48 protein-coding genes and 1 tRNA gene (1 of these 49 only partly in view) are annotated in these 56997 nt (G+C 72.7%); 12 read left to right on the top strand and 37 right to left on the bottom strand.

What is annotated here, in order from left to right; all coding sequences use genetic code 11:
- From AB0K34_RS23305 to AB0K34_RS23295, 3 genes are all read right to left on the bottom strand, one after another.
- Positions 1–1424 carry the start of a beta-ketoacyl synthase N-terminal-like domain-containing protein gene (locus tag AB0K34_RS23305; RefSeq protein ID WP_364550813.1) on the bottom strand. It extends 2809 nt beyond the left edge of the window, so the window shows 1424 of its 4233 coding nt (coding positions 1–1424); it begins with the start codon at positions 1422–1424; its stop codon lies beyond the left edge, outside the window.
- Positions 1421–7285: a beta-ketoacyl synthase N-terminal-like domain-containing protein gene (locus AB0K34_RS23300; RefSeq protein ID WP_364550811.1), complete on the bottom strand. Its 5865-nt coding sequence runs from the start codon at positions 7283–7285 to the stop codon at positions 1421–1423. The genes AB0K34_RS23305 and AB0K34_RS23300 overlap by 4 nt, the downstream gene beginning before the upstream one ends.
- Before the next feature lie 219 nt (positions 7286–7504).
- The gene (locus AB0K34_RS23295; RefSeq protein ID WP_364550809.1) at positions 7505–8557 is read right to left on the bottom strand and encodes an alpha/beta fold hydrolase; all 1053 of its coding nucleotides are present in this window, start codon (positions 8555–8557) and stop codon (positions 7505–7507) included.
- A 342-nt stretch (positions 8558–8899) separates the two neighbouring features.
- Here AB0K34_RS23295 and AB0K34_RS23290 point away from each other — a divergent pair, with 342 nt between their 5' ends.
- On the top strand, positions 8900–9715 hold the full coding sequence (locus AB0K34_RS23290; protein WP_364550807.1) for a hypothetical protein: 816 nt from the start codon (positions 8900–8902) through the stop codon (positions 9713–9715).
- A 26-nt stretch (positions 9716–9741) separates the two neighbouring features.
- Here AB0K34_RS23290 and AB0K34_RS23285 read toward each other — a convergent pair whose 3' ends face one another.
- Both AB0K34_RS23285 and glnII read right to left on the bottom strand, forming a co-directional pair.
- Entirely contained in the window at positions 9742–10365 is a 624-nt protein-coding gene (locus tag AB0K34_RS23285) for a hypothetical protein (protein ID WP_364550805.1), read from the bottom strand.
- A gap of 218 nt (positions 10366–10583) precedes the next feature.
- Complete coding sequence (glnII, locus tag AB0K34_RS23280; RefSeq protein ID WP_138636514.1) at positions 10584–11597, bottom strand: glutamine synthetase; 1014 nt, start codon at positions 11595–11597, stop codon at positions 10584–10586.
- Between the two features lie 336 nt (positions 11598–11933).
- On the opposite strand from glnII, the gene AB0K34_RS23275 reads away from it, so the two are divergent.
- Positions 11934–12998, top strand: coding sequence for a right-handed parallel beta-helix repeat-containing protein (locus AB0K34_RS23275; RefSeq protein WP_171068997.1), 1065 nt, complete (start codon positions 11934–11936; stop codon positions 12996–12998).
- Positions 12999–13058: 60 nt separating this feature from the next.
- Here AB0K34_RS23275 and AB0K34_RS23270 read toward each other — a convergent pair whose 3' ends face one another.
- Entirely contained in the window at positions 13059–14000 is a 942-nt protein-coding gene (locus AB0K34_RS23270) for a DUF5937 family protein (RefSeq protein WP_301177701.1), read from the bottom strand.
- Between the two features lie 63 nt (positions 14001–14063).
- Here AB0K34_RS23270 and AB0K34_RS23265 point away from each other — a divergent pair, with 63 nt between their 5' ends.
- Positions 14064–15437 (top strand): DUF6351 family protein, encoded by a 1374-nt coding sequence (locus tag AB0K34_RS23265; protein ID WP_364550802.1) that lies wholly within the window; start codon positions 14064–14066, stop codon positions 15435–15437.
- Positions 15438–15483: 46 nt separating this feature from the next.
- On the opposite strand, the gene AB0K34_RS23260 is transcribed toward AB0K34_RS23265, so the two are convergent.
- Positions 15484–15876 carry a VOC family protein gene (locus AB0K34_RS23260; RefSeq protein ID WP_364550800.1) on the bottom strand — a complete coding sequence of 131 codons (393 nt, stop codon included), beginning with the start codon at positions 15874–15876 and terminating at the stop codon, positions 15484–15486.
- 95 nt (positions 15877–15971) lie between these two features.
- Between AB0K34_RS23260 and AB0K34_RS23255 the strand changes: the two genes are divergently transcribed.
- The gene (locus AB0K34_RS23255; protein WP_364550798.1) at positions 15972–16655 is read left to right on the top strand and encodes a DUF899 family protein; all 684 of its coding nucleotides are present in this window, start codon (positions 15972–15974) and stop codon (positions 16653–16655) included.
- Positions 16656–17347: 692 nt separating this feature from the next.
- Here AB0K34_RS23255 and AB0K34_RS23250 read toward each other — a convergent pair.
- The 9 genes from AB0K34_RS23250 to AB0K34_RS23210 all read right to left on the bottom strand — a co-directional run bounded on the left by AB0K34_RS23250 (position 17348) and on the right by AB0K34_RS23210 (position 24179).
- Positions 17348–17692: a hypothetical protein gene (locus AB0K34_RS23250; protein WP_364550796.1), complete on the bottom strand. Its 345-nt coding sequence runs from the start codon at positions 17690–17692 to the stop codon at positions 17348–17350.
- Positions 17693–17949: 257 nt separating this feature from the next.
- A tRNA-Val gene (locus tag AB0K34_RS23245) sits at positions 17950–18021 on the bottom strand.
- A gap of 57 nt (positions 18022–18078) precedes the next feature.
- Positions 18079–19242, bottom strand: coding sequence for a geranylgeranyl reductase family protein (locus tag AB0K34_RS23240; protein WP_364550794.1), 1164 nt, complete (start codon positions 19240–19242; stop codon positions 18079–18081).
- Positions 19242–19877: a dienelactone hydrolase family protein gene (locus AB0K34_RS23235; RefSeq protein ID WP_364550792.1), complete on the bottom strand. Its 636-nt coding sequence runs from the start codon at positions 19875–19877 to the stop codon at positions 19242–19244. Before AB0K34_RS23235 ends, AB0K34_RS23240 begins: the two co-directional genes overlap by 1 nt.
- The gene (locus tag AB0K34_RS23230) at positions 19874–20293 is read right to left on the bottom strand and encodes a CBS domain-containing protein (protein WP_301177121.1); all 420 of its coding nucleotides are present in this window, start codon (positions 20291–20293) and stop codon (positions 19874–19876) included. Before AB0K34_RS23230 ends, AB0K34_RS23235 begins: the two co-directional genes overlap by 4 nt.
- A 53-nt stretch (positions 20294–20346) precedes the next feature.
- The gene (locus AB0K34_RS23225; protein WP_364550790.1) at positions 20347–21255 is read right to left on the bottom strand and encodes a PAC2 family protein; all 909 of its coding nucleotides are present in this window, start codon (positions 21253–21255) and stop codon (positions 20347–20349) included.
- Positions 21256–21334: 79 nt separating this feature from the next.
- Positions 21335–22300 (bottom strand): CbbX protein, encoded by a 966-nt coding sequence (gene cbbX / locus AB0K34_RS23220; protein ID WP_364550789.1) that lies wholly within the window; start codon positions 22298–22300, stop codon positions 21335–21337.
- On the bottom strand, positions 22297–22746 hold the full coding sequence (locus AB0K34_RS23215; protein WP_301177124.1) for a ribulose bisphosphate carboxylase small subunit: 450 nt from the start codon (positions 22744–22746) through the stop codon (positions 22297–22299). The genes cbbX and AB0K34_RS23215 overlap by 4 nt, the downstream gene beginning before the upstream one ends.
- Positions 22746–24179 carry a form I ribulose bisphosphate carboxylase large subunit gene (locus AB0K34_RS23210; RefSeq protein ID WP_301177125.1) on the bottom strand — a complete coding sequence of 478 codons (1434 nt, stop codon included), beginning with the start codon at positions 24177–24179 and terminating at the stop codon, positions 22746–22748. The genes AB0K34_RS23215 and AB0K34_RS23210 overlap by 1 nt, the downstream gene beginning before the upstream one ends.
- Positions 24180–24441: 262 nt before the next feature.
- On the opposite strand from AB0K34_RS23210, the gene AB0K34_RS23205 reads away from it, so the two are divergent.
- Positions 24442–25356, top strand: coding sequence for a LysR substrate-binding domain-containing protein (locus tag AB0K34_RS23205; protein ID WP_364550788.1), 915 nt, complete (start codon positions 24442–24444; stop codon positions 25354–25356).
- Here AB0K34_RS23205 and AB0K34_RS23200 read toward each other — a convergent pair.
- Positions 25313–25489 carry a hypothetical protein gene (locus tag AB0K34_RS23200; RefSeq protein WP_364550787.1) on the bottom strand — a complete coding sequence of 59 codons (177 nt, stop codon included), beginning with the start codon at positions 25487–25489 and terminating at the stop codon, positions 25313–25315. The two genes, AB0K34_RS23205 and AB0K34_RS23200, sit on opposite strands and share 44 nt — an antisense overlap.
- A gap of 122 nt (positions 25490–25611) precedes the next feature.
- Between AB0K34_RS23200 and AB0K34_RS23195 the strand changes: the two genes are divergently transcribed.
- Positions 25612–26844 carry a saccharopine dehydrogenase NADP-binding domain-containing protein gene (locus tag AB0K34_RS23195; RefSeq protein WP_364550785.1) on the top strand — a complete coding sequence of 411 codons (1233 nt, stop codon included), beginning with the start codon at positions 25612–25614 and terminating at the stop codon, positions 26842–26844.
- On the opposite strand, the gene AB0K34_RS23190 is transcribed toward AB0K34_RS23195, so the two are convergent.
- The gene (locus AB0K34_RS23190) at positions 26816–28000 is read right to left on the bottom strand and encodes a sensor histidine kinase (RefSeq protein WP_364550783.1); all 1185 of its coding nucleotides are present in this window, start codon (positions 27998–28000) and stop codon (positions 26816–26818) included. The two genes, AB0K34_RS23195 and AB0K34_RS23190, sit on opposite strands and share 29 nt — an antisense overlap.
- A complete protein-coding gene (locus AB0K34_RS23185) occupies positions 27997–28653 on the bottom strand; it encodes a response regulator transcription factor (RefSeq protein WP_364550781.1) in 657 nt (218 codons plus the stop codon). The genes AB0K34_RS23190 and AB0K34_RS23185 overlap by 4 nt, the downstream gene beginning before the upstream one ends.
- A 192-nt stretch (positions 28654–28845) precedes the next feature.
- Here AB0K34_RS23185 and AB0K34_RS23180 point away from each other — a divergent pair, with 192 nt between their 5' ends.
- Positions 28846–29796 carry a phosphoribulokinase gene (locus AB0K34_RS23180; protein WP_138639762.1) on the top strand — a complete coding sequence of 317 codons (951 nt, stop codon included), beginning with the start codon at positions 28846–28848 and terminating at the stop codon, positions 29794–29796.
- Between the two features lie 144 nt (positions 29797–29940).
- On the opposite strand, the gene AB0K34_RS23175 is transcribed toward AB0K34_RS23180, so the two are convergent.
- The 6 genes from AB0K34_RS23175 to AB0K34_RS23150 all read right to left on the bottom strand — a co-directional run bounded on the left by AB0K34_RS23175 (position 29941) and on the right by AB0K34_RS23150 (position 33401).
- Positions 29941–30999 carry an ion channel gene (locus tag AB0K34_RS23175; RefSeq protein ID WP_171069291.1) on the bottom strand — a complete coding sequence of 353 codons (1059 nt, stop codon included), beginning with the start codon at positions 30997–30999 and terminating at the stop codon, positions 29941–29943.
- 103 nt (positions 31000–31102) lie between these two features.
- Positions 31103–31495 carry a hypothetical protein gene (locus tag AB0K34_RS23170; RefSeq protein ID WP_138639758.1) on the bottom strand — a complete coding sequence of 131 codons (393 nt, stop codon included), beginning with the start codon at positions 31493–31495 and terminating at the stop codon, positions 31103–31105.
- Positions 31496–31565: 70 nt separating this feature from the next.
- Entirely contained in the window at positions 31566–32087 is a 522-nt protein-coding gene (locus tag AB0K34_RS23165; RefSeq protein ID WP_240808317.1) for a peroxiredoxin, read from the bottom strand.
- 15 nt (positions 32088–32102) lie between these two features.
- Positions 32103–32531 carry a DUF3052 domain-containing protein gene (locus tag AB0K34_RS23160; RefSeq protein ID WP_138639757.1) on the bottom strand — a complete coding sequence of 143 codons (429 nt, stop codon included), beginning with the start codon at positions 32529–32531 and terminating at the stop codon, positions 32103–32105.
- Between the two features lie 191 nt (positions 32532–32722).
- Positions 32723–33130: a YjbQ family protein gene (locus tag AB0K34_RS23155; RefSeq protein WP_138639756.1), complete on the bottom strand. Its 408-nt coding sequence runs from the start codon at positions 33128–33130 to the stop codon at positions 32723–32725.
- A 73-nt stretch (positions 33131–33203) separates the two neighbouring features.
- Positions 33204–33401, bottom strand: a complete 198-nt coding sequence (locus tag AB0K34_RS23150; RefSeq protein WP_138639755.1) for a DUF1918 domain-containing protein — start codon at positions 33399–33401, stop codon at positions 33204–33206.
- 320 nt (positions 33402–33721) lie between these two features.
- On the opposite strand from AB0K34_RS23150, the gene aceE reads away from it, so the two are divergent.
- Positions 33722–36502 carry a pyruvate dehydrogenase (acetyl-transferring), homodimeric type gene (gene aceE, locus AB0K34_RS23145; protein ID WP_138639754.1) on the top strand — a complete coding sequence of 927 codons (2781 nt, stop codon included), beginning with the start codon at positions 33722–33724 and terminating at the stop codon, positions 36500–36502.
- Between the two features lie 90 nt (positions 36503–36592).
- On the opposite strand, the gene AB0K34_RS23140 is transcribed toward aceE, so the two are convergent.
- Positions 36593–36967, bottom strand: a complete 375-nt coding sequence (locus AB0K34_RS23140; RefSeq protein ID WP_364550777.1) for a VOC family protein — start codon at positions 36965–36967, stop codon at positions 36593–36595.
- A gap of 154 nt (positions 36968–37121) precedes the next feature.
- A complete protein-coding gene (locus AB0K34_RS23135) occupies positions 37122–37919 on the bottom strand; it encodes an NAD(P)H-binding protein (RefSeq protein ID WP_364550775.1) in 798 nt (265 codons plus the stop codon).
- A 76-nt stretch (positions 37920–37995) separates the two neighbouring features.
- On the opposite strand from AB0K34_RS23135, the gene AB0K34_RS23130 reads away from it, so the two are divergent.
- A complete protein-coding gene (locus tag AB0K34_RS23130; RefSeq protein ID WP_364550773.1) occupies positions 37996–38526 on the top strand; it encodes a helix-turn-helix domain-containing protein in 531 nt (176 codons plus the stop codon).
- Positions 38527–38661: 135 nt separating this feature from the next.
- On the opposite strand, the gene AB0K34_RS23125 is transcribed toward AB0K34_RS23130, so the two are convergent.
- The 6 genes from AB0K34_RS23125 to AB0K34_RS23100 form a co-directional block, all read right to left on the bottom strand.
- Complete coding sequence (locus tag AB0K34_RS23125) at positions 38662–39501, bottom strand: hypothetical protein (protein WP_364550771.1); 840 nt, start codon at positions 39499–39501, stop codon at positions 38662–38664.
- Positions 39495–40226: a MerR family transcriptional regulator gene (locus AB0K34_RS23120; RefSeq protein WP_138639750.1), complete on the bottom strand. Its 732-nt coding sequence runs from the start codon at positions 40224–40226 to the stop codon at positions 39495–39497. The genes AB0K34_RS23125 and AB0K34_RS23120 overlap by 7 nt, the downstream gene beginning before the upstream one ends.
- 2926 nt (positions 40227–43152) lie before the next feature.
- Positions 43153–44397: a DUF222 domain-containing protein gene (locus AB0K34_RS23115; RefSeq protein WP_364550769.1), complete on the bottom strand. Its 1245-nt coding sequence runs from the start codon at positions 44395–44397 to the stop codon at positions 43153–43155.
- 954 nt (positions 44398–45351) lie between these two features.
- On the bottom strand, positions 45352–46668 hold the full coding sequence (locus AB0K34_RS23110; protein WP_364550767.1) for an aspartyl protease family protein: 1317 nt from the start codon (positions 46666–46668) through the stop codon (positions 45352–45354).
- Positions 46669–46844: 176 nt separating this feature from the next.
- Positions 46845–47216 carry a VOC family protein gene (locus tag AB0K34_RS23105; protein WP_364550765.1) on the bottom strand — a complete coding sequence of 124 codons (372 nt, stop codon included), beginning with the start codon at positions 47214–47216 and terminating at the stop codon, positions 46845–46847.
- 92 nt (positions 47217–47308) lie between these two features.
- Complete coding sequence (locus tag AB0K34_RS23100; RefSeq protein WP_364550763.1) at positions 47309–48289, bottom strand: aldo/keto reductase; 981 nt, start codon at positions 48287–48289, stop codon at positions 47309–47311.
- A gap of 121 nt (positions 48290–48410) precedes the next feature.
- On the opposite strand from AB0K34_RS23100, the gene AB0K34_RS23095 reads away from it, so the two are divergent.
- Complete coding sequence (locus tag AB0K34_RS23095; RefSeq protein ID WP_364550761.1) at positions 48411–49013, top strand: TetR family transcriptional regulator; 603 nt, start codon at positions 48411–48413, stop codon at positions 49011–49013.
- A gap of 17 nt (positions 49014–49030) precedes the next feature.
- Here AB0K34_RS23095 and AB0K34_RS23090 read toward each other — a convergent pair whose 3' ends face one another.
- Genes AB0K34_RS23090 through AB0K34_RS23075 form a run of 4 tightly spaced genes read right to left on the bottom strand, consistent with a single transcriptional unit; the run spans position 49031 to position 54486 of the window.
- On the bottom strand, positions 49031–49738 hold the full coding sequence (locus AB0K34_RS23090) for a YafY family protein (protein WP_364550759.1): 708 nt from the start codon (positions 49736–49738) through the stop codon (positions 49031–49033).
- Positions 49739–49791: 53 nt separating this feature from the next.
- Positions 49792–51585, bottom strand: a complete 1794-nt coding sequence (locus AB0K34_RS23085; RefSeq protein ID WP_364550757.1) for a serine/threonine-protein kinase — start codon at positions 51583–51585, stop codon at positions 49792–49794.
- Positions 51585–53507 carry a serine/threonine-protein kinase gene (locus AB0K34_RS23080; RefSeq protein ID WP_364550755.1) on the bottom strand — a complete coding sequence of 641 codons (1923 nt, stop codon included), beginning with the start codon at positions 53505–53507 and terminating at the stop codon, positions 51585–51587. Before AB0K34_RS23080 ends, AB0K34_RS23085 begins: the two co-directional genes overlap by 1 nt.
- A gap of 28 nt (positions 53508–53535) precedes the next feature.
- Positions 53536–54486 carry an alpha/beta hydrolase gene (locus AB0K34_RS23075; protein WP_364550753.1) on the bottom strand — a complete coding sequence of 317 codons (951 nt, stop codon included), beginning with the start codon at positions 54484–54486 and terminating at the stop codon, positions 53536–53538.
- Between the two features lie 178 nt (positions 54487–54664).
- Between AB0K34_RS23075 and AB0K34_RS23070 the strand changes: the two genes are divergently transcribed.
- Together AB0K34_RS23070 and AB0K34_RS23065 are read left to right on the top strand one after the other, a co-directional pair.
- Positions 54665–55453 carry a 3-hydroxybutyrate dehydrogenase gene (locus AB0K34_RS23070; RefSeq protein WP_138639701.1) on the top strand — a complete coding sequence of 263 codons (789 nt, stop codon included), beginning with the start codon at positions 54665–54667 and terminating at the stop codon, positions 55451–55453.
- An 11-nt stretch (positions 55454–55464) separates the two neighbouring features.
- Positions 55465–56931 (top strand): GAF domain-containing protein, encoded by a 1467-nt coding sequence (locus AB0K34_RS23065; protein WP_364550751.1) that lies wholly within the window; start codon positions 55465–55467, stop codon positions 56929–56931.
- The last annotated feature ends 66 nt before the right edge of the window (positions 56932–56997 follow it).

Below are 56997 nucleotides of genomic sequence, written 5' to 3'. Positions count from 1 at the left end.
GCCCGCCGCGGGGCGGCCGGCGGCGGCTCCTGCAGCACCAGGTGCGCGTTGACGCCGCCGAACCCGAACGCGTTCACCACGGCCCGGCGCGGCCCGCCGCGCCGCTCCCACTCGGCGGCCTCCCGGACGAGCCGGAGCCGGCCGTCCGCCAGCGCCGGATGCGGGTCGTCCGCGTGCAGCGTCGGCGGCAGCACCCCGTCGCGCAGCGCGAACGCCGCCTTGATCAGCCCGGCGATCCCGGCGGCGGGCATCGCGTGCCCGATCATCGACTTGACGGTGCCGAGCCCGACCGGCGGGCCGTCCGCGCCGAGCACGCGGCGCAGCGTCGCGAGCTCCGCCTCGTCGCCCGCCGGGGACCCGGTGCCGTGCGCCTCGACGAGCCCGACCGCGCCGGGCTCCGCCGGGTCCAGGCCCGCGTCCCGCCAGGCGCGCTCGACCGCGAGGACCTGCCCGTCCACCAGCGGGCTCATGCCCCCGGCGGCGCGGCCGTCGCTGGACGACCCGGCGCCGAGGATGACGGCGTGGATCCGGTCGCCGTCCCGCTCGGCGTCGGGGAGCCTCTTGAGCAGCACCATCCCGGTGCCCTCGGCGAGGAGCGTCCCGTCGGCGGACCGGTCGAACGGGCGGATCGTCTCGCTCGGGCTCAGCGCGCGCAGCCGGCTGAAGACGCTCCACACGGCGGCGTGATGCGCGTGATGGACAGCTCCGGCCAGCATCGCATCGGCCTGCCCGCTCCGCAGCGCCCGCACGGCGTGCTCGACCGCCAGCAGCGCCGACGCGCACGCCGCGTCCAATGTGTACGCCGGGCCGCGCAGGTCGAAGGAGGCGGCGATGCGGGACGCGGCGAGGCTCGGCACCAGCCCGGCGGACGCGTCCGGCCCGTCCGGGCCGAGCCGGTCGCAGAACGCGCGGCGGATCTCCTCCAGCCGCGGCCGCCCGAGCTCGGGCACCAGCTCGGCGAGGATCCCGGCGACCTGGTGGGACGTCCTGACCCGCTGGTCGTGCCGGACCGCGCCCGGCGCGAGGTAGCCGCCGCGCCCGACGACCACGCCGATCCGGGACCGGTCGGGCAGCCGGTCGCCGCCGCCCGCGTCCGCGATCGCGTCCCCGGCGGTGCGCAGCGCGAGCAGCTGGTCGGGCTCCATGCCCGGCACCGCCGCCGGCGCGATCCCGAACCGGGCCGGGTCGAAGGTGGCCACGTCGTCGACGAACCCGCCGCGCCGGCAGTAGAACCGGTCGCTCTCCGGGGCGCGGCCGTAGGCGTCCGGGTCGTAGTAGAGCGCGGGGTCCCAGCGGCCGGGCGGCACCTCGGTGATCGCGTCGAACCCGGCCAGCACGTTGCGCCACAGCTCCGCGGCCGACCCGGCGCCGGGGAACACCGCCCCCGCGCCGACGATCGCGATCGGCACCCGGTCCTCGCTCACCGGTCGTCCCCGGTCAGCACCACGTGCGTCTCGCCCCCGTGCGCGATCTCGCGCAGCAGCGCCGCCGCGCCGGCGTCCGGATCCAGCGGGACGCCGCACGGCTCCGCGCCGTCCACCGCCCACGGCCCGAGGGAGGCGGCGAGCACCCGCCCCCGCAGCCGCGCGCGCCACACGTGCGCGAGCGTGCCGCACGCGTCGTCCGCCGCCGCGTCCCCGGCCCGGCCGCGCTCGCCGGTCACCCCGGCGAGGCCGCACAGGACGGCGAGGAACCCGAGGTCCGGCCGCACCGCCTGGACGAGCGCCACCGCACCGTCCACCTTCACCTGGTAGGCCCGCTCCGGGGAATCGGCCGTTCCAGGCAGCGCGGCGCCGTGCACCACGCCGTCCAGGCGCCGATGGGTGAGGTAGACGTCCTCGACGACCCTCCGGAGGGCCTGCGGGTCGTCCACCGCGTGGTACCGGACGGACGCCGCAAGCTCGCGCAGGTCGCCCAGCCGCAGGTTCTCCTCCGCCGCGCCGCCCGCCAGCTCGATGTGGCAGCCGCTCGTCCGGGCCAGCTCCCGGGCCACGCACACGGTGACCTCGTGCTCGGCCCCCGTCAGCAGGACGACCCCGTCCCGCCCGAGGCTCAACGCCGGACCCTCTCCGAGCGGCTCCGCCGGCAGCAGTTCCAGCCCGTGCCGCAGACCGTTCTCGTGCCCCACCACGACCGGCGCCTCGGCGGCCAGCAGCTCCGCCATGACGCGCTGGGCGATCGCCCGCGGCGTCTCCTTGGTGTCCATGTCGACGGCCCGCACGAGCACCTCGGGATGCTCCTCGGCGACCGTCCGGGCAAGACCGCGCAGCCCCGCACCGGGTGCCGGGTCACCGACGCCGCCGCCCCGGAACCGGTGCCCGAACGTCCCCCCGGCCCCGCTCGCGAGGACGAGCCACCGCAGCCCGCCGTCCAGGGCCCGCTGGATCCCCGCGAACCCCCCGGGCAGCACGCTCGCCGCCCCCGGCCGGAGCGCCGCCAGATGGACGAGCCCGTCGCAGGGCCCGTCGACGTCCGTCGGCGTCCGCACCTCCGCCCCGTGGCGTTCGAGCAGGTCGCCCAGTTCGAGGGCGATGCCGCAGCCGTCGTCCACCAGAAGGAACCGCCGCCCGGCGAAGACCGTCCCCGAGTCGGGCGGCGCCGGCAGCGGATCGAGATCCACGACCCGCGGCACGCTCCGCACCACCTGCCGAGCGACCCGCCCGCCGGGCCGCGGCCACACCTGCGTATCCACCCGCCGCATCCGCGGCACCCCCGCATCCGCCGCCCCAGCCGCAGCCGAGGACGCAGCCGCATCCAACGGCGCTGCCTCAGGCCAAGCCGACACCCCAGGCCCAGGCGCCACGTCCGCCCGAGGCGACGGCGCGGACGGCGACACAGACGCAGGCGAGGACACAACCTCATCTGGCGGCGCTGCCTCAGGCCAAGCCGACACCCCAGTCACAGGCGGCGACGCGTCCGCCCGAGGTGTCGGCGCGGACCACGTCCCAGACGCAGGAGAGGACGCGGCGGCATCCGGCAGCGCTGCCTCAGGCCGATCCAACACTCCAGGCACAGGCGGCGACGCGTCCAGCTGAACTGAAGGCGCGGACGGCGGACCAGACGCGGGCGAGTCTCCCGGCACAGGCGGCGACACGTCCGGCCGGATTGGAGGCGCGGACGACGTCACAGGTGCGGGTGAGGGCGCGGGCGCATCCGGGAGCGCTGTGTTGGGGCGGGGTGGTGGTGGGGTGGTGGGGCTGCCGGATAGGGCGGCTGTGCGGACGTGTGCGCTGGTCCTGGGGCGGGCCGGTGTGTCGTCGGCCGGGGCCGGGCGGGATGCTGGGACGGGGGCCGTCAGGTGGCGCAGGACGACGTCCCTTTGGGCGGCGAGGATCTCCCGGCTCGTGCGCAGGTACTCCAGCACCGCGGAGTCGTCCCGGGCGAGGCCCGAGACGCGCCGGGGCGGGCGGAGGGCGCCCGCCGGGTGGTCGCCGTCGGCGGTGCGGACGGAGTGACCGCCGACGATCCAGCCGGGCGCGGCGGGCACGCCGGTGAGGAGGCGGGCGCCGCGGCCGGCGAACAGCGGCAGCGGGTCGACCGGGACGCCGGCGGCGGCCAGTTCGGCGAGCGCGCGCAGCAGCGTCACCAGGCCGTTCTCGCCGGGGACGGCGCAGCTCACCGCGGTGTGCGGGCGGTCGCCGAGGGTGGTGCCGACGAGGTCGGCGAGGGCGCGTCCGGTCGCCACGAAGGTCCGGGCGCCCGCGTCGTACATCGCCTCGATCCGCGCGGCGGCGGGGACGGGCGGGGACGGCACCGCCGCCAGTTCGGACGGCTCCGTCTCGTAGGGGCGGCCGGTCGCGGCGGCCCAGACGGGGAACGCCGGGGAGCGCAGGTCGCGGCCGAGGAGTCCGCCGCGGGACGGGTCCGCGCCGATCTCGACCATGTCGGTGTCGTCGATGGCGCCGGCGGCGCAGAGCGCGGCGAGTTCGCCGCGGCCCTGCCCGGCGGCGAGGTCGGGGTGGACGCCGACGGCGGTCAGCAGCCGGTGGACGGCGAGTCCGGCGACGGCCGCCCCCGTGTCCCCGCCGGCGAGGCGCAGCAGGCGCTGGAGCCGGGGGAAGGCGACGAAGAGGTCGGCGGCCGCCGCCGGCGCGTCCGTGTCGTCCGCGTCGGGGAACAGGAACGCGACCTGGCCCGGGTCTCCGGCCGCGACGCGGATGCCCGGCGCCGGGCGCAGTTCCGCGGCGAGCGCGAGCTTGGCGCGCAGGTCGTCCGGTCCGGTGGCGACGAAGGCCGCCCGGACCGGGCCGTCGAGGGAGGCGGCGGTGCGGGCGAGGTCGCGCATCCGGGGCGCTCCCTCGGCCAGGCGCGCCAGCCGGTCGGCGGCGGCGCGCGCGGCGGCGTCGTCGTCACCCCGGATCAGGAACAGCTCGGCGGGCCATTCGGCGAGGCCCGACACCGGTTCGGGGGCGCCCTCGTAGCCCGCGAGGACGGCGTGGAAGTGCGCGCCGCCGAACCCGGAGCCGCTCACCCCGGCGAACCGCTCGCCGGGGCGGACCGCCCACGGCCGGGCCCCGCCGTCTCCGGGCAGCACGCCGGTGTGCAGCGCGTACGCGGTCTTGATGAGCCCGGCGAGGCCGGCGGCGCACCTGGTGTGTCCGATCTGCGCGGAGACCGACCCGAGCGCGACCTGCCCGACGGACGACCGGGCGACGCCCGCGCGCTCGTAGGCGCGGTCCATGGCCCGGCGCCGGCCGCCGGCCCCGGCGACGGACTTCACCACCGCGTAGATCCGGTCGCCGTCGCGTTCGGCGTCGGCGAGGCGCTTGAGGACGACGCACGCGACGCCCTCGCCGAGCACGACGCCGTCCCCGTCGTCCCCGGACGCGGGCAGCAGCCGGTCGAGGACGCCGTCGCGCAGGTCGGCGCCGCCGCACAGCACCATGGCGCTGGAGCCGGCGGCGAGGTCCTTGCAGGCGGCGTCGAGGGCCGCGAGGGACGTCGCCCCGATGGCGCAGGCCGTCCCGCCGAGGCCGAGGCGGCCGGCGATCCACCCGGCGACGGCGCCGGTGCGGACGCCGTCGAGGGTCTCCCCCGCCGGTCGCGGGAGCTGCTCGTCCAGTCCGGGCGGCAGTTCGCCGAGGTAGGACGGGAGGGTCGCGCGGAGCGCGTAGCCCGCGGCGAGGTCGCCGCCGCCCTCGGCGGCGAAGAACACCGAGGTCCGGGGGCGGTCGAACGGGCGGTCGGCGTAGCCGGCGTCCCGCAGCGCGCGGGCGGCGACCTCCACTGACAGCAGGTGCATCGGGTCGATGCCGCCGATCTCGCCGGGGGCGATGCCGTGGGCGTCCGCGTCGAACGGGATGTCGGGGACGAGCCCGCCCCACTTCGACGGCGTCCCGTCCCCGGCCTGCGCGGCGCCGGCGACGACGTTCGCCCAGTACCGGTCGGCGTCGGGGGCGCCGGGGAAGACGCAGCCGATGCCGATGACCGCGATGTCGGCCGGGCGCGGCGCGGCCCGGGCGGTGTCGCGCGGCCCGATGCCGAGGTCGGCGGCCCGCGCCGCCAGGAGGTCCGTCGCACCGGTCGTGACCTGCTCGTGCAGGGCGGCGATCCCGACCGGGGCGAACCGCAGCGCGGCCGCCTGCCCCATCGCGTACAGGCCCTCCTCCCGCTGCCGGTCGGCGCCGACCGGGGTGTCGAGCCGCAGGCCCCGGCTGGCGAGGTGCAGCCGGCCGAGGTTCAGCTTCTCCAGGCGGCGCCGCACCTCCTGCGGCGGCGTCCCGGCCTGCTCCAGCTCGCGGCGGGTCTGCTCGAACGTCTCGATGTAGGGGGTGCGGGCGCAGCGGGCCGTCTGCCCGGGGGCGGTCTCCAGCAGGACGGTCTCCGTGCAGGCGAGCGCCACGTCGTGGTAGCCGGGCAGGATCGCGCCCGCCGCGACCGCCTCCGGCGTGAACAGGTACGCGGTGCCCATCAGGACGCGGACGTCGGCGCCCCGCTCGGCCAGCGGACCGGCGAGCGCGGCGGCCATCGCGGCGGACCGCGCGTCGTGCACGCCGCCCGCGAACATCACCGACAGCTCCGCGGCGTCGCCGCCGTCGCGGGCGAACGCCAGCAGCCGCGCCACCTGCGCGTCCCACAGCTCCAGGCTCGCGAGCGGGCCGGTCTGGCCGCCGCACTCGCTCCCCGCGAAGACGAACCTGCGCACGCCCTCGCCGAGGAGCCGGCCGAGCGGCTCGGGCGACGGGACGGGCAGGTACGCGGCGGTCCCCGCGGCCTCCAGCGCGGCGGCCTCCGCCGGGCTCCCGCCGCCGATGATCGCGTACGGGGGCCGAGCGTCGCCGATCGCGGCGAGCTGCTCGGCGCGCAGTTCCGGCGGCGCGCCCTCCAGCACGCCGGCGCCCCAGGGCCGGCCGCCGAGCCGGTCGGCGGTCTCGCGCAGCAGCGCCCGCGCCCGCGCGCCGTCCAGCGGGCCGAGCGCGAGGAACGGCAGGCCGCCGTCCTGCGCGACCGCGCCCGCGAACGCCGACCCGTCGCTGACCTGCGCCATCGGCCCCTGCACCGCGACCGGTTCGGGGCGCGGCGCCAGCGGCTCGGCGCGGACGGCGGCCCGGATGTGCCGGACGATCTCCGCGCGGACGGCCTGGACCACTCCCCCGGCCGTCTTGTGCCGGCCCGCGAGCTCCACGGCCGGACGGGCAACACCGGCGGGGGCGGGGCCGGTCAGGTCCATCTCGCGGACGAGCGCGAACTGCTCGTCCAGGACGATGCCTGCCGCGCCCCCCGCGACCGCCGCGGCGGCCGCGTGCGGTCCGAGGCCGCCCCCGGCGAAGACGGGGACTCCGGCGTCGGAGTCGGCCAGCAGCCGCTGCAACAGGATGAACAGGGACGGCCCGGCGGCGTGCCCGGCGTCCCGCGCGATGACCCCGACCTGGTCGGTCAGGCCGCGGCCGACGCGGACGGCCTCGGCGGCCTCCGCCGGGTCCGCGACCTCGATCAGCAGGCGGCGGCCGCGGGCGAACCCGGCGATGTCGAGCCAGTCGTCCGACCGCAGCGCGGCGGCGCCGGTGACGACCGTGCCCGCCTCGGCCGGGACGTCGGCCGGGCGCACCCCGCACCCCGCCGGGACGCGGACGCCGAACGGGCCCGTCCACCAGCGGCGGACGTCGGCCAGCGCGGCGAGCGCGGGCGCCCGGTCGTGGCCGAGGGCCAGGACGCCCGTCCCGCCCGCGCGCGCCACGGCCACGGCGAGATGGGGTGCGGGACGGCTCGACGGGGCGACCCCGATGATCTCCACGGGTGCCCGTTCTCCCCGCGCCGCGCCGTATTCGCCCGTGTCCGACGTCATGCAGTGCCCCCCGACATGCAGTGCCCCCCGACGTCCTTCTGCCGCCACAACGGTGCGCCACATTACGGTCGGCGACAGTTCGATCACCAAGACGACACACCCGAGGGCGTGTTGATGGCGCCGCCGCAAAGGAGATTGGAACGTCCCTTGGCGTGCGGAAGACCCGCGATGCGCACGATCGGGCGATGGTTCCGGCCGGACGGCCCGCGCGGGGAGGGGTCAGACGGTGAGCGCGGTGCGGGCGGCGCGCGGCGCGCGGATCCCGTGCCGGACGATGCCCTCGTCGAGCCACCGGTCGAGGTGCCGCCAGGTCGTCGTCCTGGCCTCCCGGCCGGTCAGCACGCCGAGGTGGCCGCCGGGCGCGACCTCGACCCGCACCTGCGGCGCCCCGCCCAGCAGGCCCGCGAGGGACCGGACGCCCCGGACCGGCGCGACGTGGTCGCCGCGCCCCGCGACGGCCAGCACCGGCACGCCGACCCGGCCGAGATCCACCCGCCGGCCGCCGATCGGCACGCCGCCGCGCGGCAGCGCGCCGTCTCCCAGAAGGGACCGGTAAATGCGCCGCGCGGCGCCGTCCGGATGGGCGATCGCCAAATGCCGGAAATGATCCATCGCCTCGATCTGCGCGAGGAAATCGGCATTGTCGAGGTGGGTCAGCACGCTGAATTGGCGGAGCAGGTAGTGGTCCAGGCCGGCCGCCCGGAAGCCCCGGTTCCCCGGCGGCGCAGCGCACTCCTCGGCGCACCGCTCGGCGAGCCGCGCCGCGCCCGCGTCCACCGGCGCGGCGACGGCCGCGACCGACGCGATCGGCAGCGCGGGGTCGTCGGCGGCGGCCAGCAGGGCGAGGGTCCCGCCCAGGCACCAGCCGACGATCTGCACCGGCTGGCCGCCCGCGTCCCGGCTCACCGCCCGGACCGCGCCCGGCAGCACGTCCCGGACCCACCCCTGAACGCCCAGGTCAGCGTCGCCGGACAGGGCCGTCCCGTGATCGAGCAGGTAGCTGAGGCGGCCCGCGCGGACGACGTGCTCGGCGAGGCTGCACCCGCGGCGCAGGTCGAAGCAGCGCGCCGGCGCGGCCGGCGGCGGGACGAGCAGCACCGGCGGCCCGGCCGGCACCACCCCCTCCGGGGGCCGGTACCGGGACACCGTCCGGCCCGGCCCGTCGTCGACGGTCTCCGCCGGCATCGGGCGCAGATCGGCGACCCGCCCGGCCACCGCCAGCCGCAGGGCATTGGACGTCGCGTCGCGCAGACCTCGCGGGGAAAAGATCATTTCGTCATTGTCCATCCGCATTCGACGATGCCGGCCGGAACGCTTTGGCCCAAGGCGGCCCCCTCCCGTCCCTGCCATTTCTACACTGGTCACCCCGTACCGAGAACATCGGGCTGTTAATCCTGCGTGAATTCGGCTTGACACCGGGGGCCGGAGGTGGCCGCGTGAGAATCTCGCCCGGCGCGGCGACATCGCGGACAATGACGGTCACCGTCCGTGGTGGCGGGCGGCGGCCCGGACCCCGTGCGGGCCGCCCCCGCGCCCGTCCCGCCGGTTCGGCCGCGCCATCCGGGGGACGGGTAGGGGGAACGGCGCCGAGGACGGACGAGGCGGGGAGTGGCGATGCCGGAACCGCACCTGACGGAGGTCGGCTGGGCGGGGTCGGTGCTGCACCTCGCGGGCCTGCTCGGGCCCGGCGGCCCCGTCCCCGAGATCGAGCTGGTGCTGCGCGACCGCGAGGAGGGCGGGGTGGTGCGGGTGCCGGCCGCCGCCGCGGCCCGCGACGGCGCCGTCGCCTTCGAGGCGCGGGTGGACGTCGCGTCGATCACGAACGGCGACCCGCTGCCCGGCGGGCTCTGGGAGGTGCGCCTGGCGGTCGGCGGCCCGGCGGGGCACGCCGTGCTCCCGCTGCGCCACGCCCCCGGGCTGGACGCGTCGCCGCGGCGGCTGTTCCTGCCCGGATCCGCCGCCGTCATCGCCTACTTCGACCGCGCGGGCGCCCTCGCGGTCGACGTCGGCGGCCGCCCGCACGCCGCCGGGTCGGCCCGCGCCGACCTGACGCGCTGGAACGCCGCGCGCCGGGAGATCGTCGTCGCCGGGCACCTCGGCCTCCGCGAGATCAGCATGCCGGTCTCGGCGACGCTGGTCCTGTCCGAGCGGCGCTCGGACCGCACGTTCGAGGTCATCGCCCTGCTGGAGGAGCGTCCCGGCCGGCTCTCCTACACCGCCGCGGTGCCGGTGTCGCGCGCGTTCGTCGACGACCCGCTGCCGCGCGGGGCCTGGGACGTCTCGCTGTGCCTCGGCTTCTCCGGGATGCACCGCGAACTCCGGCTGCTCGCCGCCGGGGATCCGGTGGAGGTGCGCGTGTGGCGGCGGCTGCGCCATGTGCGGGTGGCGTCCTCGGCCGCGCCCGGCCCGCTGACGATCACCGTCGACTGACGATCACCGCCGGCCGCGCCGGAACGTCACCGTCGGCCGCGCCGGAACGGGCTGTCCCAGGGGAACTGCCGGGCGGCCCCCACCACCGCCGACAGCAGCACGACCACGGACGCCCCGCCGACCAGGTTGAGGCCGGCGGTGGCGAGCGCCGCGTCCAGCGGGCCCCGCATCGTCAGCGGCAGGATCGTCAGCACGACGACGGCGATCGCCCCGATGCACGCGAACGCCCGCACGGGACGCGCCGCCGTCGCGAGGAGCAGGTGCATCAGCGCGGTCGCCTGGACCGTCGCCGCCGCCGCGCACAGCGCGTAGCTGGTCGCGGCCGGCGCCGCCGGGGTGTGCTCGCCCGCGAACACGGGGACCTCCACGCCGAACATCGCGCGCAGCGCCATCACCGCCGCGAACGCGAGACCGCCGCCGACCAGGGACGCGGAGATCCCCGTCCACCACAGCGGGCGCAGCGGCGGCCCGGAGTCGATCTCCTCGTGCAGGGCGACGAAGTCCTCGTACCGCCGCGGCGGCGCCTCCGGCGGGCGGCGGCGCGCCGTCGAGGGGCACCGGAACGACCGTTCCCAGGGCCGTGGCGCGGGGCGTCCGGTGCTCCTGCCGGGCAGGCCGCCGGAGTACCGCCCCGATGGCGAGTCGGGCATGTTCCCTCCCCCGGGTGCGAACGTAGTCGTGCTACCCGGCACCGAGGGGGGAACGCCCCCAAGAGCCACAATTTGCAGATGTTTGGTCACGAGACCGCCACCGCGAAACGGCGGCCCGCCCGCGGAAACGGCAATCCTCGGCCAAGAAAACGGCGATCCCCCGGGCGGTGCGCCCAGGGGATCGCCGTTTCGTCAGATCAGGGCGGCCGCCCGTCCGATCAGACCTGGCCGGCCTTCTCCAGCGCCGCGCAGCAGGTGCCGGTGATCAGCCGGGCCACCACGTACGGGTCGACGTTGGCGTTCGGACGGCGGTCCTCGATGTAGCCCTTCTTGTCCACCTCGACCTGCCACGGGATGCGCACCGAGGCGCCGCGGTCCGACACGCCGTAGCTGAACGTGCTCCACGCGGCCGTCTCGTGCATCCCGGTGAGCCGGCGCTCGATGTCGGCGCCGTAGTTCGCGACGTGCTCGTCCGCCTTCTCGGCGAGCGCCTCGCACGCCGTGATGATCGCGTCGTAGCCCTCGCGCATGGCCTTGGTCGAGAAGTTCGTGTGCGCGCCGGCGCCGTTCCAGTCGCCCTCCACCGGCTTCGGGTCGAGGGTCGCGGACACGTCGAAGTCCTCGGCGATGCGGTACAGCAGCCACCGGGCGATCCACATGTGGTCGCCGACCTCGAGGGGCCCGGCCGGGCCGATCTGGAACTCCCACTGGCCCGGCATGACCTCCGCGTTGATCCCGGAGATCTTCAGGCCGGCGGCCAGGCAGGCGTCCATGTGCCGCTCGACGATGTCGCGGCCGAACACCTCGTCGGAGCCCACGCCGCAGTAGTAGAAGCCCTGCGGGGCCGGGTAGCCGCGCTCGGGGAAGCCCAGCGGGCGGCCGTCCTTGAAGAAGGTGTACTCCTGCTCGATCCCGTACCAGGAGTCCTGCGCCGCGTACTGCTCGGCGATCGGGCGCAGCTTGGCCCGCGTGTTGGTCTCGTGGGGCGTGCCGTCCACGAGGTAGACCTCGCAGAGGACGAGGATGCTGTCGCCGCCGCGGATGGGGTCCGGGCAGGAGAAGACCGGCTTCAGCACGCAGTCCGAGTGGTCGCCGGGGGCCTGGTTGGTGCTGGACCCGTCGAACCCCCAGTCCGGCAGTTCGGCTCCGTCGGCGAGGATCCTCGTCTTCGACCGCAGCCGCGCGGTCGGCTCGGTGCCGTCGATCCAGATGTACTCGGCCTTGTAGCTCAACGTCGGTCCCTTCGTCTCCGCCTGGCCTCACGGGTTCGGCCCTAGAAACGTGCCAACCGGGCATTTCACACCTGTTGCCCGTTTGTGAACGGCATGTAACACGCCATCGTGACCTGCCGAGACCTTCGTCACACCCGCCCGCGGCCCCGCCCCGTCGGCGCGCGCGCCGATTCTCCCGTTTCGTACCGGCCGACGGTTTGCCGCAAAGCCCGCCGACTGTTTACCCGTCTCCCATCCGCGGATTACGCCGTCCGTTCGAAGATGATCGAGGAATGCCGTCCCGGAACACGCCGTGACGCATTCCTTAACAAGGAAAACAGAACGGGAGAAAAAGGGATGAGGCAAATATTCGCGGCCTCGCTCGGCACGGCCGTGGTGCTGGCGGGGCTCGCCTCGCCGGCGGCGGCCGGCCAGGTGGACGGCCGTACCACCGGGCGCACGCACATCGTGCCGCCCGGCCACTCGATCCAGAAGGCCGTCGACCGCGCCCGGCCCGGCGACACCATCCAGCTCAAGGCGGGCTACTACGAGGGCGGCGTCCTCGTCACCAAGCGCCTCACCATCCGGGGGGAGGGCAACAAGACGATCCTGCGCCCGGGCCGCCACGACAACTGCGCCAAGGCCAAGGCCCCCGGCATGGGGATCTGCGTGATCGGCCGGGCGAAGTACCCCGTCAAGGACGTGACGATCCGCAACCTGACGGTGCGCGACTTCAAGGGCAACGGCGTGCACGGCATGTACACCGACCACCTGACGGTGCTCGCCGTCCTCGCCAGGAACAACGGCGAGTACGGCATCGCGGAGTTCCGCTCCACCCGCGGCGAGTTCGTCTGGAACTGGGCCATCGACAACGACGAGGACGCCGGCCTGTACGTCGGCGACATCGCCGACGCGCGCGGGACCGAGGTCGCCCACAACCACACGTCCGGCAACACCCTGGGCGTGCTGGTCCGGCACGCCCACCACGTCACGGTCCGCGACAACGACGCCACCCGCAACTGCGTCGGCGTCGCGCTGGTCGACGACGGCCAGCCGGGCGGCCAGGGCCACAACAACGTCTCGGACAACAAGGTCGTCGAGAACAACCGGTCGTGCGCCGGGCACGGCCCCGTCCCGCCGCTGGGCGGCACCGGCGTCCTGCTCTTCGGCGGCGAGCGCAACACCGTCGCGAGGAACTTCGTGAAGGACAACCGGGGCAGGCTGCCCTACTCCGGCGGCATCGTCCTCTTCCCGGGCATCGCCCCGGAGCACGGCTTCGCCCGTCCCGCCCGGTTCAACCTGATCGAGGCGAACCGCGCCTTCGGCAACCGGCCGTTCGACCTGGTCGACAGGAGCGGCAGCAAGACCAACCGCTTCCGCGACAACAAGTGCCGCACCTCGAACCCGCGGGGCCTCTGCTGACCTGACCGCCGGCCCGAAGAAGACCCCGTCCCTGCCCGGGGTCTTCTTCGGATCCCGGGGTCATCGGGACGGCCCCCGCGCGGCCGGCCACGAGGAGCCGCCCCGCAGGACGCGCTCCCCGAGCGGCGTCAGCGCGTGGTGCACCGTCTTGCCCCGGCGCTCGCTGGTGATGAGCCCGGCGCCGCGCAGAGCCGTCGCGTGCTGGGACGCCGACGCCGCGCTGACCCCGAGCCGGGCGGCCAGCGCCCCCGTCGTGACCTCCCCGTCCGCGACCGACCGGAGCACGGCCGCGCGCGTCCGCCCGAACACCTGCGGCAGCGGGTCGAGGCCCGTCCCGCCGGCCGGCGGCGCCGCCGGGACCACCACGGCCGCCGGACCGTCCCCGCCGACCATGACGCGCGGCCCCGTGACGAACGGCGACGGGATGAGCAGGAGCCCCCGCCCCTGCAAGTGGACGTCCCCCTCGAGCAGCGTCTCGACCTCCAGCACCGGCGACGACCAGCGGACACCGGGATGCAGACTCCCCAACAGGCCGCCGATCCCGTCGCGGGCCATCGTCCGGGCATGCCCCGCCGCTTCGGCGCGCAGGTGGGCGCTCAGCTCGGCCCATTGCTCCGCGAGCGCGACCCGATGCAGATCACGCAGCCCGCAGACCAGCGTCCGCATCGCCTCCCGCTCCCCCGCGGCCAGGCGGCGCAGCCACGACGCCGGACGCGGGCCGCACGACCGCTCCAGCTCGGCACGGATCCGCCGGGCGGGCGTCGAGGCGACGGCGTCGAGCTCCGATTCGAGCCCCGGCACGTCCGTGTACGGCGTCAGGAAGTCGGGGACCCAGCGTCCGGGCGGCACCATGTCGAGCAGCAGGCGCGACGAGCCGGTGAGCCCCGGGCGCCGCCGCGAACGCAGGGCCTGGGCGCCGAGAACGGTCTGGGCGACCGGCGAAAGACCGGGAGTGACGCGGACCCGAACAAGGTCCTCATAGTCGAGCCAGAGCCGCAGCATGCGACATTTTAGCCATTTCCGAAATCATTGCGCCCGGGTCGGCGCCTCGTGGAAGGTGCGCCCATGAACGGACTCCGCGTGTTCTGCCGCACCGCCCCTTTCATGCTCCTGGCCGCCCTGGTCACCGCCACCCCGTCGGCGCACGCCGACGTCCGGCAGGGCGACATCGACGGCGTCCCCTACCGTGTCGAGGTCCCGAGCAACTGGAACGGGACACTGCTGCTGTGGAGCCACGGCGCGTACAGCCTGGAGTTCCCGCCCCCATCGGAGATCGCGCTCACGAACCACCCGGCCACAGAGCAATGGCTGCTCGACCAGGGCTACGCCCTGGCGGCCTCCCAGTACCGCACGGCACAAGGCTGGGGCGTAGTCGAGTCCGGCCTGAAGGACCAGATGGCCCTCCTCAACTGGTTCACCAGAAACGTGGGCGAACCCAAACGCACCATCTCCGCAGGCGCGTCCGCCGGTGGCCTGACCTCGATCCTCCTGGCGGAACGCAACCCCGGCCGCTTCACCGGCGTCGCGTCCCTCTGCGGCGTAGTCGGCGGCACCACGGGCCACTTCAACAGCGCCCTGGACGCGAACTACGCCATCAAGACGCTCCTGGCGCCGAACCTGGACCTGGTCCACATCAAGGACCCGCAGGCGAACACGTCCAACGCCCGAGGCGCCCTTACCTCCGCGCTGAACACCCCTGCGGGCCGCGCCCGCCTGGCCCTCTCCGCCGCCCTCGCCGACATCCCCGGCCGCTACACCTCACGGGCCCCCGCCCCGGAGACGACCACAGGCCAGATCGAGCAGCAGTACTACTACTCCGCCTATGACCGGGGCGCGTTCTGGGGCCTCAACCGCACGGACATCGAGGCGCGGGCGGGCGGCAACCCGTCCTGGAACACCGGCGTGGACTACCGCACGCTCCTCGCCCGCTCGTCCCAGAAGACCCTGGTAAAGAAGGCGTACCGCGAGGCGGGCCTGAGCCTCGGCAAGGACCTCGCCCGCCTGAACGCGGGCCCGCGCGTCAAAGCCGACCCCGCCGCCGTCCGCTACCTGGACCGCTACGGCACCCCCACCGGCCGGACGCCCTGGCCGGTGGTCACCCTGCACTCAACACAGGACGGCAGCGTCCCACCGGAGAACCAGCGCCGGTACGCCACCCAGGTCCACCGAGCCGGCAACCCGGCCAACCTGAAGCAGCTCTACGTGGACCGCGGCTACCACTGCACCTTCACCGCGTCCGAAGAGATATCGGCCCTCCAAACCCTCCTGACCCGCATGAACACGGGCCACTGGCCCACAACCCGCCCCACGGCGCTCAACGACGCTGCAGCCAAGCTGCCGTCCGCCACCCAAACGGTCTTCGACGCGGACCCGGAGCCGGGCATGCACCCGTCAGCCCCGTCCTTCACCCGCCACAACCCGTCCCCCTACCTCCGATAGCCACCGCGGGGGCATGACCCCCTGTTCCCTACGGAACAGGGGGTCTTCACCTGGGTCCGAGCAGATCCCACCGATTCCCGGCAACATCAAGAAACACCACGACCCGCCCGTACTCCTCATCCCGCGGCGAACCGACGAACTCGACCCCAGCAGCCGTCATACGTTCAAACGCGGCGTCGAAATCGTCCACCCGCAGGAAGAACCCCACCCGCCCGGCAACCTGGTCACCGACGACACGCGCCTGCCGCTCCCCGTCCGCCTGAGCCAGCAAGATCCCGCTCCCACCACCGGGCGGCCGCACCACGACCCACCGCTTGGCCCGCCCGTCATTGGTCACCGCCGGCGAGTCCTCAACGAGCTCGAACCCCAGCGCACGGGTGAAGAACTCGATGGCCTGGTCATAGTCGTCCACAACGATCGTGATCAGCTCGATCCGCACCCGCCGACAGTACCGATCGACGGCCCGGCGATGAGTTCGCCGAACGAGCGTGGTCCACACCTACAGAGCACGAACCGCGAACCTCGGAGGAGCCCATGACCGCCGCACTACCGCCCGTCGTCGACGCCGCCACCTGGCAACGCCACCTCGACGAACTGCGCGCCCGCGAGAAGGCCGCGACCCGCGAACTCGACGCGATCGCCGCCCAGCGCCGCCGGATGCCGATGGTCGAGATGCCCGACTACACCCTGGAAGGCGAGAAGGGCCCGGTGAGCCTGGCCGACATCTTCGAAGGCAAGTCCCAGCTGATCGTCTACAACCACATGTGGTTCCCCGGCGAGACCTGGCAGTGCCCTGGCTGCACCGGCTTCACCTCCCAGTTCACCCGCCTGGAGTTCCTGGACGCCTACGACGCCAGGTTCGTCATCGTCACCCAGGGCCCCATCAACGATGCCCTCGCCTACAAGGAGCGCACCGGGAACAAGATGACCTGGTACTCCACCGCGGACAGCCCCTTCGGCACCGACGTAGGCGCACCACCCGCCGGCGGCTTCGCCGTCAACGTCTTCCTGCGCGACGGCGACACCGTCTACCGCACCTGGCACACCAACGGCCGAGGCACGGAGCAACTGAGCCACACCTTCGCCCTGATCGACCTCCTCCCGTACGGCCGCCAGGAGGAATGGCAGGACTCCCCCGAAGGCTGGCCGCAGTCCCCCACCTACAGCCGCTGGCCGAGCTCCGAAACGATCGCCGCCACCTACGGTCCGACCACCTGACCCGTCCCAGGCCGCACCGGAGGCGATGCGTGCCAGCGGAACAAGAAGGTGATGAACTGCTGGCAAACACCAACCCCGCACAGCCGAACCGGAGGCCAACCGGATGGTCGAGAAGGAACCGTCAACAACAGGCACATGCGTGGCATGCAAACGGTCCTTCGAGTACGACCCCCGGAGCGTCCCGACGATCCTCATAGACCCGGAAACCGGCATGCCACCGGGCATGACGGTGGTGGGCTCCCTACGCCCGGCGACCCCCGAAGCCGTCGCCAGGTCAACAGACGAGCCAGTCTGCCCCCAATGCGTCACCAAGGCCCAGGAACACCAAGCAACAACCGAATCCCCCAACCATGACCCCTGGCCCTAACACCCCCAAACCCCAACCCCCCACAAACTCAAACCCCCTGACCCCCGAGGACGGCATGCGCGCGCCACCCACAGACCTAATGGCACGGACGTGCTGCGTGATCACAGGTTGTTCAAAGTCCTGACGTGCCGTGCCGCACCGTTGGCGGGCTCACGGCATGCAAACGGCACGGTGCCAGTCCTCCCGCGCGGCACGCACGCCCCCCCTGACCTTTGCGTCTGCCGTCCTCCCAGGCTCTGCGCTCCCGGGCCAGTGCCAGGGGGTGAAGGTGAAGCGCCCCACCGGACGAACGGCCTTCCTACCACCGCGGGGTATGTCAGAAGCGCTACTTCCAGAGGTAGTCGTAGCGGGTCGGTGCTTGGCCGACGTAGACCTGTCCGTCTCTGATCTGCCATTCGGTCTGGTGCCCTTCCTCGTGGAAGACGAGGAAGAGTCCGCACACGCGGTCGTTGTCCTCGTCCATGGCCGGGAGAGCGGCGATCTTTCGGACCAGTTCGAGAACATCGTCAGAATGCTGTGAGCGGACGGCGCGGGCGTAGCAGGCCGCGTCGAGCCAGCCGCCCTCAGGGAAGGTCCAGCCGTCCGCGTCTCCCTCGCGGATGATGCGCTCGGCTTCGGCCCTCTGCCCGTAGAACTCCAGCCAGCCCCGCACATACGCCCAGGTACTCATGCGTCCATGATCTCGGGGGGTCGCTCCCACCGTCGGCGGGCGGGCGACGCGCGGTCGGACTGCCGCCTTCTATTCTCGCCACCCGTCACACTGCCGCTGGGCCACTCTCTGTACGGGTCTGCCCGGTGGCCGTTTGAAGGGTTGGCGCCAGGGGTTTGATCCCCGGGATCGGGATCGGGCGGGACGCGTCGGCTGCTACGGGAGCCGTCGTAGTACGAGGCCCCGTTTCCGGTGTGGAAACGGGGCCTTGACGTGGGTGGGCGCGGACGGTTTCGAACCGCCGACTCCTCGCTTGTAAGGCGAGTGCTCTACCCCTGAGCTACGCGCCCGTGTTGCCGGGAAAGCGTACCCGGTTCGTGGGGGGAATCGCGAAACGGTATCGGGGGTCAGGAGGGTGGGGTGAGGCGGGTCAGGGCTGTGGCCAGGTGGTCGGTGGCGGTTCGGGGGGAGGCGGGGGGCAGGCTGCCCGCGAGGGTCAGGGCCAGGCGCATGAGGGTGGGGCGGGTGAGGCCGTGGCGGGTGGCCAGGCGCATGAGGTGCGGGTTGTCGAGGGCGCGGGTGAAGGCTCGGGCCACGGTGAAGGGGCGGCCGTTGGCGTGGCGGATGGCGGACGGGTAGGTCTGAAGGATCGCGTCGGGGGACGTTGTGCGGTGCGCCTTGATGATGGTTTCGGCGGCTATGCGGCCTGCTTCCAGGGAGTAGGCGATGCCTTCGCCGCTGAACGGGTTGACCATGCCGCCGGAGTCGCCGGCCAGGAGGAGGCCGGGGACGTAGTGGGGGCGGCGGCTGTAGCCCATGGGGAGGGCTGCGCCGCGCAGGGGGCCTGTGGCGTTGGCGTCGGTGAAGCCCCAGGCGGCGGGTAGGCGGTCGAGCCAGCGGGTCAGTAGGCGGTGGTAGTCGGGGTGTTGGGTGCGGAGGAGGGCGACGCCTACGTTGCAGGTGCCGTCGCCCATGCCGAAGACCCAGCCGTAGCCGGCGGGGGCGAGGTCCAGCCAGATCTCCAGGTGGGCGTCCTTGTGGCGGGGGCTGCGGTAGTAGCGGCGGCCTGCGATGCCGATGGGGCGGTCGGGGCGGGGGTGCAGGCCCAGGGCCACGGAGAGGCGGGACGAGGCGCCGTCTGCGGCTATGACCAGGCGGGCGTTGTGGGTGGCGGTGGGGGTGCGGACGCCGGTGATGCGGCCCCGGTTTTCGAGGGGGGCGGTGACCTTGGTGTTCTCCTGGAGGGTCGCGCCGGCGGCTGCGGCGTTGCGGGCCAGGAGTTCGTCCAGGTCGGTGCGGGTGCGGGTCAGGCCGTGGCCGGACGGCCAGGGGATCTCGAGGGTGCGGCCCGCGGCGATCAGGCGGACGCCCTCGGTGCGGTACCAGGTGGAGAGGTCGAGGTTCAGGGCGCGGAGTTCGTCGACGGCGCGGGGGGTGAGGCCGTCGCCGCAGACCTTCTCGCGGGGGAAGGACGTCTTCTCCAGGAGCAGGACGTCCAGGCCGGCCTTGGCGAGGTGGTAGGCGGCGGAGGTCCCGGCGGGGCCGGCTCCGACCACGATGACATCGCGCATCACAGGTGTCGATTGAACCAGTCAGCGGCCTGGGTGGTGACCTCTTCCAGGGCTCCGGGCTCCTCGAAGAGGTGGGTCGCGCCGGAGACGATGTGGATTTCGGAGTTCTCAAGGCTTTTGTGCGCCTGCTCGTTCAGCTTGATGACCTCGGGGTCCCGGCCGCCGACGATCAGCAGGACGGGCGGCCGGACGCGGGGCAGGGACGGGCCGGCGAGGTCGGGGCGGCCGCCTCGGGAGACGACCGCGCCGATCTGGGGGCGGGCCGCGGCGGCGGCGAGGGCGGCGGCGGCGCCTGTGCTGGCACCGAACAGGCCGATGGGGAGGCCGGCGGTGTGCGGGGCCGACTCCAGGCCCTCGGCCAGCTTGTCGATCGCGCCGATGAGGCGGAGGGTCAGCAGTTCGATGTCGAAGCGGAGCGCGGCGGTGACGCGGTCGACCTCCTCCTCGTGCCGGGTGAGCAGGTCGATGAGGAGGGTGCCGAGCCCCGCGGCGTTGAGGCCCTCGGCGACGGCGCGGTTGCGGGGGCTGAGCCGGGAGCTGCCGCTGCCGTGCGCGAACAGGACGACGCCGGTGGCGCCGTCCGGGATCGACAGGTCGCCGTCGAGTTCGGCGTCCCGCAGCTTCAGCGTGATCACGTGTTCGGCGGTTCGGCGCTGATGTCGGCGAGGGCCGAGTGCTCGTCCCGCTGGACGGCGAGGTCCCCGATGGACACCATGCCGATCGGCCGGTCGCCGTCCACGACGGGGATGCGCCGGACGGCGTGCTCGCGCATCAGCCGCACGGCCGCGTCGGCGTCCTCGCCGGGGGCGACCGTGATCAGGTTGGTGCTGCAGATGTCGGCGACGCTCGTGCCGGACATGTCGCGCTGCGCGGCGACGGCGCGGATCACGATGTCGCGGTCGGTGACCAGGCCGCGGAGCCGTCCCTCGTGGACGACGAGGACGTCGCCGATCCCGTGCTGGCGCATCAGGTCCCCGACCTCGGTCAGGGACGTGTCCGGGGGCACCGCCACCGGCACCGGCGTCATCACCTCGTTCACCTTCTGGGCCATGAGCGAACCTCCCCTCTCGGGCGCTCGCCTACCCAGCGGCGGACGGGATATGTCTAGCCAGCGGAGTCGGGGCCGTCCTGCTCGGCGAGGAACCGCTCGAACTGGGCGCCGAGCTCGTCGGCGGTGGGCATGTCCTGCGACTCGGCGAGGAGGCTGTCGCGTTCGGCGGCGCCGGCGAACGCGTCGTACTGCTGCTCCAGGGCGCGGACGACCTTCTCGACCTCGTCGTTGCCGTCGACCTGCTCGGCGATGTCGGCGTCGGTGGCGGCGGCCGCGTCGCGAAGCCGGTCGGCGGGGAGCACCAGGCCGGTGACGGAGACGATCGCCTCCAGCGCGGCGACGGCGGCGGCCGGGTAGGCGGACTGGGCGAGGTAGTGCGGGACGTGGACGGCGAACCCGACGGCGTCGTGGCCGGCCTCGCCGAGCCGCAGCTCCAGCAGGCCGGCGGCGCTGCCGGGCACCTGGACCTTGTCGAACCAGGAGTTGCGGGTGACCAGTTCGGGACGGGTGGCGTGCGCGGTGGTGCCGACCGGGCGGGTGTGCGGGACGCCCATCGGGATGCCGTGGAAGCCGACGACGAGGCCGACGCCGAGCTTCTTCACCAGGTGCACGACGGAGGAGGTGAAGCCCTCCCAGAGCCGGTCGGGCTCGGGCCCGGACAGCATCAGGAAGGGGCTTCCCGCCTCGTCGTTCAGCAGCCGGACGACGAGTTCCGGCGCGTCGTAGGAGGCCCAGTGGTCCCGGTCGAAGGTCATCGGCGGCCGGCGGGCCCGGTAGTCGATCAGCGAGTCGACGTCGAAGCGGGCGATCACGCGGTGCTCGAGGGATTCCAGGAGGTGCTCGCGCACGAGCTGCCCGGTGGATCCGGCGTCCACGAAGCCGTCGAGGCTGTGCAGCAGCACCGGACCCGTCATCTCCGGCAGGTCGGCGTCAAGCTCGTACAGATCCTCTGGGTTAAGCAACTTCTCCCCCACCTCTACATGTCTTAGGGCCAACATTAGGACATGCGGAGGCTCATCCCCGGTTCGGGCGTGACACGGGTCACCGAAAGACGCGGCTGGCTCGGAAGTCTTCCGGGTGGAGGGTGGTGAGGTCGTCGCGGCCGATGTCGCCGCCCTGCCCGAGCAGGCGGTTGGCGTGCCGGAGGCGGGCCCGTTCGATGGCGTTCCGGACGGATCGGGCGTTGGCGAAGCGCGGCTGCTCGCGCCGCCGGGACAGGTAGTCGCGGAAGACCGGCTCGGTCTCGGGGGCGAGCGCGTAGCCCTCGCGCTCGGTCATCAGACGGCCGATGGCCTCCAGTTCCGCCAGGTCGTAGTCGGGGAAGTCGATGTGGTGGGCGATGCGGGAGCTCATGCCGGGGTTGGACGCGAAGAAGGAGTCCATGCGGTCCTTGTAGCCGGCGAGGACGACGACGAGGTCGTCCCGCCGGTTCTCCATGACCTGGAGGAGGATCTCGATGGCCTCCTGCCCGTAGTCGCGCTCGTTCTCGGCCCGGTACAGGTAGTACGCCTCGTCGATGAACAGCACGCCGCCCATCGCCCGCTTCAGGACCTCCTTGGTCTTGGGCGCGGTGTGCCCGACGTACTGGCCGACCAGGTCGTCGCGGGTGACGGAGACGAGGTGGCCGCGGCGGACGTAGCCGAGGCGGTGCAGCAGTTCGGCGAGCCGGACGGCGACGGACGTCTTGCCGGTCCCGGGGCTGCCGGTGAAGCACATGTGCAGGTTGGGGCACCCGGAGTCGATGCCGAACCGGGCCCGGACGCGGTCGACGAGCAGCAGCGCGGCGATCTCCCGGATGCGGGTCTTGACCGGGGCGAGGCCGACGAGTTCGGTGTCGAGGGCGTCCAGGACGGCGTCGACCTGCGAGTCGGCGCGCTCCTTGGCGAGGTCGACGCGGGCGTCCGGCGGGAGCGGCTCGGGAGGGGGCGGCTCCCCGGTGGCGGGAGCGTGGGAAGGGTCCACCGGGGAGCCGCCGTGGCGCATCCCGAAGCCGGGGCGTCCGCTCAACGCCCGGTCCCGGAGCGGTCGCCCTCGGCCCCGTAGCGGTCGCCTTCGGGCCGGTCGAGGGCGTAGGGGTGCAGCGTGTACTGGACGCGCCGGTCGGACGTCTCCGTCCGGTCCAGCCGGAAGCCGGGCTCCTCGGCGGGCCGCTGCACGATGAACTGGAGGGCGGTGGTCTGCCGCCCGTAGCGGGCGTCGTAGGCGTTCAGCCTGATGTAGTGGTTCGGGTACGCCTTGCGGCACTCGTTGACCTCGTACAGGACGCCGGCGGGGTCGGTGAGGTCGAACATCGGCAGGCCCCACATCTCCCAGTAGGAGTTGCGCGGGTGCGGGTCGTCGGTGAACTCGACCGAGCAGGGCCAGCCCTGGCCGAGGGCGTAGGCGACCTGCGCCGCGATGTCGGCGTCGGTGAGGTCGGGCAGGTACGAGAAGGTGCCTTGGGTGATCCGCATCAGACGCTCACAGGGGTGTCGACGACGTCGGGCGTGTCGGTGGACTCGTAGGTGAAGGTGATGTCGCCCCAGGTGGACAGGGCGATGTCGAGTTCGCGGCTCTGCTTGGCGGCGGCGCGCAGGATGTCGGGGCCCTCGGCGAGGTAGTCGCGGCCCTCGTTGCGCGCCTTGATCATCGCTTCGAGCGCGACGCGGTTGGCGGTGGCGCCGGCGGCGATGCCCATGGGGTGGCCGATCGTCCCGCCGCCGAACTGGAGGATGGAGTCCTCGCCCAGGTAGTGCAGGAGCTGGTGCATCTGCCCGGCGTGGATGCCGCCGGACGCGACGGGCATCGTGCCGGGCATCGACGCCCACTCCTGGTCGAAGTACAGCCCCTTCCTGGGGTCGGCCTCCACCTTGTCCAGGCGGAGCGTGTCGTAGTAGCCGCGGACGCTGTTCGGGTCGCCTTCCAGCTTGCCGACGACCGTCCCGGCGTGGATGTGGTCGACGCCCGCCAGCCGCATCCATTTGGCGATGACGCGGAAGTTCACGCCGTGCGACTTCTGGCGCGTGTAGGTGGAGTGCCCTGCGCGGTGCAGGTGCAGGATGACGCCGTTCCTGCGCGCCCACTTGGCCATCGACTGGATCGCCGTGTAGCCGATGGTCAGGTCGATCATCACGATGACGCTGCCGAGTTCCTTGGCGAACTCGGCGCGCTCGTACATGTCCTCCATCGTGGCGGCGGTGACGTTGAGGTAGTGGCCCTTCACCTCGCCCGTGGCGGCCTGCGCCCGGTTGACGCCCTCCATGCAGTAGAGGAACCGGTCGCGCCAGCGCATGAACGGCTGGGAGTTGATGTTCTCGTCGTCCTTGGTGAAGTCCAGGCCGCCGCGCAGGGCCTCGTAGACGACGCGTCCGTAGTTGCGCGCCGACAAGCCGAGCTTGGGCTTGACGGTCGCGCCCAGCAGCGGGCGGCCGAACTTGCCGAGGTACTCGCGCTCCATGACGATGCCGTGCGCCGGCCCCTGGAACGTCTTGACGTAGTGGGTCGGGATCCGCATGTCCTCCAGGCGGAGGGCCTTCAGCGCCTTGAACCCGAAGACGTTCCCGATGATGGACGACGTCAGGTTCGCGATCGACCCCTCCTCGAACAGGTCGAGGTCGTAGGCGATGTAGGCGATGAACTGGTTCTCCTGCCCGGGGACGGGCTCCACCTTGTAGCACTTGCCCTGGTAGTTCTCGTAGGACGTGAGCCGGTCCGTCCACACGACCGTCCAGGTCGCGGTGGACGACTCGCCCGCGACGGCCGCGCCGGCCTCCTCCGGCGGCACGCCCGGCTGCGGCGTGATCCGGAAGGCGGCGAGGATGTCGCTGTCCTTCGGCTCGTAGTCCGGACGCCAGTAGCCCATCTCGGCGTAGGGGATCACGCCCGCCGACCATCTGCCCGCGCTCATTCGCCGCTCTCCTCCGCTGGAAGATCAGCCGGGACGCGGCGCTCCGCCCCGGGTGAAGGACGGCATGTCCAGGGGACGTGGGGCGGTGCGCCGCGTCCCGGTCCACGTGGAACCGTGACGCTCCGCAGCTTGACCGGCCGACACTTGCAATGTCCATCAAGTGTTCTACGGTGACCATCAAGCATTCACTTGAACGAGCACGTCCGAGGGGGACGCCCCCCCACACCCCCGGCCCACTTCGCCGGAGTCAGGAGGTCTGAGGGTGACGGAGGCGCGGCTGCGGAGCCTCGTCGCGGTCGCCGACACCGGGTCGGTGCGGGCGGCGGCGCGGCGGCTGTACGTGACCGAGTCGGCGGTGTCGGCGGCGGTCGCCGCGCTGACCCGCGATCTCGGCGTGCCGCTCGTCCGCAAGGAGGGCCGGGGGGTGCGGCTGACGCCCGCCGGGGCCGTCTACGCCGGGTACGCGCGGCAGGTGCTCGGGCTGCTGGAGGAGGGCCGGGCGGCGGCGCGCGGCGCGGCCGACCCGGGCCGGGGGCCGCTGCGGCTGGCGGCGGTGACGACGGCCGCCGACGAGCTGCTTCCGGCGCTGCTCGCCTCGTTCCGGGCGCGCTGGCCGGACGTGGAGCTGGCGCTGGAGGTCGGGTCGCGCCGCCAGGTGTGGAGCAGCCTCGCCGCGCACGAGGCCGATCTGGTGCTGGCGGGCCGCCCGCCCGCCGAGGCGGCGGCGACGGTGCTGGCCCGGCGCCCGAACGAGCTGGTCGTGGTCGGCGCGCCGGACGTCGCCGCCGGTTTCGTGCTGGCCCGCACGCCCTGGGTGATGCGCGAGCCCGGCTCGGGGACGCGGGCAACGGCGGAGGCGTACCTGGCCGAGCGCGAGGTGGCGCCGCCGCGGCTGGTGCTGGGCTCGAACGGCGCGGTCATCGCGGGCGCGGCGGCCGGGCTGGGGGTCGCGCTCGTGTCGCGGGACGCGGTCGGCGCGGAGCTGGACGCCGGCCGCCTGGCGGTGGTCGGCGCGCCGGGGATGCCGCTCGACCGGCCCTGGCACGCCGTCGCGGGCGCGGCGCCGACCCCGACGACGATGCTGTTCGTCCGGCATCTGCTGGACGCGCCCGGTTGGAGGCCCGCCGGCCCCGCTAGGGCAGCGCCCACAGCGGCACCGACAGCAGGCACAGGCTGATCGAGATCAGCACCATCGCGACCGGGCGCCCGCCCTCGTTGCCCCGGGCCGCCCCGGCCTGCGTCAGCAGGTAGACGAAGCACGCCAGGAAGCCTGCGGCGACGACGTCCATCGCCACGGCCAGCGCGGTCACGACACCACCATCCGGCTCACCGGAGCAACCCTAGAGGAGTGCGGTCGCTCACAATGGCCGTCCGCGCCACATGGGCGCCCGCCAACGGGACAGAATCGGATTCGGAACTGAGAGGGGCCATCATGACCGCCGACCGCCCGAACGACTCCGCTCGCCCGTCCGACTCCGCTCGCCCGTCCCACCCTGCTCGCTCGTACGACATCGTCCTGTTCGGCGCCACCGGCTTCACCGGCGGGCTCACCGCCGAGTATCTGGCCGCCACCGCGCGGCCGGGGACGCGCTGGGCCCTCGCCGGACGCAACCGGGCCAAGCTGGAGGCGGTCCGCGACCGGCTGACGAAGATCGACCTGGCGTGCGCCGAGTTGGACCTGCTCCACGCCGACACCGCCGACGCCGCCTCGATCGAGGCCGTCGCGGACGCGGCGCAGGTCGTCATCACCACGGTCGGCCCCTACGTCAAGTACGGCGAGCCCCTGGTCGCGGCGTGCGCGCGCGCCGGAACCGACTATGTCGACCTCACCGGCGAGCCCACATTCGTCGACCGCATGTACGTGAAGTACCACCAGCAGGCGGTGGACAGCGGTGCGCGCATCGTCCACGCCTGCGGGTTCGACTCGATCCCGCACGACCTCGGCGCCTACTTCACGGTCAAGCAGCTCCCCGAGGGCGTCCCGCTGCACGTCGAGGGCTTCCTGCGGCTCCAGGGGGCGGCGTCCGGCGGCACCCTGCACTCGGCGATCGGCATCTTCGGCGACCCGGCCGGGATGCTGCGCGCCGAGCGCGAGCGGCGCCGGGTGGAGGAGCCGCCCGCCGGGCGCCGGGTGCGGATCTCGCGCTCCCCCGCGCCGAAGGCCCGCGTCGGGGACGGCTGGACGCTGCCGCTGCCCACCATCGACCCGCAGATCGTCACCCGGTCGGCGGCGGCGCTCGACCGCTACGGCCCCGACTTCTCCTACGGCCACTACCTCGCGGTCCGGCACCTGGCGACGGCCGCCGGGATCGCGGCGGGCTTCGGCGGCCTGGCCGCCGCCGCCTCGGTGCCCCCGGCCCGGCGGGCGCTGCTCCGCTTCGCGACGCCCGGCGAGGGGCCGTCGGCGGAGCGCCGCGCCCGCAACTGGTTCAGCGTGAAGTTCGCCGGCGAGGGCGGCGGGCGGCGCGTGGTCACCGAGGTCGCGGGCGGCGACCCCGGCTACGGCGAGACGGCCAAGATGCTCGCCGAGTCCGCGCTGTGCCTGGCGCACGACGACCTGCCCGCGACGTCCGGGCAGGTCACCACGGCCACGGCGATGGGGGACGCGCTGATCGGGCGGCTCGTCAAGGCCGGCATCACCTTCCGGGTGCTGGACGAGCGGTGACCCCGCGGCCGGTGGCCCCGCGCCGGCCGGGGATCGGGATGACGGCCTCGACGATCGTCCCGGCGCCCGGCCTGCTCGTGACCGCGACCCGCCCGCCGAGCAGCTCGGCCCGCTCGCGCATGCCGCGCAGCCCGTAGCAGTCCGGGCGCACCCCTTTGACGAGGCCCTGCGCGAACACGTCCCGGACGGAGAACCCCGTCCCGTCGTCGGCGACCCGCAGCCGGACGCGGTCGGCGGAGTGCTCCAGCAGCAGGTCGACGCAGCTCGCGGACGCGTGCCGCAGCGCGTTCCCGACGGCCTCCTGCGCGATCCGGTACAGCGCGGTCTGAATGTGATCGGGCAGTTCGTCCTCGAGCTCGCCCTCGACGGTCACCGTGACGTCGAGCGCGCCGGACGGACCGGGGCCGTCGCCGGCCTCCCGGGCGAGGGTGGCGAGCGCCGCCGACAGGCCGAGGTCGTCCAGCACGGGCGGCCGCAGCCCGCCGATCGCCGCGCGGGTCTCGGCCGCGGCCAGCTCGCACAGCCGCCGCGCCATCATGATCTGCGCCAGCCCCTCCGGGTGGTGCTCGGGCAGCGCCCGCTCGGCGGCCGACAGGTGGAAGCCGAGGCTGGCGAGGCGCTGCGCGAGGCCGTCGTGGATCTCCCGGCTGAGCCGGGACCGCTCCGCCTCCTGCGCCTCGACGGCCCGCTCGGCGAACCGCTCCGCCGCGTGCTCGCGCTCGCGGGCGCTGCGCAGCCGGCGGCAGGACGACAGCACCGGCGCGAACAGCCCGGCGAGCGCGGTGGCGAGCGCGAGGTCCTCGGGCGGCACGGGCCCGGCGGACCGGACGTCCACGACCGCGATCACGCGGCCGTCGCCGGGCACGGGGATCGCGGCGCCGCGCCCGTCGGCGTGCGGTCGCACCCGCCCGTGGGCGGCGACCCAGCCCGCGTCGCCCTCCCCCAGCGGGACGGGCGGGCCCGCCCATTCGAGGGCGCGCTCCTCCTCGTCGAGGACGTACACGTCGCAGAACGTCAGCGCGCGCGCCGACCGCACCACCAGGCAGGCCAGCTCGTCGGCCATCCGGGGCAGCTCGCGGTCGGAGCAGGCCGCCGCGACGACACGGACGAGCATGTCGGTGCCGCGCGCGGCGAGCAGCTCCAGCGGCGACGTCACCGGAACAGGCCCTCGCGCAGCGCGACCGCGATCGCCGCCGACCGGTCGGTCACCTCCAGCTTGCGGTAGAGGGCGCGCAGGTGGCTCTTCACGGTCTCCTCGCTGAGCACCAGCCGCGCCGCGATCGCCTTGTTCGACAGGCCGCCGACCAGCAGCGACAGCACCTCGCTCTCGCGCTGGGTGAGGCCGCGGTTGGCGCCCGGCCAGAACTCGCCGCGGGTCAGCCGGGCGGCGGTGACCGCCATCCGCCCGGCGAGCGTCGGGTCGATCACCGTCTCGCCCCGCGCGACCTCCTCCAGCCGCCGCACCAGCTCGGGGCCGTCCACCCGCTTGAGGAGGTAGCCGCCGGCCCCGGCGCGCAGCGCCTCGAAGACGTACTGCTCGTCGTCGTAGACCGACAGGAACACCACCCGCGCCTCCGGGACGCGGCCGGTGATCAGCCGGCACAGGTCGAGGCCGCTCTCCGGGCCGAGCCGCACGTCCAGCAGGACGACGTCGGGGCGCAGCGCGGTCACCAGCCGGGCCGCCTCGTCCCCCGTCCCCGCCTGCCCGACGACGCGCACCCGGCCGGCGAAACCGGCCAGCATGGCCTGCAGCCCGGCGAGGATCATCTCGTGGTCGTCGACCAGGACGACGCGTACGGGGACAGTCATCCCGGCACGATAACAACCGGAAGCTACTCATCAGTAGCCCCCCGCGGAGGCCCGCGCGGAGGCACCCTCCGGCGTTTCACCCCCGGCCTCACCTGATTGGGGGACGCGCGCGCCCGCCCCGCCCCGTACTCTCCTGTACGAAAACTGAATTCCGCAGGACGGAGGAGCCAGGTGCCCCATCGGATCGTGCATATGCTCCGGGCGCGCGGAGCGGGCCGCCGCCCCGTCATGCTCGCGATCGCGGGCGACAGCGCGGCGGGCAAGACGACGCTGACCAGGGGGCTTGTGCAGTGTCTCGGGGCCGACCGGATGACCGCGGTCTGCGTGGACGACTACCACCGCTACGACCGCGCCGAACGGGCCGGCAAGCCGTTCACGGCGCTGCACCCCGACTGCAACCACATCGACGTCATGGAGCAGCACCTCCAGCTGCTGTCGATGGGCGAGCCGATCCTCAAGCCGGTCTACGACCACTCCACGGGCGAGCTCGTCCGGCCGGAACTGGTCGAGCCCCGCGACTTCGTGATCGTCGAGGGCCTGCTGCCGCTGCACACCCGGATGGCGCGGGCCTGCTTCGACATCACCGTCTACCTGGACCCCCCCGAGCCCCTGCGCCACTCCTGGAAGGTCCGCCGCGACTGCGAGAAGCGCGGCTACAGCCCCGAGCAGGTCATGGCCGAACTGGCCCGCCGCGAGCCGGAGAGCGCCGCCTACATCCGTCCGCAGCGCAAGCACGCCGACATCGTCGTCCGGTTCGCGCCCGTCGCCGGGCGCCTCGACCCGCCCGGCACCCCGCTGTCCGCCGAGCTGCTGCTGCGCCCGACGATCGACCACCCGGAGCTGGCGGACGTCCTGGACGGCGGCGCCGGCGACACCGAGACCGCCCTGCACCTGCGGCTGCACCGCGACACCGACGGCCGCCCCGTCGACGCCCTGCACGTCCACGGCTACGTCTCGCCGGAGGAGTCGCAGGTCGTCAAGAAGGCCATCTGGGAGCGGCTCGGGCCGCGCGCGGGCACCGCGCTCCCCGACCCGGACGCGCTCGGCCGCCTCGGCGACACCGGGACCAGCGACCCGCTCGCGATCACCCAGCTCCTGCTGCTCTACCACCTGCTCGACGCCGACCACCGCCAGGCCGCGTAGCGTGGCGCGGCGGCGGACGGCGGGCTGAAGGCTCCGCGTGCGCGCGGGGAGGCCCCGGGGCTTCGGACCTGTGCCCCGGGCCGCGCGCAGGCGGCCGCCGGGAGGGCGCCCGAGCGGGCGCGCAGGGCGCCCTCCCGGCACTCGTCAGATCTCCGCCCAGGGAATGACCGGGCGGTCGGGCGCGACGACCGCGAGCGACTGGCCGCCGCGGATCCGCTCGTCCGGCTCGGCCGTGAGCCGGAACCGGGCATTGGGGCGGTGCGACTCGCCGACCGCGAGCAGCGTGCTGCCCCGCCGCAGCAGGAAGATCGCCACGTCCACGCGGGACCACTCGCCGGCGTCCTCGGGGACGTCCACCCGGTAGAGGGTGCCGTCGGAGTCGAGCGTGCTGGCGAGGTTGTGGTGGATCGCGGCGACGCCGGGGTTGCGGATCGCGTCCGCCACCACCGCCGGGTCGTCGATGTCGACCGGCTCGATGTCGGCGCTGACCAGGTTCAGCGCCTCGGTGATCTCGGCGCGGCGGCCGCCGTCGCGCAGCCCGGCCAGCAGGTGGACGGGCGGCTCCCCGTGCCGCCGCAGGTAGGCCGACACGCCGAGCATGACGCGGACGGTCTCGTCGTCGGACCGGCCGACCACGAGCACGGTGCGGGCCTTCTCCAGGCACGCCCGCTCGTATGCGGTGCCGTCGTTGGCGACCACGTCGTAGAGGTCGGGGTCGGGGTTCTCGCCCGCCAGCTCCTCCGGCCAGAACAGCACGACGACCGGCGTCTTGGCGTACGCGGGGTCGGCGCGCAGCTGGCCGGTGATCGCGCGCATCGCCTCGCGCTCGTAGCCGATGACCGCCACATGGTCGCGCTTGTGCAGCCGCGCCTGGCCGTTGGCCCGCATCGTCCTGCCCTTCCCCATCCAGAGCGTCAGCTCGGCGAACATCACGAGCCCCGCGGTGAGCCCGGCGACGATGATGATCACGCCGCCGATCCGGCCGCCCGCGGTGGCCGGGGCCAGGTCCCCGTAGCCGGTGGTGGTGCCGCTGACCAGGAAGTACCAGAGGTACTCGTGCGGCTTCTTGATGTCGGCGCCGGGCTCCTCGAACACCGCGATGAGCAGCCAGCCCAGCAGGAACGCCGCGAGCAGCACCAGCGCGGGCGCCCGCCAGCTCCGCCCGGTGATCCGCGTGACCAGGCGCATGAGCACGATCGGCATCCGCGCAGCGTGGCAGCGGACAAATCCCCACGTCAAGCGCAAACCGGTCACAGTCCGGGCGTGCCGACGACCGGACGCGGCCATCCGCCCCGGCGCCGCCAGGTCAGACCGCCGGGCCCCGTTTCAGGACGCGCGACAGGGCCGCCGCAACCTCCTCCGACAGGCCGCCGTCGGACGGCCTCTCGGCACCGGCACCGCCCGGCCCGCCGGCACCGCCCGCGAGGTCGGCACCGGAGCGCACCAGGCCGGCGTCCCCGGGCTCGTCCCGGACGGCGGGACGGGTGTGCCCGCAGTCGCGGCACTCGACCTCGCCGAGCCGGCACACCAGGGCCGCCGACCCGCACGCCGAGCAGCGGTCCAGGTCGTCCGCCCAGTCGCGGCCCGCCTGGCAGCTCGGGCAGACCAGCACCTGGCGCTCCGCCTTGACACCGCGCTTCCACGGGCTCGCGCCGCGCACGGGGTCGGTCTGCCGCGCCCCGCAGCGGTAGCAGGGCATCACACCTCCAGGGGTGCCGGGACCGGTTCCGGCCAGGCCCGCTCGGCCGGGCCGGGACCGGTCCGTCTGCTCAGAGCCCGGCGAGCGCCTCGCGGTACTCGTCGATGTCGCGCGCGTCCGGGATCGCGTTCACGACCCGCCACCGGACCACGCCCTCGGTGTCGATGATGAAGGTGCCGCGCAGCGCCAGGCCCTTGGCCTCGTCGAAGACGCCGTAGCGCCGCGCCGTGCCGCCGTGCGGCCAGAAGTCCGACAGCAGCGGGAACCAGAAGCCCTCCTGGTCCGACCAGGCGCGCAGGGCGAACATCGAGTCGACCGAGACGGCCAGCAGCTGCGCGCCGCTACCGCCGGCGCCGTCGCCCGCGTCCCTGAACTCGTCCCTGAGCCGGGTCAGCTCCCCCGTGCACACCCCGCTGAACGCCAGCGGATAGAACACGAGGACGACGTTCTTCTCGCCGCGGAAGCCCGACAGCCGAACCGGCGTGCCGTGCTGGTCCGCCAGCTCGAAGTCGGGCGCCTCGGCGCCCACGTCCACACCGCCCACGTCGACGGCGCCCGGGCTCGTGCCCGTGCCGTCCGCGTTGACCGACAAGTCCTACCGCCCCGCCTACTTGCGGACCTTGGGCGCGACCAGCCGCGTGCCTGACCACTCCTTGGCGGCGCTGACGCTGCTGGTCTGCGAGAGCCCGGCCGTCTGCGCGGCCTCGCCGATGTCGCTCGGCTCCACGTGGCCGTCCCGGCCCGCCTTGGGCGTCAGGAGCCAGATGTTGCCGCCGCTCGTGAGCGGGACCATCGCGTCGGTCAGGCCCTCGAACAGGTCGCCGTCCTCCTCGCGCCACCACAGCAGCACGATGTCGACCACGTCCTCGTAGTCCTCGTCGACCAGTTCGTTCCCCGTGAGTTCTTCGACGGAGCGACGAAGCTCCTCGTCGACGTCGTCGTCGAAGCCGATCTCCTGCACCACCTGGCCCGCCTTCAGGCCGAGCCGTTCGGCCAGGCTGCGCTCAGACTGCGCCTGACCCGCGGTCGCGCTCACGAAAGTCCTCCCATTGTCGTCAGTCCGCACGGTGCCGTGCACTCTCGATTCCGGCCCCCCGGGACGGGTGGCCCGCCCGCACCTGTGCGGTGTTTGCGGGACAGTCCACACAAGTGAGGGCCTCCAGCGCAAGTGTCTTCCGGGCTTTTGGTCGCCTCATTGGCCCGATTCCCCGTTTCCCGGCGACCTTCTCATCCCTTCAGGAAGGACAAGCGGACCTGGCGGTCGGGGTTGTCCACGTTGAGGTCGACGACGGCGACCGACTGCCAGGTGCCGAGCGCGAGCCGTCCGCCCACGACCGGCAGGGTCGCGTACGGCGGGACGAGGGCGGGCATGACGTGCGACCGCCCGTGCCCCGGCGAACCGTGCGCGTGCCGCCAGCGGTCGTCCGCCGGCAGCAGGTCGCCCAGGGCGGCCAGCAGGTCGTCGTCGCTGCCCGCGCCCAGCTCCAGGATCGCCACGCCGGCGGTCGCGTGCGGGACGAAGACGTGCAGCAGCCCGTCGCCGCCCTGCTGCGCGGCGAACCGCTCGCATTCGGCCGTGATGTCGTGCACGGTCTCGCTCGTACCGGTGGCCACCCGGACCACGGTGCTCTCCATGACCCCGTGTCTACCCGATCCGCGGCGTCGGACGCATCCGCGCCGCACGGTGTCGCACCGGCCGGCCGAGACGCTAGTGGAACACCTCCGCTCGCCGCTCGACGACGGCGTCCGGCCCCGGGTACACCAGGCGCGTGTGGCCGTCGTCGAAGCGGATCAGATAGGGCGGGCCGCCGTCCCGGCCGCGCACCTCGACGATCTCACCGATCCGGTCGGGCTGCCCGACGACGTTGCCGTGGACGTGCAGCCGGTCTCCGATCTGTGCGTACATCGCTCTCCCCCAAGCTCGTTCGCCCGCCGCCCGAGCGGGCCGTGCCGGGTCCGCGACGGGCACCTGTTGGCGTTGTTCCCCGCCTCACCCGTTTCCCGCACCCTGACGCGATAAATCACGCAAAATCGGGCCGCCGTCCCCGGGACGGCACCCCGCTGACCGGCGCAAATGGTTACCGGCGGGTAGAGATGCGTTAGCCGTCCTGAACGGCGACGATGGGATCACCAGACGAGCGACCGACAGTCTGCCGGGGACCGGTGGCCTCCCGAGCGGCGGCCACGGGTCTCACCAGCAAAGACGGTAAGGACAGAGGGGACCCCGTGGCTTCCGGACGTCAACGCTTCTCGATCATCAGCGACGGCCTGCCGAGCCAGCTGCCCGACATCAACCCGGACGAAACCCGGGAGTGGCTGGAGTCGCTGGACACGGTCATCAAGACCGAGGGCCGCGGCAGGGCGCGGTACGTCATGCTCCGCCTCCTGGAGCGGGCCCGCGAGCTGCAGGTCGGCGTGCCCGGCCTGCGCAGCACCGACTTCATCAACACCATCCCGCCGGAGCACGAACCCTGGTTCCCCGGCGACGAGCACGTGGAACGGCGCATCCGCGCCTACATCCGGTGGAACGCCGCGATCATGGTGTCGCGCGCCAACCGCCCCGAACTCGGCGTCGGCGGGCACATCGCCACCTACGCCTCCGCCGCCTCCCTCTACGAGGTCGGCTTCAACCACTTCTTCCGCGGCAAGGACCACGGCGAGTCCGGCGACCAGGTGTTCATCCAGGGGCACGCCGCCCCCGGCATCTACGCCCGCGCCTTCCTCGAAGGGCGCCTCCCCGAGGACAAGCTCGACGGCTTCCGCCAGGAGCACTCGCACCCGGGCGGCGGCCTGTCGTCCTACCCGCACCCGCGGCTCATGCCGGACTTCTGGGAGTTCCCCACGGTGTCCATGGGCCTGACCGCGATCGACTCGGTGTACCAGGCGCGGTTCAACCGCTACCTCTACAACCGCAAGATCAAGGACACGTCCCGCTCGCACGTGTGGGCGTTCCTCGGCGACGGCGAGATGGGCGAGCCGGAGTCGCTCGGCGCCATCGGCCTCGCCGCCCGCGAGGAACTCGACAACCTCACCTTCGTCGTCAACTGCAACCTGCAGCAGCTCGACGGCCCGGTGCGCGGCAACGGCAAGATCATCCAGGAGCTGGAGTCGTTCTTCCGCGGCGCCGGCTGGAACGTCATCAAGGTCATCTGGGGCCGCGACTGGGACCCGCTGCTCGCGCAGGACGTCGACGGCGTGCTGGTCAACCAGATGAACACCACGCCCGACGGCCAGTTCCAGACGTTCAGCGTCGAGTCCGGCGAGTACATCCGGGAGAAGTTCTTCGGCGCCGACCCGCGGCTGCGCCGGATCGTCCAGCACCTGTCGGACGACGAGCTGCGCAAGCTGTCGCGCGGCGGGCACGACTACCGCAAGGTGTACGCGGCGTTCAAGGCGGCCCGCGAGCACGTCGGCCAGCCGACCGTGATCCTCGCGCACACGATCAAGGGCTGGACGCTCGGCTCCGACTTCGAGGCCCGCAACGCCACCCACCAGATGAAGAAGCTCACCAAGGCCGAGCTGAAGGAGTTCCGGGACCGGCTCTACCTGGACATCCCCGACTCGGCGCTGGAGGAGCCGCTGCCGCCCTACTACCACCCGGGCGAGGACTCCGACGAGATCCAGTACATGCGCGAGCGCCGCGCCGCGCTCGGCGGCTTCCTGCCGAAGCGCGTCGTCCGCGCCAAGCCGCTCAAGCTGCCGGGCGACCCCGTCTACAGCGAGATGAAGAAGGGCTCCGGCAAGCAGAACGTCGCCACCACCATGGCGTTCGTCCGGCTGCTCAAGGACCTGATCAAGGACGAGAACATCGGCGCCCGGTTCGTCCCGATCGCCCCGGACGAGTACCGCACGTTCGGCATGGACTCGCTGTTCCCCACGTCCAAGATCTACTCGCCGCACGGGCAGACCTACGAGGCCGTGGACCGCAAGCTCCTCCTCTCCTACAAGGAGGCCGAAAGCGGCCAGATGCTCCACGAGGGCATCAGCGAGGCCGGGTCGATGGCATCCACCATCGCCGCGGGCACCGCGTACGCCACGCACGGCGAGCACATGATCCCCGTCTACATCTTCTACTCGATGTTCGGGTTCCAGCGGACCGGCGACCAGATGTGGGCGTTCGGCGACCAGATGGGCCGCGGGTTCCTCCTCGGCGCCACCGCCGGCCGCACCACGCTCACCGGAGAGGGCCTCCAGCACGCCGACGGCCACTCCCCGCTGCTCGCCGCGTCGAACCCCGCCTGCGTCCACTACGACCCGACGTGGGGCTTCGAACTCGGCCACATCGTCCGGGACGCCCTGCGCCGCATGTACGGCTCGTCCGACGAGCACCCCAACGGCGAGGACGTCTTCTACTACCTCACCGTCTACAACGAGCCGTACCAGCAGCCCGCCGAACCGGAGGACCTCGACGTCGACGGCCTCCTCAAGGGCCTCTACCGCTACCGGGCGGCGGAGCCGGCCAACGCCGAGGCGCCGCGCGCGAACATCCTCGCGTCGGGCGTCGGCGGCCGGTGGGCCCTGGAGGCCCAGCGCCTCCTCGCCGAGGACTGGGGCGTCGCCGCGGACGTGTGGTCGGCCACCTCGTGGAACGAACTGGCCCGCGAGGCCCGCGCCTGCGACGAGTGGAACCTGCTCAACCCCGAGGCCGAGCAGCGCGTCCCGTACGTCACCCGCACCCTCGACAACGTCGCCGGGCCGATCGTCGCGGTATCGGACTTCACCCGCGCCGTACCCGACCAGATCGCCCCCTGGGTGCACGGCGACTTCACGTCCCTCGGCACCGACGGGTTCGGCTTCTCCGACACCCGCGCCGCCGCCCGCCGCTTCTTCCACGTGGACGCCGCGTCGATCGTCCTCGCGGTCCTGACGAGGCTGGCAAGGCACGGCGACATCAAACCGGAGGCCCTCCCCCAGGCGATCGAGCGCTACCGCCTCAACGCCGAGGTGAGCGACGTCTTCGCAGGCGGCGTGGGCAGCCGCGAAAGCAACACCGGCGGAGACGCCTGATCACTGCGTGACACGGTGATTGCGGAGGTGTAGGCCGCAATCGCCGGAAGGGCCCCGAGGATTCGCCTCGGGGCCCTTCGCGTTCCCAGATCAGCCGGCCGGGGGCGTGAAGACGCCGAACGTGTTGCCGGACGGGTCCTGCAGGTAGGCGAACGTCAGGCCGCTGACCGTGGTCAGCGCGGGCATGGCGACCTTGCCGCCGCACTTCACCGTCTGCTCGCAGGCGGCCTCGACGTCCTCCACCAGAACCAGGAACATCGCGTGGTTGCGGGAGGCGTCCGGCTCATGCGAGATGCCGCCGCTCGGCGCGTCGGCCCCCGGGTACCTGACCAGGTCGTAGCCGTCGGCGTCCGGGTCGAGCGTGAACTGCCAGCCGAACATGTCGCCGTAGAAGCGGCGGGCCTCCTCCGGCGCGTCGCTGCCGACCTGGAACCACGTGACGGTGTTGAACGCGGGAACGCTCATCGATCTCCTCCTTCGAACGCTGGCACGAGCGTCCCGGAGCCTTGCGACAACCCCCTGTCGGTGTTTGCGGGAAGGATTCTGCACGGAACCGCGCCCACACGATGGTGCGATCACTCGTCCGCCCGGAACCCCCAGGTCTCGTCGCTGCACAGCCCTATGCGAGGAACTCTCGCAGCGAACGGGGTTCGCGACCCAGGATGTCGGCCACGGTCGTGGTGGTGCTCGCCCAGCGTCCGTCGCCGATCTGCGACATGAGTTCGGCCAGGTCACGGGCCGCCTGGGCAGGCATGCCGCGCTTCTCCAGGTGGGCGGCGGCCTCCTCGACCGTCAGGTCCACGTACCGCACGGGCCGGCCGAATGCCCGGGTGAGTTCGGCGGCGACCTCGTCATGGGTGGGCGCCACCGGCCCGGTGAGCTCGTACGTGGCGTCGGCCCCGACGGGGCGCGTGAGCAACGCGGCCGCGACCGCCGCGATGTCGCGCGCGTCGATGTAGCCGACCTTGCCTCTGCCGTACGAGCCGAAGATCCGTCCCTCCTCGTCGACGTCGCCCGCGAGGTTCTGCATGAAGCCGACCGGCGCCAGGATCGACCACGGCACCCCCGACGCCTTGAGATGCGCGTCGACCTGCCCGTGCATGCCGAACCCGAGCAGGCTCGCCGACGACACGCCGCGCACGGAGACGGTCACCACCTGCGCAACGTCCGCGGCCCTCGCGTGGTCGATGACCGCCTTGTGCGCGCGCACGAAACCCGGCCACAGCCCACTGTTGAGAAAGAGCCTGTCACCCGGTTCGAGCGGGATGCTCGTCGGCCGCTCCAGGTCGCCGACCACGTAGTCGCAGCCCAGTTCCTCGCCCTGCTCCGCGCGCCGCACCACGGCTCGCGCCGCGCCGCCGAGCTCCTCGATCAGCGCACGCCCGATCGTGCCCGTCGCACCCGTCACCACGATCATCGCAACCCCCTAAGCGGAATGTCGGATTCCGGTTATAGACTAAGCGGAAGCCTGCCGTCCAGTTCGAGGGAGTCCGATGCGCGCCGATGCCCGCCGCAACCGGGACAAGATCCTGGAGGCCGCACGCGACGCGGTGGCCGAGCGCGGCGCGGATGCGCCGATGGAGCTGATCGCCCGCCGCGCCGGCGTCGGCGTCGGCACGCTCTACCGCCGCTTTCCCGACCGCGGGGTGCTGCTCGCCGCCCTCGCGGAGCAGTACGTCCACGAGCTCATGGACGACCTCGACCGCACCGTGGCGGCCGAACCTGACGCGTGGTCGGCCATTCGCGCCTTCGTCCTCTACAGCGTGGAGAAGGGTCGCGGCGCCATCGCGGCCGCGCTGGCCGGGACGTCCACGCCGGAGGCGAGGCAGTCGCTCGTGCAGCGAGTCGACGAGTTGGTGCGGCAGGCGCAGGCGGACGGTGCGATGCGTTCAGACGTCGGCACCGACGACCTCATGGAGTTGCTCAGCGTGTTCGCCTGCCACCCGGGCATCATCCCGGAGCGCTTCCTGCCCCTCATGCTCGACGGCCTAGACCGGCGACACCCCGGCCACCCCAGTAGGTGACCGGGGCGGACCACCCGCCGGATCAGCGGGCGTCACCAAGACCCACCGGCTGAGCGGGGTCATCGGCGCCGCCATCCTCGGCACGGACGGCGACTACGACGCAGGTCACCCTCGCCGCAGCCGCCGCACGCCTGCTCATCCCCCAGCTCGTCCCGGGACGGCCGGACGAGCGTCCATGAGCGGCGCCGGGTCGTCGGCGAAGAAGCGGACCGTCCGGACGTCGGCCCGTCGCCCCAGAGGCCGGACGACCTGGATCGGCTCGCGCAACTCGACCACCACGTTCGTCTGGGACGCCACCGCCACCGCGAGCCGGTCGTCCAGCACCTTGACCATGCCGCTCTCGTTGTAGTTCCGGACGATCCGCAGCGAGGAGATCTGTGCGCGGGGGATGCTCAGGTCGAAGAACGCCCCGTACCGGATGCGCAGTTCCTCGTCCGACAACACGTGCGGCCGCGTGACGCACGCCGCGATGACCGCCAGCACGATCAGGATCGAATACAGATCGATCACCAGGAAGGCCACCCGCAACCCCTCGGGAGCGTCGATGGCCCGCAGCAGCAGCTCCACGCCCACGACCTCGACGACCATCGCGAAGAGGAACCCCGCCTGAAGGCCGAGCTGCGCACCCGAATACGGGACGCCGACCGTGCCCTGCGGCACCCCATGCCTCCGGCGCGCGACGAGCAGCACCAGGCTGACCATGCCTTTCGCGTCGAACGCCACGATCCTGCGCAGCCTCTCTGGCACCAGGCGTCCAACGCTCCGGAACGCCGCATGCCAGTCGGCGCCGTCCCGCCGCGCCTCGGCGACCAACTGGCCTGCGGCGACAAGCTGCAAGAGAAGCATCAGCGCCACGATCACCTTCACGACCGTGACCACCGGACCGGGCACCGGGACACCCGACGCAGCCAACACCAGGACGACCAGCTCGGCAGGCGCCGCCACGAACAGTGCAGCGCGGGCGACCCTCAGCATGTCCGCTCCTTCAGGATCGTCACCAGTTGCTTGAACACCTCGCGCTGAGCGGGCGCCATCTCCTCCAGCCATGCGCCGTCCAGCCGTTGCCGCGCCATCAGCGCCGCCATCTCTTCCGGGATCTGGTCGGCCAGGTCCTCGGCGATCTCGGCGACGCGCGGATCGTCCGGCGGGGCGTCCGCGATCTCATCCAGCCGCGCGTAGGTCCCGGCGATGCGTTCGCGCGCCTCGGGACCGGTGAAGGACCGCATCATCCCGGCGAACCAGGCCCGCTCCCCTTCCCCGACCGCCGTGTCGACGAGCGCGAGCAGCTCCCGGTCGAACTCGGCGAACCGCGACCCTCGCGGCAGGTCTCGCAGGACGTCCGCCATCTCGGGCGAGACGGCCGAATCGGGCCGCAGCTCCGCCTCTTCCAGCAGCCCGGCGAGCCGGGCCCGCCGCGCCCCGATGGCCTCCTGCTGCCGCGCCAGGTCGGCGTCGAGTTCGAGCAGCACCTCCCGCAGGTCACGCCCGCGCTCATCGGCGAGGACGTCCCGAATCTCGTCCAGCGCCAGCCCGAGCTCCACGAGCCTCCGAACCCGCGCGAGCGCCACCGCGTCCCGCAGCCGGTACTCCCGATAGCCGTTGGCGAGCCGCTCAGGCTCCGGCAGCAGGCCGAGATGGTGGTAGTGCCGCACGGTCCTGGTCGAAACTCCGACCAGCGCGGCGAGTTCACCGATTCGCATGGCCCCATTACAAACGTTGACGCAACGTCAAGGTCAACCACGCCGACACCCTCCCGGCGATCCGCCCGCCCTCAGCACACCGACGCAGGTCAGCGCACCAGGGCCCAGAGCCGAGCTCTCCGACGTAGTCGGCAGGCCCGGCGCGCGCTCTCGGGTCGCTGGGTGAGTTGGTGAGACGCCTCAGCGGCTAGCTGTGGCGCCTGCCGATCACGCGGCCTACAGCGAGGACGGCGAACGCCCAGGCGCGAGGCGCCATTGGCCCCGCGTAGGCGCAGCGACCAGCGCCGACGCGGGCCTGCGGCCACGCAACCTTGAGCCCGCACAGTAGACAGCCAAGCCGGGCCCACAAACCCCAAACCTGCGCCAATCGGGCAAGCCTGGGTCTGGGACGCGGGTGCGTGATCACGCGAACCGGAGCCAGGACAGCGGGCGCCGGGGCGAGGGTGCCATCGGACCTGCGAGGGAGGACAGCCGACGCGGGCCCGGACCTGCAGTCAGACACCTCAGCGCGCGCGATAAGCGGCCAGGCTGAGCCCACCAATCCCCAGCGCCCACGCCGACGAGCCGGGCCTGGATCCGGGCGCGGATGCGCGATCAGGCGACCTGGGACCAGGACGGCAGACGCCCGGGGCAAGGGTGCCCCAGGCCCGCGAGGGAGGAGCGGCCGATGCGGACGCGGACCTGCAGTCACTCAAGGTTCAGCCCGCCCACCAGCGGCCAGGCTGAACCCACCGCCTCCAACACCCTCGCCAATGGGACGGCCCTGAGTTCGGGGCGCGGGGCACAGTCATGCGGCCTGAGCCAAGGTGACGGGCGCCCTGGGAAAAAGTGGTGCCTCGCCCCACGCGAGAGGAACAGCCGATGCGGACGCGGGCCTGCGGTCACGCAACCTTTGGCCCGCACGGTGGGCCAGGCCAGGCCCACAAACCCCAGACCAGCGCCCATGGGACCGGCCTGGGGCCAGGGCGTGGGTGCGCGGTCATACGGCCCAAGCCAAGGTGGTGGGCGGCCGGGGCGAGCGTGCCGCCGGACACGCGTGGGTGGAACGATCGGCACGAACACGAACCTGCGGTCACTCAAGCACGGAAGACAGCCAAGCCGGGCCCACGAACCCCAAACCCGCACCGACAGTCGGCCAGGCTTGGGCCGCGGGTGCGTGATCGCGCGGACTGGAGGCAGGGCGGCGGACGCCCCAAGCGAGGATGCCACCGGACCCGCACGGATGGAGCGGCTGGCGCGGGCACAGCCCTGCTGTCACGCAGCCTTCAGCGCGCGATAGGCGGCCAGGCTGAGCCACCGGCCCCAGCGTCCGCGCCAATGGGACGGGCCTGGGGTCGGGGCGCGGATGCCTGATCACGCGGCCTGGGACCAAGGCCGCAGACACCCGGGCGAGGGTGTCATCAGGCCCGCGCAGGAGGAGCGGCCGAGGCGGGCATGGATCTGTGGTCACGCACCTCTTCAGCCCGCACGGCAGACGGCCAAGCCGGGCCACAAACCCCGCCACTCACTGACGGGGCCTGGAGCCGAGGCGCGGGTGCGTGATACTGCGGTCCGGGGCCGAGGTGGTGGGCGGCCGGGGCGAGCGTGCCGCCGGACCCGCGTGGATGGTCCGATCAGCACGGACACGAACCTGCGGTCACGCAACCTTCGGCCCGTACGGAAGGCAGCCAAACCGGGCCCGCCAAACCCTAACCCGCACCGGCAGGGCGGCCGGCCTGTGGCTGGGACGCGTGATCATGCGGACTGGAGCCAGGACGGACGGGCGCCCAGAGCGCGGATGCCACCGGCCCCTCATCGGTGGAACGGCTGGCGCGGGCACGAACCTACAGTCACACAGCCTTCAGCGCGCACGATAGGCACTAAGCCGAGCCCACCAGCGCACGCGCCGACGAGCCGGGCCCGGGTCCGGGGCGCGGATGTGCGGTCACGCAGCCTGGAGCCAGGAAGGCGGACGCTTGGGGGCAAGGATGCCACCGGCCCCTCATAGGTGGAGCTGCCCGCATGGGCACGCACCTACGGTCACGCAGCCTTCGGCCCGCGCGATAGGCACCCAAGCTGAGCCCATCGACCCCAGCGCCCGTGCCGACAAGCCGGGCCTGAGTCCGGGGCGCGGGTGCACGGCCTTGAACCAAGGTGGCGGACGCCCCGGACCCGCGAGGGTAGAGCGGTCGGTGCAAGCGCGGCCTGTGGTCACACGACCTCGAGAGTGTGCGGTAGGCGGCCAAGCCGGGCCCACAAGCCCCAGACCCGCGGCAAGGGGCGGGTTTGGGGCTGGGCTGCGCGGGTGCGTGATCAGGCGGACTGCAGCCAGGGCGGCGGACGCCCCACGCGAGGGGGCCACTGGACCTGCGTGGGAGGAGCAGTAGACGGACTGCTGTCACGCAACCTTCAGCCTTCACGGATGGTGGGCGATCGAGGCAAGGGGGGCGTCGGATCCGCGCGGGCGGAGCGGTCGGTGCAGACGCGAGCCTGCGGCCACGCAACCTTGAGCCCGCATTGGTAGGCGACCAGGTTGGGCCCAGACCCACGCTGACAGGGCGGCCGGCCCTGGGGCGTAGATGCGTGAGCATGCGGCCTGTGACCAGGAAGGCGGGTGATCAGAGCGAGGCGCCATCGAACCCGCATGGGTGGAACGGTCGGCGCGGGCGTGGACCTGCCATCACGCAACCTTGAGCCTGAGTAGTAGGCGGTCAGGCTGGGCCCCGGCCTCAGGCCCGCGCCGATGAGACAGCCGAGTCTTGTGCGTGGGTGCACACCGGCGAGCGCGTCACCGTGATCGACCGCGCCGCCCGCACCGTTACGACCTCGGTCGGGGACGCCGTCCCCTACGACGCGCTTTGTCCTGGCCACCACTTCGGTGCCGTGTGCGCCGCCGGTCCAGGGCGGACCTGTCCGGCGCGCACGGCGGCGAGATCGCCGGGCGTGGTCATGCGGCCTGGAGCCAAGGTGGTGGGCGGCCGGGTTCGGAAAGGGCTCTGGTTCCGGGTGGGTGAAGGCGGTAGGTGTAGCGGCCGTCGGGTGTTTTAGTGATGTGGATGCGGTGTGGGTTGGTGTGCTTGAAGCGGTTGTGCCATCCGCAGGTGAGGGCGAGTTGGTCGATGTCGGTGGGGCTTCGGCCGAGGGCCCAGCCGTTGACGTGGTCGACCTCGCACAGCGTCCCGGGCACCTCGCAGTCTTGGACGGCGCAGGTGGAGTACAGGGTTTCCAGGACCTGGCGTTGTGGGGCGGTGGCGAACCGGACCCGGTGGCCCAGGTAGAGCGGGGTGTTGCCGCCTCCGAGCAGGAGCGGAGACACCCCTGCGCTGAGTGCGATGCGGCGGGCTTGGGCGGCGGGGATGGGGGTGCCGTCGGTGAGCCGGGCGGGGGCCTGGCCGCCGGTGAGGGTGTCCAGGTCGCAGATGACGGTGACGCGGGTGGCCTTGTGCCCGCCCGACAGCACCGTGGTCAGCGCAGCGGCCGTCCGCTCGGACAGGTCTCGGTGGTCGTCGGTCCCGGCGGGCTTGGCCAGCGGCCCGAGCGTGCCGTCCCAGATCGCGGCGTCTTCGGCGTTCAGCCAGCCCTTGATGTAGCGGCCGCCGTCCAGCGACCGTGTCGAGTCGATCCAGGATTTTTCGTAGCCGCGTGCGGCGTCTTCGGGGGCCTGTTCGGTGCCGTCGCGTTCGGCGATGACGTCGCGGATCCGTTTGCCGAAGCTGGCGACTTTTCCGGCGGAGAAGCCCTGGTCGACCATGCCCAGCAGGATGCTCTCGGCCGCGGGGCAGTCATCGTCGTCGAGTCGGGTGACTGCGTCGGCGATGGTGGCGGCATATCCGGCCGACAGGTCACCGGTGGTCCACCGCTCGGTCATCTCGGGCAAGCGGTGACGCTGCCGGGCAAGGGTGAGGCGTTCTTTGGCGCGGGACTCGCGCATCCCCAGGCGGGAGCGCAGCCAGGAGCGGGTGGAGGGGTATCCCCACCGCTGCACTTCCCGAGCGCTGTCGACCACGCCGATGAATCCAGCGAGGGCGGCTTCCTGCAGGTCGGTTGTGGTGGCAAGGGTCTCGGTGAGTTCCATGCACGCCGCCGCTGATTCGGGGGCGGTGCGGGAGGCGAGTTCGGCGGCGATCGCCGATGCCGCGTTCACCAATTCCATGGTGGACGCGGCGTCGAGGTCGACCGCGATTGAACTCATAACCTTATGATATCCGGCCGGACGCTGCTTCGCCCTTTCGAGTCGAAATTCGACCATGATTCTTTTGAGCTTCCTTGATCGGCTCTCGCCTGTTTTCTCGAAAGGCTCATTTCGGGCATTTCGAATTGGCTACCTGTCTTGTTGTCGTGTGCGTTTCTGGTTGGGGTGGGGGCGGCGCGTCGGGCAGAGGGCAGGCGGAGCCTGCCCGACGAAAGCTGCACTCAGGGGCCGCAGAGGCTCCGAAGTCAAGGGTGGGACGGAGTCCCATCGCGAAGCGACGCCGAAGGCGCCCTTGACTTTGGAGGGGCGGCCCCGTACGCAGCGCCGCCCCCACCACAATTCCCCGAACACCGAACAGGCCATTCACAACACACCAGCCACGCTAAGGGGCTGAGGATCCCGTTCTCGGCGTGTCCAGCTGTATGCCGGAACACCGCATGTGGGTTATTGTCACGGCGGCACCTTCGCCACGACCATGAAGGACAGCGAAACGCATCTCGAAGCCGACCCCTGCGGGGCAAGTGCTCCAACCTTCGCCCCAGCCCCACGCAACTCCTCAGTGGGAATGCTCGTCCGTGTCGACGGGTATCTCGTCGCCCAGAAGTGAGTGGTCGGGCACGGATACGCTGCGTTTCAGACGCATTCGCATCAGGCGTGCGACGGCATTTAGGTTGCCGACCTCAACGGCCCCTCGGCATCCGCGACAGCAAGAACCTGCAGCCAAGACCTCACTCGCCAGCACTTCACCGCCCTCCTTGCCCGCCTGGCGTCGGTGAGATGGGTGCCACCTGAGGGGTCTTGCACGTCGGCGACGAGCGGGCCGCTCGCGGCGATCACCTGGAGGGACAGTGGCATTGCCGCTGCGGTCGGCCACGGTTAGGTCGCCGCAGCCCTGTGCGGACGCTGCCATGGCCACTCGCGTCGTCGACCATCCCGGCTTACTGGCTGCCGCGGTCAGGTGGCTTTGCCGTGGGTGATATAGAGGTTCATTCGGGTGAAGTCGAGCGTGATGTTGAAAGGCTTGAAGAAGCAGTGGGCGAAGTGGCCGATCGCATCGAATCCTGGTCCGTAGGGCCACGGGACGTTGACCGGCATGTTCGGGTCCATTTCGCAGAAGACCTCCTTGGCGACGGCGTCGCCGAGGCGGATCTCCTTTGGGTAGCAGGGGTAGGTCGTGGTCGCATGGCTGTGGGCGAAAGTCTCGAACGGGCGGTCGTAGTCAGTGCGGATGCCCAGCTGCTCGGCCACTTCGCCGGGCATGCCTGCGACGGTTGCGCCGCTGTCTCCGCCGAAGTTCACGCCCAATACCCGGGGGCCGGAGTCGACGATGCTGCCGATGCTGCTGACGTCGTGATCACGGGATAGCCATAGCGGCAGCGGCTTGACGCCCGCCCGTGCGGCGTCCGCGCGTACCTTTCTGGCCGCTTCCAGGGTTGGACGGCGCAGGATCAGCGACCGGCCTGCATAGTCGATGGTGGTCAGCAGGTGGTAGAAGACCCACGTGCCGATCATTCCGTCGCTGCCGGTGCCGACATCTTCGCCCGATTCCGTTGACGACCATCCAACGGGTACGTTCCGGAGTTCGATGCCGCCCAGCTTGAGGGAGTCCAGCACCCCGTAGTACACCCAAATGGTGACGCCTTCGAACTCGCTTTTCTCCTTGTAGACGGGGCTCAGCCCGGCTTCCTTGGCCGCGGTCGCGGTCAGGCTCAGGTTCGGAGCGCCGGTGTAGAACGTGAAGCGCTTCGGCGGCCCGCCGTTGAGTGAGGCATGCACCAGGGGCACTGGGTCCATCTGCAGCCATGGCACGCGGCCGATGTCGCCGTGAATCTGGTACGGCTTGCCGCGGACCGCCGCGAACCATTCGGCGTAGCCCTTCTCGCCGGATGCTCGCCAGCGTGGCACGGAGAGGGAGAGCTTGTCCTGCCGGATGTAGCAGTCGCCCAGCAGCCAGTTGGTCTCCTTGTCGTCGGGCGCCAGTTCGAGGGCCAGCGTGAGGTACTTCTCCGCGTCGCGGAACTTGTTGGCCATTAGCCCGACATAGCCGCGCTGGCGCGCCCCGTGCAGGTTCGCGGGGTCTGTTCTCAGGATCTGCTCGTACGCGCGGCCGGCCTGCTCGAATTTCCCGGCCTTGAACAACGCGTCCGCGCCGCCGCCGTCGGCGTGTGCCGTGCCCGCCGTGCCGAGCAGCGGCGCGGTCGCGGCGGCGCCGGCCGCCACGACCGCGCCCCGCAACAACTCGCGCCGGTCCCATTTTCCGTCAGCGGCCACGGCCTTCTCCTTTTACGCTCACCTCTCGGAACCGGGGCACGTGTCCCCCGGCGCGGACTACTGCTGCGGTCCGCGCCTCCAGGGAAGACGGGAGACTGTTGCGGTGGCGTATGCACTTTTCAATACGTCCGCGATACGTCCCGTGGCTGCGGTGAGGGGACGCCGCCGCGACCGGCTCACGGTCGGGCGGACGGCTCCTTGAAGATGCCGAAGCGGTTGCCCGACGGGTCCTCCAGGTGGGCGAAGCGTAGGCCGCTCTGGGCGGTCGCCGGGGGGACGGTGACCTTGCCGCCGCGCCGCTCGGCCTCGGCGCAGGCGGCGTCCACGTCCTCGACCAGGACGAAGAACACGGCGTGCGGGCCGCCTTGGGCGGTCAGGCCGCCGCTCGGGGCCTGACCGCCCGGGTAGGTGATCAGCTCGTAGCCCGTGTCGGCCGAGTCGTCCCCGAAGCGCCAGCCGAACATGTCGCCGTAGAAGCGGCGGGCCTCGCCGGGCGTGTCGGTGCCGATCTGGAACCAGGCGACGGTGTTGTACGCGGGGATGCCCATGATGTGTCCTCCATGTCGGGGTTGTGGAACCGAGGGTGGACGGAGGGCGCGACAACCCTGTGTCGGGGTTGTCAGGTGGATTCCGGGGACGCTCAGATCCAGGTGGGGAGGGACTTTTCGGCGTAGCGGGCTCCGAAGCCGCCGGTCGGCAGGATCTGGGCGATGGCGTCCAAGTCGTCCTGGGTGAGGGTGAGGTCGGCGGCGGCATTGTTCTCTTCGACCCGCGCGGGGCTGCGGGTGCCGGGGATGGGGACGATGTCCTCGCCCTGGGCCAGGACCCAGGCCAGCGCCAGCTGCGAGACCGTCGCGTCCTTGGCGGCGGCAAGCTCGGTGAGCTGCTGGACGGCCGCCAGGTTCTTCTCGTAGTTGCCCGGCTGCCAGCGGGCGTCGTGGTTGCGCATGTCGGTCGGGTCGTAGGACCCGGCGGGCTTGGCGGTGCCGGTGATGAAGCCGCGTCCCAGCGGGGAGTACGACACGAACCCGATGCCGAGTTCGCGCAGCACCGGGAACAGCTGCTCCACGTCGCGCTCGAACAGCGAGTACTCGGTCTGGAGGACGGAGACGGGCTGGACGGCGTGCGCGCGGCGGATGGTCTGCGGGCCCGCCTCGCTCAGCCCGAAGTACTTCACCTTGCCCGCCTCGATCAGCTCCTTGACGGTGCCGGCGACGTCCTCGATCGGGACGTTCGGGTCGACGCGGTGCTGGTAGAGCACGTCGATGTGGTCGACGCCCAGGTAGCGCAGGCTGTTGTCGGCGACCTTGCGGATGTTGTCCGGATGGCTGTTGAGACCGGAGACCCTCCCGGACGACAGGTCGAAGCCGAACTTGGTCGCCAAGACGACCTCGTCGCGGAAGTCCTTGACCGCCCTGCCGACCAGTATTTCGTTGGAGCCGGTGCCCAGGCCGTAGAGCTCGGCGGTGTCGAAGAAGGTGACGCCCAGCTCGTGGGCGCGCCGGATGGCGGCGATCCCCTCCTGCTCGTCGCCGGGGCCGTAGGCCATCGTCAGGCCCATCGTGCCGTAGCCGATCGCCGAGGTGACCAGCCCTTGGCGGCCCAGAGTGCGCTTCTGCATGACCAACCCTCCCTGTCGTAACCGCATAGAACGAACCGAACCGTTCGGTATGACTCCCAATCACAGTACTCACTCGTCCCGGCAAATCAAACCGAACGGTTCGGTTGGCTAGGCTGAGGGCATGGCCAGCACCGCCGACTCGACCCACGCCCGGATCGTCGCCGCCGCGCGCGACGAGTTCGCCCGGTACGGGATCGCCGGCGCGCGCGTCGACCGGATCGCCAAGGCCGCCCGCACCAGCAAGGAACGCATCTACGCCTACTTCCGCAGCAAGGAGAAGCTGTACGAGCACGTGGCCGCCGCCGAACTCGCCGCCGCGGCCGACGCCGTCCATCTCGATCCGGCCGATCTGCCCGACTACGCGGGTCAGCTGTTCGACTACTTCACCGCGCACCCCGACCGGTACCGGTTCATCGCGTGGGGACGTCTGGAGCTGGCCCCCGCCTCCGCCTCTGCATCCGCACCCGTGGACAGCCCCTATCGGGACGCCATCCTCGGCAAGATCGCTACCATCCGTCGCGCACAGGAGGCGGGCGATCTGGATTCCTCGTGGGATCCGGTCGACGTCATGGCGGTGGTCTCCCAGCTCGCCCATACCTGGCTCGACCAGGCCACACTGGCCGCCGTCGCCGACCAGGCCGCAACGGACCCCGCGCTCGCCGCACGCCGCGCCGCCGTGATCCGCGCCGTCAGCGCGATCTTCCCGCCGAAGCCCCGCTCCTGACCGCTTTCAGCCGGAGCTCAGACGAACTCCAGGGGGCGGACGACATAGTCGGCGGGGATGTCGCTGTGCATGGCCTCGGTGCTGCGGTCGGGGGCGGTCTCCTCCAGGAGGGCGGCGCGGCGGACGCGGTCGGTGCGGAACACCCGGCAGCCGCCCCGCATCCGGCACCACGCGGTCAGGTACCAGCCCTTGCCGGACGCGGTGAACGTGACGGGCTCGACGTCGCGCTCGGTCTCGGTGCCCGCCCGGTCGACGTAGGTGAGGCGGACCACCCGGCGGGCCAGGACGGCCTCCTCCAGCACGGCCGGCACGGACGCCGGGTCGTCGTTCCCGGCGGGGGCCATGAAGCGGATGCGGGCGGCCAGTTCACGGGCCGAGGCGCCGTCGTCCGCCGACATCGCCGCGACGATCTTGTGCAGGGCGGTGCGGGCGGCGCGGGAGTACGGTGAGCCGCCCGCCCGGGAGAGGGTGATCGCGACGGCGACGGCCTCGGCGGGGGTGAAGTTCAGCGGCGGCAGCGTCCGGCTCTTGTCGAGGGTGTAGCCGCCGCCCCGGCCGACGTCCGCGAAGATCGGCACGCCGGCCTGCTGGAGCGCGCTGATGTCGCGCTCGATCGTCCGGACGCTCACCTCGTACCGCGCGGCCAGTTCGCGCGCGGCGAGGCGGCGCGGCGCGCAGGCGCGCAACTCCTCCACCATGGCGTACAAGCGGTCGGTGCGGTTCACGCGCCGAACGTACGCGCCGGGTCCGACATTTCCGGGAGACTCGTAACAGGGCGCTAGGTGAAGCGCCAGAGGCTCACCTTTCCGTTGGAGCTGCCTGCTCCAGCAGCGAGCAGGCGGCCGTCGCGGCTGAAGGCGAGGGTCGTGCCGTCCGACCTCTCCCAGTCGAGGGACATGAACTGGTCGCCGTTGCGGGTGTCCCAGAGCCGGATGGTCGCGTCCTGGGCAGCGCTGGCCAGGGTGCGGCCGTCTGGGCTGAAGGCCAGGGCCTGGACGGTTCCCTCGTGCCCTCGCAGGGCGCGGCGCTGCTTCCCGGTCTGTACGTCCAAGAGCCGGATCATCCATTTGTCCGTGTCGTCTACGACGTCGGTTGCGGCGGTACGCCCGTCCGGGGCGAATGTGAAGAGCACGTTGACCCGTCCGGCCGTGGTGATGTCCCGGTGCGCCCGCAGGTCGTGGACCTGGATGTCGCCGCGGCTGCCGATGGCGGCGATCCTGTCACCGGCCGCGTCGAACGCCAGCCGCAGGGTGCCGCCGCTCCGCGGTGTGAAGGCGCCGGTGCGGCGCCCGGCCGCGGTGTCCCAGAGTTCGATGCCGTTGGCTCCGACGGTCGCCAGGGTCCGGCCGTCCGCGCTGAGCGCCTTGGTGAACGTCCTGCCCTCGGGCATGATCGTCCGGACGCGGGCGCCGGTGGCCGCGTCCCAGAGCTGGATCGGGGCCGTCCCGCGCAGGGTCGCCGCCAGCCGGCCGTCCCCGCTGAGGGCGGTGAGCTGGTCGGCGCCCTCGTCGCCCAATTCGTGCGCGGATCCTCGGCCGGTCTCGACGCTCCACCGCCAGATCTGCCCGGTCCCCGCGCAGACCAGCGTCGCCGAGTCCGGGGTGAACGCGAGCTGGAACGTCGCGACCGGGCCACCGGCGAGCACGACCGGACGGGGGTTCTTCAGGGGCGGCGCGTCCTCTCCGCTCCACCGCCACAGCAGCGCGGGGACGCCGAGGACGGCCGCGACGCCCGCCACCGCTCCCCCGGTGAGGACGGTACGGCGTCCCGTCCGGCCGGGCGGCGGCGCGTCCGCCAGCAGTCGGGCCGCCTGGGCGGGAGACGGCCGCCGCTCCGGTTCCTTGGCCAGGCACGCCCCGATCGCGGGCCGCAGTTCGGCGGGCACGCCGGTCAGGTCGGGCGGGGCGCTGACGATCCGGTGGACGATCCCCGGCACGTTGGCGGCGTCGAACGGCCCGCGCCCGGTCGCGGCGAACGCCAGGACGCAGCCAAGGGAGAACACGTCCGACGCCGGGCCCGCCGTGTCCGCGCGGACCTGTTCGGGCGACATGAACGCGTACGTGCCGACGACGGCGCCGGTGGACGTCAGCGCGGTGGCGCCGGCCGCACGGGCGATGCCGAAGTCGATGATGCGCGGGCCGTCCGGCGACATGATCACGTTGCCGGGTTTGAGGTCCCGGTGCACGAGCCCGTTCGTGTGGATCGCCGCCAGCCCCTCGGCCAGCGCGGCACCGAGTGCGCGGACGGCGGCGACGTCCAGCGGTGTCGCCTCGCGCAGGGACGGGCCGGGGATGTAGGCGGTCGCCATCCACGGCTCGGGCGCCTCCGGGTCGGCGTCCACCACTTGGGCGGTGTAGAAGCCGCCCACCTTGCGGGCGGCCTCGACCTCGCGCGCGAACCGCACCCGGAACTCCGGGCGCGCCAGATGCTCGGAGCGGATGACCTTGACCGCGACGCGCCGACCGCCCGGGGACACTCCGAGGAACACCTCGCCCATGCCTCCCGCACCCAACCGTCCTTCCAGCCGGTACGGGCCTATCTGGCGGGGGTCGGCGTCGCGCAGGGGGTCCATCAGCGCAGGCTCCACAGGTTCACGGCGGTTTGCCCGCGACGTTCGCTGCCGCCCGCCACCGTCCGGCCGTCCGGGGAGAGCGTGAGTCCTCTGATCGGCCCGCCGGACGCGGCGAGGGTGGCGGTCACCCGGCGGGTCGCCAGGTCCCACAGCCGGATCGTGAGGTCGGCACCGGCGGCGGCCAGCACCGCACCGTCCGCACTGACCGCCACCTCGGTGACGTCCCCGGCGGGGTCGGAGTCGAGGACGCCTGTGATGCGGATTCGGGCGGCGTCCCACAGCCGGATCGCGGCGCCGCCCCCTGCGGTGACGAGAGTCCGGCCGTCCGGGGTGATGGCCAGTGAACTCGTCTTCTTTCCCCGGTCGGCGGTATGGACGACCAAGGTGCGAGTACGCGCGTCCCATACCCGGACGGAGCCGGGCTCGGTGCGGCCCTGGAAACCATCCATTCCGGCCATGACCCGGCGGCCGTCCCGGCTGAACACCACGTCGTTCATGTCCTCAGTGCCGGAGAGGTCACCCAGGACATCTCCCGTTGCGGCGTCCCAGAGCCGACCAGGCCCGGCGAGGACACGGCCGTCCGGGCTGAATGCGAGAGCGTTGACCTTAACGTCCTTGGCATGGAGCGTCCGGAGGGGGCGGGGCGGGCGTGTGTCCGCCGACTCCACGTCCCATAGGCGGACGGTGGCGTTCGTGTGGCCGGTTGCCAGCAATCTGCCGTCCGGGCTGAATGCCAGTGCGGCCGTGCCGGCGGGAGTACTCAATTCGTGGATGACGTGGCCCGTGGCAGGGTCCCACAGGTACACGGTCTCTCCCGGCGTCCCGCAGACCAGGATTTTGCCGTTCGGGCTTAACGCCACGTCCGCCACCGGATGCCCGTCCTTGGCGAGCGTCATGGCGGGCGGCTGCATCGCATCGCCGGACGCCTGGGGCTGCCCGCCGCCTCGGGTGAGCAGGAACGCGGGCACCCCGACAACGGCGGCGGTCGCCGCCACCGCGCCGCCCAGAACCGTCCGGCGCGAAACCCCGGCGACGGGCCGGACGGCATCCGCCACGCGGGTGAACGGCGTCGTGCCGCGCTCCACTGTGCGGTCGGCGTCCGGATCTGACGGGGTTGTCGAGAGTGGCACGGCGTCCGGGTCGGCCAGGTGGGCGATGATCCGGTCGGTGGACGGACGGTCGACCACCGCCTTGGCCAGGCAGGACGCCACGAGCGGACGCATCGCCTCCGCCAGCCCGTCCAGTACGGGCGGCTCGTGCAGGACGCGGTGCACGATCGCCGGGATCGTCACGGCGTCGAACGGGCTGCGCCCGGTCGCGGCGAACGCCAGCACGCAGCCCAGCGCGAACACGTCGGCGGGCGGCCCGGACGGCTCGCCCAGCACCTGCTCGGGCGCCATGTAGGCGTACGTGCCGAGAACCGCGCCTTCCGCGGTGAGCGTTCCCGCGCCGACGTCGCGGGCGATGCCGAAGTCGATGATGCGCGGGCCGTCCGGCGACATGATCACGTTGCCGGGTTTGAGGTCCCGGTGGACCAGCCCGCTCGCGTGGATCGCCGCCAGCCCCTCGGCCAGCGCGGCACCGAGCCGGGCGACCTCCTCGGCAGGCAGCGGGGCGACGTCCCGCAAAGACGCCCCTGGGATGTAGGCCGTCGCCATCCACGGCTCAGGCGCCTCCGGATCGGCGTCCACCACCTGCGCGGTGTAGAAACCGCCCACCTTGCGGGCCGCCTCGACCTCACGCGCGAACCGCACCCGGAACTCAGGGCGCGCTGAGTGCTCCGAACGGATGACCTTCACCGCAACGCGCCGGCCGCCCGGCGAGACACCGAGGAACACCTCGCCCATGCCTCCGGCGCCCAACCGCCCCTCCACCCGGTACGGGCCTATCTGGTGGGGGTCGCCGTCGCGCAGCGCTTCCAAGGGGGCTCCCGTGTCAGGCGGCGCTCACTCAGAGGGCGCGGAGGAAACCGAGCATCGCCTCGTTGACCTCGGCGGGACGCTCCTGCTGCGTCCAGTGGCCGCATCCGGACAGCCAGACGGTGTCGCGGAGGTTCGGCACGAAGTCGGTCATGGAGTCGATGACGTTCCGCGCGCCGACGGCGACGATGTCGCGGTCGCCGGCGATGTAGAGCGCGGGCGGGCCGATGGGGGCGCGGTGCCAGGCGGTGGTCAGCTCCCAGTTGCGGTCCAGGTTGCGGTACCAGTTGACCGGTCCGGTGAAGCCGCTCTCGGCGTACTCCTCGACATAGGTGGCGATGTCGGCGTCGGTGAGCCAGCCGGGCAGCTTCTCCGGCTCGGGGATCACGTCGAGGAAGCCGCCGCCCTCGGGGGCGATCAGCGCGGGAGCGGCCCCGTCGCCGGACATCCCGACCAGCATCCGGCGGAACGTGGCGGCCCGGTCGCGGTCGAGGTCGGCCTCCGGGGCGTCCGGCTCCTGGAAGCGCACCATGTAGAAGCCCTCGCCGAACAGGCGGCGCATCGACTCGACCGGCGGCCTGCTGGAGCGGGGGCGGTGCGGGACGGACATGCCGATCACGCCGCGCACCTTGTCGGGGCGCATCTGCGCGACGGCCCACGCGACGGGCGCGCCCCAGTCGTGACCTGCGACGACGGCCCGGTCCGCGCCGAGCGCGTCGATGAGCCCGACCGCGTCCCCCGCCAGGTGCAGGATCGTGTACTGGTCCGCCTCGGCGGGGCCGCCGGTGCGGGCGTAGCCGCGCTGGTCGGGGGCAACGGCGTGGAATCCGGCATCGGCGAGCGCGGTGAGCTGGTGCCGCCAGGAGTACCAGCATTCGGGGAAGCCGTGCAGGAGCAGGACGAGCGGCCCTTCGCCCGCCTCGGCGACGTGCATGCGCAGGCCGCTCTCGGACTGGACGAAGCGATGCGTGATCTCGGTCATCGATGACCCCTCGCGGCGTGGGCGGGACCGTGCGGGCCCAACGGTAGCCCCACCCGTTCCGGGCCGCCGTGCCGGACGGCGAACACAATGTGGATGCGGCGTGTCCATACCGTCCGGCGGTGGATTGTGTGCGTGCGCCACATGGGACGGCAGGGGTCGCGCTCCGTAGGTTCGGCGCATGACGAGCGTGACACCGCGGCCCGCCGCGGGGAGTTCGGGGACGCTGGATCTGGCGGGGCGGCGCGCACTGGTCACCGGCGGCGCGGGCGGCATCGGCCGGGCCTGCGCGCGGCGGCTGGCCGCGGCGGGCGCCGCGGTGGTGGTGGCCGACATGGACGGGGCGGCGGCGGAGCGGACGGCGGCCGAGATCGGCGGCGTCCCGCTGTGCGCCGACCTCGCGGACGTGGACGCGATCGGCGGTCTGGCGGCCGATGTCGACATCCTGGTCAACAACGCGGGCATCCAGCATGTGGCTCCCGTCCACGAGTTCCCGCCGGAGATGTTCGCGCGGATCCTGCGGCTGATGCTGGAGGCGCCGTTCCGGCTGGTGCGGGACGCCCTGCCCGGCATGTACGAGCGAGGCTGGGGACGCATCGTCAACATCTCGTCCGTACACGGGCTGCGTGCCTCGCCCTACAAGTCGGCCTATGTGGCGGCCAAGCACGGGCTGGAGGGGCTGTCCAAGGTGATCGCGTTGGAGGGTGCCGCGTACGGCGTGACGTCCAACTGCGTGAACCCGGCCTTCGTCCGGACCCCGCTGGTGGAGGGTCAGATAGCCGACCAGGCGCGCGCGCACGGCATCCCTGAAAGCGAGGTCGTCGAGCGGGTGCTGCTTGAGCACGCGGCCGTGAAGCGGCTGATCGAGCCCGAGGAGGTCGCGGAGCTCGTCGCCTACCTGTGCTCGCCGCCGGCGTCCATGGTGACCGGCGCGTCCCTCGCCCTCGACGGTGGCTGGACGGCCCATTGACAATGGCCCGTATGTCCTGCGGCGACTTCCTCGAACTACTGGCCCGCGAGGCGTCCCCCGTGGAGTTCGAGGGGCCCCTCGTCCAGGCGCGGGCGGACGGCGCGCCGCCGGCCGTCCTGGCGGAGCTGGAGGCAGCCAAGCTGGCGGCGCTCCGGGTCAGGATGATCATGCGGCGGCACGCCCGGCGGGAGGCGGAGCTGGCGGCGCTGTTCGACACCGCCGGCGACCTCGCCGGGCTGCGCGACCTGGACGCCGTGCTGGAGGCGATCACGCGGCGCGCCCGGCGCCTGCTGAGCGCCGACATCGCCTACCTGACGCTGAACGACGACGAGCGCGGCGACACCTACATGCGGGTGACGGACGGGTCGGTGTCGGCGGCGTTCCGGCGGCTGCGGCTGCCGATGGGCACGGGACTGGTCGGCCTGGTGGCGCAGACGGCGATGCCCTACAACAGCGCCCACTACCTGGGTGACGGGCAGTTCCAGCATCGCGGTTACATCGACGACGCGGTCGCTGAAGAGGGCCTGGTCGCCATCCTGGGCGTGCCGATGCGGCTGGGCAGCCGCGTCATCGGCGTGCTGACGGCCGCGAACCGCAGCGAGCGTCCGTTCGACCAGGAAGAGGTGGCGCTCCTCGGATCGCTGGCCGCGCACGCCGCGATCGCCATCGACAACGCGCGCCTCTTGGACGAGACCAGGACCGCCCTGGAGGAGCTGAGCGCCGCCAACGAGGAGGTCAAGGCGCGCAGCGCAGCCGTGGAACGGGCGGCGCGCGCACACGACCGTATGACGGCCGTCGTCGTGCGCGGCGGTGGCGTGGAAGACGTCGGCGCGGTCGTGACCGAGCTGCTGGGCGGCACCCTGTACGTCCTGGACGCGGACGGCCGACGGCTCGCGACGACGGGCATCGACTCGGGCGGCCTCAGCGATGAGGAGCTGTCCGGGGTGTCGGCCTCTGCGCACTCTGCGCGCGCGCAGGGCCGTACGGTCCGGCGCGGTGACCTGTGGATCGCGTCGGTGTCGACCGGCGACGAGATGCTCGGGACGCTCGTCCTGCGCACGGCCGACGAGGTCGACGACGCCGACCAGCGGATCCTGGAGCGCGCGGCGCTCGTCACCGCACTGCTGCTGCTGTTCCAGCGCAGCGTCACCGAGGCGGAGGGCCGGGTGCGCGGCGAGCTGCTGGACGACCTGCTCTCCGGCCGCCGCACCGGCGTCGAGGCCCTGACCGCCCGCGCCCGGCGCGTGGACGTCGACCTGAGCGCCCCGCACGTCGTGCTGTGCGCCAAGTACGAGTCCCGCGAGCACCGGCAGCGAGCGGCGTTCTGGGCGTCGTCCTTCGCGGCCGTCGAGCACGGCCTCGCCGCCTCCCGGGTGGAGGAGGTCGTGCTGCTGCTGCCGGGCGACCGCCCCGGCGACGCGGCGCGCCGGGTGGCGAAGGAGCTGGGCGGCTCCCCACATACCGGAACATCCAGTTGAGCATCGCCGAGTTGTCGAAGACGAGGGTCAGCGGAAAGTAGCCCTGTTCGCACTCCAGCTCCCGCG

This window comes from Actinomadura sp. NPDC049382, from assembly GCF_040677125.1.
Taxonomy (GTDB): Bacteria; Actinomycetota; Actinomycetes; order Streptosporangiales; family Streptosporangiaceae; genus Spirillospora; species Spirillospora geliboluensis.
This window is presented reverse-complemented; position numbering and strand designations above follow the sequence as displayed.

What these genes read in the sequence shown, in the direction of transcription:
- AB0K34_RS23105 (WP_364550765.1), bottom strand. Translation starts at nt 47,216, where the DNA reads ATGGGCATCCCCGCGTACAACACCGTCGCCTGGTTCCAGATCGGCACC.
- AB0K34_RS23150 (WP_138639755.1), bottom strand. Translation starts at nt 33,401, where the DNA reads ATGTACGCACAGATCGGAGACCGGCTGCACGTCCACGGCAACGTCGTC.
- AB0K34_RS23275 (WP_171068997.1), top strand. Translation starts at nt 11,934, where the DNA reads ATGAGGCAAATATTCGCGGCCTCGCTCGGCACGGCCGTGGTGCTGGCG.
- AB0K34_RS23135 (WP_364550775.1), bottom strand. Translation starts at nt 37,919, where the DNA reads ATGATCGTGGTGACGGGTGCGACGGGCACGATCGGGCGTGCGCTGATC.
- AB0K34_RS23180 (WP_138639762.1), top strand. Translation starts at nt 28,846, where the DNA reads ATGCTCCGGGCGCGCGGAGCGGGCCGCCGCCCCGTCATGCTCGCGATC.
- AB0K34_RS23230 (WP_301177121.1), bottom strand. Translation starts at nt 20,293, where the DNA reads ATGGCCCAGAAGGTGAACGAGGTGATGACGCCGGTGCCGGTGGCGGTG.
- AB0K34_RS23270 (WP_301177701.1), bottom strand. Translation starts at nt 14,000, where the DNA reads ATGCTGCGGCTCTGGCTCGACTATGAGGACCTTGTTCGGGTCCGCGTC.
- AB0K34_RS23215 (WP_301177124.1), bottom strand. Translation starts at nt 22,746, where the DNA reads ATGCGGATCACCCAAGGCACCTTCTCGTACCTGCCCGACCTCACCGAC.
- AB0K34_RS23085 (WP_364550757.1), bottom strand. Translation starts at nt 51,585, where the DNA reads ATGGACCCCCTGCGCGACGCCGACCCCCGCCAGATAGGCCCGTACCGG.
- AB0K34_RS23285 (WP_364550805.1), bottom strand. Translation starts at nt 10,365, where the DNA reads ATGCCCGACTCGCCATCGGGGCGGTACTCCGGCGGCCTGCCCGGCAGG.
- AB0K34_RS23265 (WP_364550802.1), top strand. Translation starts at nt 14,064, where the DNA reads ATGAACGGACTCCGCGTGTTCTGCCGCACCGCCCCTTTCATGCTCCTG.
- AB0K34_RS23195 (WP_364550785.1), top strand. Translation starts at nt 25,612, where the DNA reads ATGACCGCCGACCGCCCGAACGACTCCGCTCGCCCGTCCGACTCCGCT.
- AB0K34_RS23140 (WP_364550777.1), bottom strand. Translation starts at nt 36,967, where the DNA reads ATGAGCGTTCCCGCGTTCAACACCGTCACGTGGTTCCAGGTCGGCAGC.
- AB0K34_RS23255 (WP_364550798.1), top strand. Translation starts at nt 15,972, where the DNA reads ATGACCGCCGCACTACCGCCCGTCGTCGACGCCGCCACCTGGCAACGC.
- AB0K34_RS23290 (WP_364550807.1), top strand. Translation starts at nt 8,900, where the DNA reads ATGCCGGAACCGCACCTGACGGAGGTCGGCTGGGCGGGGTCGGTGCTG.
- AB0K34_RS23130 (WP_364550773.1), top strand. Translation starts at nt 37,996, where the DNA reads ATGCGCGCCGATGCCCGCCGCAACCGGGACAAGATCCTGGAGGCCGCA.
- AB0K34_RS23170 (WP_138639758.1), bottom strand. Translation starts at nt 31,495, where the DNA reads ATGCCCTGCTACCGCTGCGGGGCGCGGCAGACCGACCCCGTGCGCGGC.
- AB0K34_RS23175 (WP_171069291.1), bottom strand. Translation starts at nt 30,999, where the DNA reads ATGCCGATCGTGCTCATGCGCCTGGTCACGCGGATCACCGGGCGGAGC.
- AB0K34_RS23155 (WP_138639756.1), bottom strand. Translation starts at nt 33,130, where the DNA reads ATGGAGAGCACCGTGGTCCGGGTGGCCACCGGTACGAGCGAGACCGTG.
- AB0K34_RS23065 (WP_364550751.1), top strand. Translation starts at nt 55,465, where the DNA reads ATGTCCTGCGGCGACTTCCTCGAACTACTGGCCCGCGAGGCGTCCCCC.
- AB0K34_RS23295 (WP_364550809.1), bottom strand. Translation starts at nt 8,557, where the DNA reads ATGATCTTTTCCCCGCGAGGTCTGCGCGACGCGACGTCCAATGCCCTG.
- AB0K34_RS23250 (WP_364550796.1), bottom strand. Translation starts at nt 17,692, where the DNA reads ATGAGTACCTGGGCGTATGTGCGGGGCTGGCTGGAGTTCTACGGGCAG.
- AB0K34_RS23100 (WP_364550763.1), bottom strand. Translation starts at nt 48,289, where the DNA reads ATGCAGAAGCGCACTCTGGGCCGCCAAGGGCTGGTCACCTCGGCGATC.
- AB0K34_RS23125 (WP_364550771.1), bottom strand. Translation starts at nt 39,501, where the DNA reads ATGCTGAGGGTCGCCCGCGCTGCACTGTTCGTGGCGGCGCCTGCCGAG.
- AB0K34_RS23210 (WP_301177125.1), bottom strand. Translation starts at nt 24,179, where the DNA reads ATGAGCGCGGGCAGATGGTCGGCGGGCGTGATCCCCTACGCCGAGATG.
- AB0K34_RS23120 (WP_138639750.1), bottom strand. Translation starts at nt 40,226, where the DNA reads ATGCGAATCGGTGAACTCGCCGCGCTGGTCGGAGTTTCGACCAGGACC.
- AB0K34_RS23300 (WP_364550811.1), bottom strand. Translation starts at nt 7,285, where the DNA reads ATGACGTCGGACACGGGCGAATACGGCGCGGCGCGGGGAGAACGGGCA.
- AB0K34_RS23115 (WP_364550769.1), bottom strand. Translation starts at nt 44,397, where the DNA reads ATGAGTTCAATCGCGGTCGACCTCGACGCCGCGTCCACCATGGAATTG.
- AB0K34_RS23095 (WP_364550761.1), top strand. Translation starts at nt 48,411, where the DNA reads ATGGCCAGCACCGCCGACTCGACCCACGCCCGGATCGTCGCCGCCGCG.
- AB0K34_RS23240 (WP_364550794.1), bottom strand. Translation starts at nt 19,242, where the DNA reads ATGCGCGATGTCATCGTGGTCGGAGCCGGCCCCGCCGGGACCTCCGCC.
- AB0K34_RS23070 (WP_138639701.1), top strand. Translation starts at nt 54,665, where the DNA reads ATGACGAGCGTGACACCGCGGCCCGCCGCGGGGAGTTCGGGGACGCTG.
- AB0K34_RS23185 (WP_364550781.1), bottom strand. Translation starts at nt 28,653, where the DNA reads ATGACTGTCCCCGTACGCGTCGTCCTGGTCGACGACCACGAGATGATC.
- AB0K34_RS23075 (WP_364550753.1), bottom strand. Translation starts at nt 54,486, where the DNA reads ATGACCGAGATCACGCATCGCTTCGTCCAGTCCGAGAGCGGCCTGCGC.